Annotated in this window: 38 protein-coding genes; 20 read left to right on the plus strand and 18 right to left on the minus strand. The window is 33.0% G+C overall.

The features are described from left to right. Positions 1-133: 133 nt before the first annotated feature. The 12 genes from CF599_RS15540 to CF599_RS15595 all read left to right on the plus strand — a co-directional run bounded on the left by CF599_RS15540 (position 134) and on the right by CF599_RS15595 (position 10750). Positions 134-661: an NADPH-dependent FMN reductase gene (locus CF599_RS15540; RefSeq protein WP_121966903.1), complete on the plus strand. Its 528-nt coding sequence runs from the start codon at positions 134-136 to the stop codon at positions 659-661. Positions 662-900: 239 nt separating this feature from the next. Further along, on the plus strand, positions 901-1986 hold the full coding sequence (locus tag CF599_RS15545) for a hypothetical protein (protein ID WP_158221789.1): 1086 nt from the start codon (positions 901-903) through the stop codon (positions 1984-1986). Between the two features lie 240 nt (positions 1987-2226). After that, on the plus strand, positions 2227-3378 hold the full coding sequence (locus tag CF599_RS15550) for an AAA family ATPase (protein WP_121966905.1): 1152 nt from the start codon (positions 2227-2229) through the stop codon (positions 3376-3378). A gap of 34 nt (positions 3379-3412) precedes the next feature. Then, on the plus strand, positions 3413-4015 hold the full coding sequence (locus CF599_RS15555; RefSeq protein ID WP_121966906.1) for a hypothetical protein: 603 nt from the start codon (positions 3413-3415) through the stop codon (positions 4013-4015). 155 nt (positions 4016-4170) lie between these two features. After that, positions 4171-6231, plus strand: coding sequence for a S9 family peptidase (locus CF599_RS15560; RefSeq protein ID WP_121966907.1), 2061 nt, complete (start codon positions 4171-4173; stop codon positions 6229-6231). A 74-nt stretch (positions 6232-6305) separates the two neighbouring features. Then, on the plus strand, positions 6306-7334 hold the full coding sequence (locus tag CF599_RS15565) for a PLP-dependent cysteine synthase family protein (protein WP_121966908.1): 1029 nt from the start codon (positions 6306-6308) through the stop codon (positions 7332-7334). 102 nt (positions 7335-7436) lie between these two features. Beyond that, positions 7437-7610, plus strand: a complete 174-nt coding sequence (locus tag CF599_RS15570) for a type II toxin-antitoxin system Phd/YefM family antitoxin (RefSeq protein WP_121966909.1) — start codon at positions 7437-7439, stop codon at positions 7608-7610. Positions 7611-7749: 139 nt separating this feature from the next. Then, positions 7750-8364, plus strand: coding sequence for a Vat family streptogramin A O-acetyltransferase (locus tag CF599_RS15575; protein WP_121966910.1), 615 nt, complete (start codon positions 7750-7752; stop codon positions 8362-8364). Between the two features lie 55 nt (positions 8365-8419). Next, entirely contained in the window at positions 8420-8647 is a 228-nt protein-coding gene (locus tag CF599_RS15580; RefSeq protein ID WP_121966911.1) for a type II toxin-antitoxin system Phd/YefM family antitoxin, read from the plus strand. A 156-nt stretch (positions 8648-8803) separates the two neighbouring features. Continuing rightward, on the plus strand, positions 8804-9214 hold the full coding sequence (locus tag CF599_RS15585; protein WP_121966912.1) for a hypothetical protein: 411 nt from the start codon (positions 8804-8806) through the stop codon (positions 9212-9214). A gap of 22 nt (positions 9215-9236) precedes the next feature. Then, a complete protein-coding gene (locus CF599_RS15590; protein ID WP_121966913.1) occupies positions 9237-9935 on the plus strand; it encodes an SH3 domain-containing protein in 699 nt (232 codons plus the stop codon). Between the two features lie 104 nt (positions 9936-10039). Then, positions 10040-10750 carry a hypothetical protein gene (locus CF599_RS15595; protein ID WP_121966914.1) on the plus strand — a complete coding sequence of 237 codons (711 nt, stop codon included), beginning with the start codon at positions 10040-10042 and terminating at the stop codon, positions 10748-10750. Between the two features lie 72 nt (positions 10751-10822). Here CF599_RS15595 and CF599_RS19670 read toward each other — a convergent pair whose 3' ends face one another. The 11 genes from CF599_RS19670 to mobA form a co-directional block, all read right to left on the minus strand. Next, complete coding sequence (locus CF599_RS19670; protein ID WP_173835566.1) at positions 10823-10975, minus strand: hypothetical protein; 153 nt, start codon at positions 10973-10975, stop codon at positions 10823-10825. 77 nt (positions 10976-11052) lie between these two features. Then, a complete protein-coding gene (locus tag CF599_RS15600) occupies positions 11053-12558 on the minus strand; it encodes a SulP family inorganic anion transporter (protein ID WP_121966915.1) in 1506 nt (501 codons plus the stop codon). Between the two features lie 296 nt (positions 12559-12854). Then, a complete protein-coding gene (locus tag CF599_RS15605) occupies positions 12855-13757 on the minus strand; it encodes a YafY family protein (protein ID WP_121966916.1) in 903 nt (300 codons plus the stop codon). After that, complete coding sequence (locus tag CF599_RS15610; protein WP_121966917.1) at positions 13736-14308, minus strand: metallophosphoesterase; 573 nt, start codon at positions 14306-14308, stop codon at positions 13736-13738. Before CF599_RS15610 ends, CF599_RS15605 begins: the two co-directional genes overlap by 22 nt. Beyond that, positions 14295-15968 carry an ATP-binding protein gene (locus tag CF599_RS15615; protein ID WP_121966918.1) on the minus strand — a complete coding sequence of 558 codons (1674 nt, stop codon included), beginning with the start codon at positions 15966-15968 and terminating at the stop codon, positions 14295-14297. The genes CF599_RS15610 and CF599_RS15615 overlap by 14 nt, the downstream gene beginning before the upstream one ends. A 61-nt stretch (positions 15969-16029) precedes the next feature. Further along, the gene (locus tag CF599_RS15620) at positions 16030-16320 is read right to left on the minus strand and encodes a cyclic-phosphate processing receiver domain-containing protein (protein ID WP_121966919.1); all 291 of its coding nucleotides are present in this window, start codon (positions 16318-16320) and stop codon (positions 16030-16032) included. 54 nt (positions 16321-16374) lie between these two features. Next, positions 16375-18618 (minus strand): DUF262 domain-containing protein, encoded by a 2244-nt coding sequence (locus CF599_RS15625; protein ID WP_158221790.1) that lies wholly within the window; start codon positions 18616-18618, stop codon positions 16375-16377. Then, complete coding sequence (locus CF599_RS15630; RefSeq protein ID WP_121966921.1) at positions 18608-20416, minus strand: DUF262 domain-containing protein; 1809 nt, start codon at positions 20414-20416, stop codon at positions 18608-18610. Before CF599_RS15630 ends, CF599_RS15625 begins: the two co-directional genes overlap by 11 nt. Continuing rightward, on the minus strand, positions 20413-20904 hold the full coding sequence (locus CF599_RS15635; RefSeq protein WP_121966922.1) for a 3'-5' exonuclease: 492 nt from the start codon (positions 20902-20904) through the stop codon (positions 20413-20415). The genes CF599_RS15630 and CF599_RS15635 overlap by 4 nt, the downstream gene beginning before the upstream one ends. A 389-nt stretch (positions 20905-21293) precedes the next feature. Next, the gene (gene mobB / locus CF599_RS15645) at positions 21294-22559 is read right to left on the minus strand and encodes a conjugal transfer protein MobB (protein WP_121966924.1); all 1266 of its coding nucleotides are present in this window, start codon (positions 22557-22559) and stop codon (positions 21294-21296) included. Between the two features lie 4 nt (positions 22560-22563). Then, positions 22564-22998, minus strand: coding sequence for a conjugal transfer protein MobA (mobA, locus tag CF599_RS15650; RefSeq protein ID WP_121966925.1), 435 nt, complete (start codon positions 22996-22998; stop codon positions 22564-22566). Between the two features lie 546 nt (positions 22999-23544). On the opposite strand from mobA, the gene CF599_RS15655 reads away from it, so the two are divergent. From CF599_RS15655 to CF599_RS15670, 4 genes are all read left to right on the plus strand, one after another. Then, entirely contained in the window at positions 23545-24039 is a 495-nt protein-coding gene (locus tag CF599_RS15655) for a DUF3408 domain-containing protein (RefSeq protein WP_121966939.1), read from the plus strand. A 510-nt stretch (positions 24040-24549) separates the two neighbouring features. After that, on the plus strand, positions 24550-24933 hold the full coding sequence (locus CF599_RS15660; protein WP_121966926.1) for a hypothetical protein: 384 nt from the start codon (positions 24550-24552) through the stop codon (positions 24931-24933). A 100-nt stretch (positions 24934-25033) separates the two neighbouring features. Beyond that, complete coding sequence (locus tag CF599_RS15665) at positions 25034-25330, plus strand: helix-turn-helix domain-containing protein (protein WP_121966927.1); 297 nt, start codon at positions 25034-25036, stop codon at positions 25328-25330. After that, the gene (locus tag CF599_RS15670; RefSeq protein ID WP_021191501.1) at positions 25327-25608 is read left to right on the plus strand and encodes a helix-turn-helix domain-containing protein; all 282 of its coding nucleotides are present in this window, start codon (positions 25327-25329) and stop codon (positions 25606-25608) included. The genes CF599_RS15665 and CF599_RS15670 overlap by 4 nt, the downstream gene beginning before the upstream one ends. A gap of 33 nt (positions 25609-25641) precedes the next feature. On the opposite strand, the gene CF599_RS15675 is transcribed toward CF599_RS15670, so the two are convergent. From CF599_RS15675 to CF599_RS15685, 3 genes are all read right to left on the minus strand, one after another. Continuing rightward, positions 25642-26880, minus strand: coding sequence for an McrC family protein (locus CF599_RS15675; protein WP_121966928.1), 1239 nt, complete (start codon positions 26878-26880; stop codon positions 25642-25644). A gap of 3 nt (positions 26881-26883) precedes the next feature. Next, a complete protein-coding gene (locus CF599_RS19735; RefSeq protein ID WP_121966929.1) occupies positions 26884-29328 on the minus strand; it encodes an McrB family protein in 2445 nt (814 codons plus the stop codon). Between the two features lie 77 nt (positions 29329-29405). Continuing rightward, positions 29406-30656 carry a site-specific integrase gene (locus tag CF599_RS15685; protein WP_121966930.1) on the minus strand — a complete coding sequence of 417 codons (1251 nt, stop codon included), beginning with the start codon at positions 30654-30656 and terminating at the stop codon, positions 29406-29408. Positions 30657-30989: 333 nt separating this feature from the next. On the opposite strand from CF599_RS15685, the gene CF599_RS15690 reads away from it, so the two are divergent. Further along, positions 30990-31865 carry an ABC transporter ATP-binding protein gene (locus CF599_RS15690; RefSeq protein WP_121966931.1) on the plus strand — a complete coding sequence of 292 codons (876 nt, stop codon included), beginning with the start codon at positions 30990-30992 and terminating at the stop codon, positions 31863-31865. Between the two features lie 3 nt (positions 31866-31868). Then, on the plus strand, positions 31869-35552 hold the full coding sequence (locus CF599_RS15695; protein ID WP_121966932.1) for a M1 family aminopeptidase: 3684 nt from the start codon (positions 31869-31871) through the stop codon (positions 35550-35552). Positions 35553-36020: 468 nt separating this feature from the next. On the opposite strand, the gene rplS is transcribed toward CF599_RS15695, so the two are convergent. Next, positions 36021-36371 carry a 50S ribosomal protein L19 gene (gene rplS / locus CF599_RS15705; protein ID WP_121966933.1) on the minus strand — a complete coding sequence of 117 codons (351 nt, stop codon included), beginning with the start codon at positions 36369-36371 and terminating at the stop codon, positions 36021-36023. 161 nt (positions 36372-36532) lie between these two features. After that, the gene (locus CF599_RS15710; RefSeq protein WP_121966934.1) at positions 36533-37552 is read right to left on the minus strand and encodes an AraC family transcriptional regulator; all 1020 of its coding nucleotides are present in this window, start codon (positions 37550-37552) and stop codon (positions 36533-36535) included. A gap of 243 nt (positions 37553-37795) precedes the next feature. Between CF599_RS15710 and CF599_RS15715 the strand changes: the two genes are divergently transcribed. Together CF599_RS15715 and CF599_RS15720 are read left to right on the plus strand one after the other, a co-directional pair. Continuing rightward, on the plus strand, positions 37796-40261 hold the full coding sequence (locus tag CF599_RS15715; protein WP_158221791.1) for a TonB-dependent receptor plug domain-containing protein: 2466 nt from the start codon (positions 37796-37798) through the stop codon (positions 40259-40261). 6 nt (positions 40262-40267) lie between these two features. Next, on the plus strand, positions 40268-41587 hold the full coding sequence (locus CF599_RS15720) for a hypothetical protein (RefSeq protein WP_121966936.1): 1320 nt from the start codon (positions 40268-40270) through the stop codon (positions 41585-41587). A 124-nt stretch (positions 41588-41711) separates the two neighbouring features. Here CF599_RS15720 and trmD read toward each other — a convergent pair whose 3' ends face one another. Both trmD and CF599_RS15730 read right to left on the minus strand, forming a co-directional pair. Next, on the minus strand, positions 41712-42395 hold the full coding sequence (trmD, locus tag CF599_RS15725) for a tRNA (guanosine(37)-N1)-methyltransferase TrmD (protein ID WP_121966937.1): 684 nt from the start codon (positions 42393-42395) through the stop codon (positions 41712-41714). Positions 42396-42453: 58 nt separating this feature from the next. Next, on the minus strand, positions 42454-42786 hold the full coding sequence (locus CF599_RS15730; protein ID WP_121966938.1) for a multidrug efflux SMR transporter: 333 nt from the start codon (positions 42784-42786) through the stop codon (positions 42454-42456). Positions 42787-43137: the final 351 nt, after the last annotated feature.

The following is a 43137-nucleotide window of genomic DNA, read 5'->3' on the forward strand; positions in this document are numbered from 1 at the left end:
CCTTCTTCGGATAACCTATTTACAGGTGTAAAGATCGGTTATCCGAGTTAAGAGGATGATTTAAAGCATATTATAGATATGAAAAGCTCCGATAAAAGTTTTTATCGGACACTGATGTAATTAAATATAAGCTATGAAAATATTAGGATTTGCTGCGAGTACATCAAGTACTTCGATTAATAAGAAGTTAGTAGAGTTCACTCTATCGATGTTTCCTGAAGGAGAACTTGAGGTGATTGATTTAAATGATTATCCTGTGCCAACTTTTTCGGTAGATCAAGAGAAGTTAGGTTTTCCTGAAGGAGCAAACCGCTTCTTAGAGAAGATAAACGAGTCAGATGCTATTATCTGCTCGATGTCTGAGCACAATCGCAATTGGACAGCAGCTTTTAAGAGCTTGTTTGATTGGTGTTCTCGTAAGGAGTTAAAGTTATGGCAAGAGAAACCAATGTTTGTGATGTCAACTTCTCCTGGTGGATATGGAGGTCAGAACTCACTGAATATCGCCAAGACTGTATTTCCACAGTTCGGAGGTCAGCTTATAGATACATTTGCACTGCCTAAATACTATGAGAATTTTGATGAGGTTAATGGTATTGTCAATGCAGAGCTATTAGCTGAGTTAAAAGAGAAAATAGCGAAGTTTAGAGGGGGACTATAGTAGTTTTTTTGATTTGTAATTTTTGAAAGCCAAGGATGAGAGTCTTTGGCTTTTTTAGTGTTGTATGTGGTTGGTTTATAGTATTGTAGTGTATTTATGGTAAAAGAAATATAGTTAAGTTGTTATAGGAAATGTTTATTCTTTAATAGTCAAATTTATATATAACTTAGCTATATTTGTTTTAAGTGTAATTTAAAACTATATTACTATTGTTATCTATATTAACATTTTCGGATAAAGTGGCTATAACAGGTATAATTGTACCTATTATTGTTACATTGATTTTGCATAAAAGGTTCAAAAAAAACAAATATGTTTTTTTTGAAAGAAAATTAACTCAAATAAATACTCAAAAAGTAACAGACTTCGAAAATGTTAGAATTACTTATGAAAATACAGAGGTCTATAATTATTTGAATTATTTGAGTGGAACTGTTATAATGCTTGGAGAAAAGGATGTAACTCCAAGTGATATATTTACTCCAATTACCTTTATATTGGATAAAGATTTGGGTTGTTGGAAAAGCTTTAATGTATTAGATACTAATACTTTGTTACAATACGAGGTTTTAACTGATTTAAATAAAACTTCTATAAAAACTGACTTAATAAAAGTTAATGATACAATAAGTTTTGAAGCATACTTCACTTCAGAAAATACTAATTATACAATATCACATCGTATTGCAGAAATACAAAATTCCGTGCTTATTTTGAAAGAATCAAGTCAGAGCACATATATTTCTTATGCTATAGTATCGAGTTTAGTTATATTTTTTTATTCAGTTATTTTATTTTTATATCCTTTTGGAATTTCAAACTCAAAAATTAATAGTGATAAAAATATATCTAAAACTGAATATTATTATGAAGAAAAGCCTTTAATCAATAGATTAGATTCAATTGAAAAGAATTTATTTAATTATGATTATTTAATTTATGTAAATAATGTAGCTCTTAAAAATGACTCTGTATTTAGAAAAAACTATGATTTAAATATGGGAAAAAATAAGGATGTATTTTATGATCAAAAATATGAGGATTATTACTCTATAATGAATAAGAAGAACAAAATTTTTATAGATCTTAATTTGAATAATAAATTTAGAGAAAATATCAAATATGCTATTAATGATTCAATATCGATTTCTTTCAGTAAAAATAGTTACGGAAGTTATGAAAAATCTAAAGGGACTGATTATTTTAAGTATTTCATAGTTTTTGTTTTTTTTGTTATTTATTCAATAGCTATAAGGTTTTTTATATTATCTATTGTTAAAATATATTATTTTTATAAAATAAATAAACTGTTTAGACGCCACTAAAGAAATCAGATTATGTATGCATAGCTTTTGATGTTATTTGAGTATTAAATGTTTATATCAATATTGAAGAGACTATGTAGCGCCTGAATCTGCAAGAAACTACCATGCGTATGGTGCGATACAGTATGAGGGGATTAGATGAATATATAGAAGTAGTAGTTGGGTGATTAATGTTATATAGGGCAGGTAGAGTATACCTTTTAAAGTAAAAACAGTATATTTGAAACAAATATATTACTAATGAAAGAGTCAATACAAATAAAGAATTTAGGACCATTAAGAGATATTGATATCAAAGATATCAAGCCTCTAACAATCTTGATAGGGGAATCGGGAAGTGGTAAAAGTACTTTAATGAAGTGTTTATCTCTGTTTAGGTATATTTTTAAAATGGAGAGTATTCGTTCTTATCTAAAACATAGTAAGATGTCTAAGAGTCCTTTTCGCTTTCATATCACTAAGCAACTTAAAGCATCAGGATTAGAAGAATATGTAGATGCTGATACCGAAATAATATATACTGTTACGTTTAAGGATGGTGAGGAATTTACTATAGTATTTAAAGATAAGAAACTTCAAAAGACATCAACGATTAGTGCAAGTAATTTGTATTTTACTAAGGTTAGTTTTGTGACTGAAGATAGAAACATAATTCCTCTGTGGGCTGATAATAGTGCATCAGTTGCAGGAGCTTATTTAGGTTTTTATTTTCACGAGGTTTATAAGGACTTTGATTTTGCTAATGAAGCTCTTAGACAGATAGATCTTAATCACGTAGGTCTTAGGTTTATAGTGAAAAAAGGAAGTAAAGGAAAAGAATATGTTGTAGAGTCAAATACGGATAATAAATATCAAGTTAGCTTTAAGAACAGTTCGTCTGGAACACAGAGTTCTGCACCTATTTCTTTAATCGCTAAGTACTTTTCTACTAAGTTTAATTTTGAAGACGCATTTAATCGCTCTGTTTTATCTTATCTATCTTCCATAGATAGTTTGACAGATTTTAGACCAATTAAGAACTTAAGCGATCTAAACAAAAAGATTTATATTCATATAGAAGAACCTGAACTAAGTTTATACCCTGACGCACAGTATAAACTGATGAATGAATTGATACAAGATTGTTTTAATAGAAACACGAATAACATTAACTTATTTATATCTACCCATAGTCCGTATATTATTAATCAACTTAATTTAATGATTAAGGCATACGATGTGAAAAGTGCAGATAATGATATAGCGAAGTATAACTATGATGAGTTGGCTGTATATCAAGTAGGAGCAGGAACATTGCAAAGCTTAATAGTAGAGAATGAACGATTAGTGAATACTAATCCTTTATCTGATACGATCGACTTTATATATGATCAGTACGAATCTTTAAAATAGCAATGGGACTAACTAATTAAAAAGCGAAATAACTATGGATAGATTACTTAAGGTTGATTTGACAAGTCATTTTGGAATACCAGTTAGTACATTGAGTATTACGCAAACTATAGCAAGTAACACCTTTGAGATAGACGATATAAATAGATCTTTAGTTATTAGCAGTGGTATTACAGATGGTGCGGTTAAGTATAATAATGGCTTAGGTAAAACATTCGAAGTTGTTGATTATGATGGTTTTCTTACAAGTACACCTCATGTCTTTAATCAAGGGAAAAAGAGATGTGATGTTATATGCTATACAAGTAATGATAAGTCTTGGTTTTTACTTAATGAATTAAAGGATAGAAAGGTTAATAATAGTGTATTAACTAAAGCTATTAGTCAAATGCTAGGTACATTAGACGTGATTATGCAAGTACCTACTATAGTTGTGTTTATTAATCAGTTTGGCAATAAAAGATGTTGCTACTGTAATAAGCAATCTAATGCACCAGCTTTAATAAATGCACCAAATTCATTTAATCGAATGAATAGATTAGTTCCTAATGGCATAAAACTTTCTAATCCTAGTATAGAACGATATGGATTTGAATTGTATGAATATACAGGACAACAAACGATCAATATTATTTAAACAATAAACTAAAGCCAGAGACACTCATCTCTGGCTTTTTTACTTCTACCTCAAGTCCAATAAATGGACTAGTAGATCATTAATACTCATTTAAACCACGCTAACAATTATTTAAGTTATAAAACCTTACTTTTGTGTTTTAACAATTGAAAATAATGAGTAATAATATACAAGCGCCTATAGCTAAAGTGAAACCACACGAGCTAACAGCACATAATCATACAAGAATAGATAATTACTTCTGGTTAAACGATAGAGAAGACCAAGAGGTTATTGATTATCTAAATGCAGAGAACGCATTCTATCAAGCAGAGACTGCACATACTAAAGCTTTTCAGGTTGATCTATACGAAGAGATGAAAAGTAGAATAAAAGAGGATGATAGTTCATTGCCGTACTTCTATAACGGATATTACTATATCACTCGCTTTGAGAAAGGAAAAGACTATCCTATCATCTGTCGTAAGAAAGGTAGTTTAGAGGCTGATGAAGAGATTATGTTTGACTGTAATGTGATGGCTGAGGGGCATACATACTTCCACTTAAGAGGGGTGAATGTATCTGAGGATAACCAATGGGTAGCATACGGTACAGATACTGTATCTCGTAGAGAATATACACTACAAGTAAAGAATCTGATTACAGGAGAGATATCTCCTATCTCTATAGAGAAGACTACAGGTAGCTCTACTTGGGCTTCTGATAATAAGACTTTATTCTACTCTCGTAAAGATGAGGTAACACTTCGTGCAGATAAAATCTATAAGCATAAGTTAGGTACAGCGATTACAGAAGATGTAATGGTGTACTACGAAGCTGATGACACTTTTGATACGCATATCTTCAAAGAGAAATCACGTAAATACTTAGTTATCGCTAGTGAGAGTACACTGACTAGTGAGTTCCAAATATTAGAATCAGCGAATCCTGATGGGGAGTTTAGAATGTTCCAAGAGAGAGTACGTGAGTTAGAGTATAATATCTCTCACTATAACGGACATTTTTATATTATGACCAATTTAGATGATGCAGATAACTTTAAGTTGATGCGTTGTCCAGAAGATAAGACTACTGTTGAGCATTGGGAAGAGCTGATTGCTCATAGAGAAGAAGTATTGTTAGAAGGAGTGGACATCTTTAAAGATTACTTAGTGATCTCGGAGCGTTCTAATGGATTGGTTCACTTAAAGATTCAACCGTGGGATAATAACCAAGAGGCATACTACTTACCATTTGAGAGTGAAACGTATAATGCTTATACAGGTACGAACTTAGACTTCGATACAGAGATATTGCGTTATGGATACCAGTCTATGAATACGCCATCATCTGTAATAGACTTCAATATGCGTACGCGTGAGAAGGAAGTGAAGAAAGAACAAGAGGTATTAGGGACTTTTGATAAGAACGATTATATAGAAGAGCGTATCTGGGCTACGGCTAAAGATGGAGTGAAAGTACCGATGTCTATCATTTATAAAAAAGGAATGAAGAAAGATGGAACTAATCCATTCTTACAGTATGCGTATGGTTCATATGGATATTCTATGGAGCCTTATTTCTCTACTACGCGATTAACTTTATTAGACAGAGGATTTATCTATGCTATCGCTCATATTCGCGGAGGAGAAGATATGGGACGTCAGTGGTATGAAGACGGGAAGTTATTAGAGAAGTGGAATACATTTGACGATTTTATCGCTTGTTCTGAGCACGTGATAGCAGAAGGATATACATCAGCAGAACATCTATATGCAGAAGGTGGTTCAGCAGGAGGGTTGTTAATGGGAGTAGTGGTGAATAAACGCCCTGACTTGTATAACGGAGTGATTGCTCAAGTGCCTTTTGTTGATGTGATGACGACTATGCTTGATGATACGATACCTTTGACTACAGGAGAGTATGACGAATGGGGTAATCCAAATGAAAAAGAGTACTATGACTATATGCTGTCGTATTCGCCATTAGATAATGTGGCAGCTCAAGATTATCCTAATATGTATATCTCTACAGGTCTTCACGATAGTCAAGTGCAGTATTGGGAACCTGCGAAGTGGATAGCGAAATTGAGAGTGATGAAAACGAATGATAAGCAACTTTATTTAGATACCAATATGGAGGCTGGACACGGTGGTGCATCAGGACGTTTTGAGGCGATTAAAGAAGTAGCAAAAGAGTTCGTTTTTATGTTCGATTTAGAAGGGATAAAAGAGTAGTGGCTTTGTTTTTTTAGTAAATTTGTTAGTATAACATAGACGGTTTAATAACCGTCAATAGTAAATAAGATATTATGAAAGATGAGATTCAAGCGTATGATAATGTATTAGCTCTTATAGGAAATACGCCAATTGTAAAATTGAGTAAAGCTACTAAAGAGTTGAAGGGGAATTTCTATGGAAAAGTAGAAGCTTTCAATGCGGGTCATTCTGCAAAAGACAGAGTGGCAATGCACATTATCGAAGCAGCTGAGAAAAAAGGAATATTAAAACCTGGTAGTACTATCGTAGAAACGACATCTGGTAATACTGGATTTAGTATCGCTATGGTAAGTGCGATTAAAGGGTATAAATGTATCTTATCAGTGAGTGATAAGTCTTCTCCTGACAAAATAGATATGTTACGTGCAATGGGGGCTACTGTATATGTATGTCCTGCTAATGTAGCGGCTGATGATCCACGTTCATATTATGAGGTGGCAAAGACAGTGCAGAAAGAGACGCCAAACTCTATCTATATCAATCAATATTTTAATGAGTTAAATACTGAGGCGCATTATGCTTCTACAGGGCCTGAGGTATGGGAACAGACGGGGGGTAAGATTACGCACTTCGTATGCTGTTCTGGTACGGGAGGTACTATATCGGGTACTGCACGTTATTTAAAAGAGATGAATCCTAATATCCAGATCTTAGGAGTGGATGCTTATGGGTCTGTATTAAAGAAATACCACGAGACAGGAGAGCTTGATCCTAATGAGATAGCTCCTTATAAGATAGAGGGATTAGGTAAAAACTTGATACCAAGTGCTACTGACTTCTCTGTGATCGATAAGTTTGTAAAGGTGACGGATAAAGATGCTGCTCAGACAGCACGTGAGTTAGCTCGTACAGAGGGATTATTCTTAGGATATACTTCTGGAGCGGTACTACAAGCGACGAGACAGTATGCAGCAGAAGGAGCTTTTGATGAGAATAGCGTAGTAGTGATGTTATTCCCTGATCATGGTTCTCGTTATATGAGTAAGATCTATAGCGACACTTGGATGGAGCAACAAGGGTTCTTAGATGGAGAGCCAAAGAATGAAATAAACTACGTGTAGTAGTCATAAATTATTGAGGTAAATTCTGTTTATTTAATATTTTTTTGAGTAAAAATCATTAAATGGTTCGATTGTTGTATTTGTATTAGAAAATGTACAAAAATGAAGAAACAGATTAGTCTAAATGATTTTAAAGAAGATGTGTCAACTTACATTGACTATGTGATGGAAAGTGGACTTGACTTAATGGTCAAAGAGTGCGAAACTACTGGAATAGTAATTATACCAATAGAAGAGTATAACGCTCTTAAAAGTATAGTGAGCCAACAAGCATAAATGCATAACAGCAGAAGTTGATACACAACGTAAGAAGTATAATATGCACCTCTTCCTTTTAGGTTGAGGTGCTTTTTTTTTGTTTTATCTTTGAGAACTTAAAGACTGTATTGGTCTACTTGTTTAAAACTAATTAATGATGAATATACCAGATAGCAACGATAAGTTTCCATTAGAACATTATAATAGATTGTGTTTTCTAAAAAACATAATTACGAATCCCAATATTATAGTAGGGGATTATACCTATTACGATGACTTCGAGAGCGTAGATAACTTTGAGAAGAATGTGAAGTATCACTTTGATTTTATAGGTGACAAGTTGATTCTTGGGAAGTTCTGTATGATAGCGTCAGGCGTTACATTTATTATGAATGGAGCTAATCATAAGATGGATGGGATAACAGCTTATCCGTTCAATATCTTCGGTAAAGACTGGAAAGTAGCAGAACCTAAGTTGTCAGATCTTCCTTATAAAGGAGATACTGTCATAGGGAATGACGTATGGATAGGAACGAATGTAACGATTATGCCGGGAGTGAAGGTAGGTGACGGTTCTATTATTGCCTCTAATGCAACAGTTACAAAAGATGTTGCGCCATATAGTATCGTAGGTGGTAACCCTGCTAAAGAAATTAAGAAGAGATTCTCAGAGCAGAAGATACAGGAGCTTTTAGAAATGCAATGGTGGAACTGGGATATAGAGAAGATAACAACTAATCTTAAATACCTTACTGATAAAATGGAAGGGTAAGTGTTTTATTATTAGTGGTATTGTATTTGTGACTATATAAGTAAACAAAAAAGTTATGATAGTAGATATAGCTAAATTTAGAAAAGACATCAAGTCTTACTTTGATTGGGTTTCCAGAAGTTCAGAGGCTTTAGTGATTAGTAATGGTAGCGATAAGGGAGTGGTACTAATGTCATTAAAGGAATATAATTCTCTAATGACCACTAATCACGAGTTGTCTTCCAGAAAGAATGAACAGCGACTTGACTCAGCAATAGAGAAGATGAATAAAAGATCACAATAGAAGCATTCCTTATGGGAGTGCTTTTTTATTTAGAAATAATTTATTCATTATGAGGGAGTTGTTTTTTTGATAGTATCATATGATACTATCAAAAGTAAGTATACTTATTGTTTTTTTTGTAATTTAGATAATGTGTTATCATTAAACTAACTTGTTATGAGAAAAAATCTACTGTTTATATTGTTAGTTCTAGTTTGGGTAAGCTGTAAGCCGAAACAGATATTGGAGACTACTTCTTCTTCTTCTTTATTACATGTAGCTAATCGTGAATATGGATATTCTCCTTATAATCCTATAAATGTAGGAGGTGTAAAGCAGAACAGAGGCCCTCAGAATCAGATAGAATACTTAAAGGATTTGACAGATTTAGAAGGAAATAGTTTATCATTCTATAGAGTAGGTAGTTGTTGTCATTTTGATACTCCGAATGGGTTATTTAATGGAAGAGGAGTATTGGATATTTATGCAGTTTATGTAAAAGGAAAAACGGATACTGTAAGACTTTATCTAAATCTGTATGATGAGGGGAAGTTATATGCTCCACGTGGGTTTAAGTTTAAGATGTAGGATTAAAGAAGATGTTAGAGACATGAAAAGAATAGGTTTATTATTGATACTATTAATATGCAGTACATCGTATGGACAGTTAGCCAAAGTAGTGGATAAAGATGGGTATGTGAATGTGCGAAAGGAGGGGAATGCGAATAGTGAGATAAGAAGTAAATTGGATGCAGGAGAAATAGTATTTCTATTTGAAGTAGATGAAAAAGCACCTAATTGGTCTATTATTGAAATGAGTAAACGCAATGATGTAAGTGGTTATGTACATAACTCTCGTTTAAAGATGTTGGATACATATACTCGTATTCCTTTAGTAAGTTCAAGTAAACAGGAGTTGAAGTTTTCGGGCAATAATGTCACTGTTACAGTAGGAATTGGAACTTTTGACTACACTAAGAATAAAACTAAGTTTACAAAACAAAAAGGCAGTGACTTTTTAGAAACATATAACGGACAGGATATGTGGGGAACTGATGGAACAATACCTACAGCTTATTATACTTCCATAAAGATAAATCAAAATGGGAAAGAAGCTGTCTTACCTACTAAAGCTTATGAGAATATGTTTAATCCAAGTGGAAAGGGTTATACTGACTGTTATTATGATAAGTCTGATAATACAATATATTTGACAGCTGACAATAGTGATGGAGCTGGATCTTATGTTGTAGTATGGGTGTTTAAAGATGGTAAGTATCAGTATAATAATGCTTTTATTCCCTTTTAAAAGAAATAGAGAAGGACAACTGATGAGGTTGTTTGTTTTGTTTATAAGCGTTTAACAGGGGGTAGCGAGTGTATATTGTTTACATTTACTCAAAAATAAAAAGAATGAAGAATATTGGTTTATTAGTATTGTTATTAGTGTGTAGTACATCTTATGGGCAGTTATTTGCTTTAGTAGATAAAGATGGGTATGTGCATGTCAGAGAGACAGGAGATAATAAAGCAAGTATCGTTAGACAGTTGGCTAGTGGTGACCTAGTGTTCGTATTCGATGAGGATTATGATAAAAAAGCTGATTGGCAAAATGTAAGCTTTTCTGATGAACGTATAGGTAAAGGCGGGTTTATTCATAACTCAAGATTAAAAGTACTAAGTACCTTTGATAAAATACCTCTTGCTAAAGAATCCTATACTAATATTATTCTAGAAGGGAAAGGGATAAAAATTGAAATGAATATTGAAGAAGTAGATTTTGAAGAGAATAAGCGTGATTTCATTCCACAGTATAAAACAGTCGATGGAGCATATAATTTAGTAGGTTATAAAGAACAAGAGGCATGGGGGATAGAAGGACTTCATAAGTTAAGTCACTATACTTCTATAACGATTAGTAAATATGGTAATACAATAGAATTACCTGTTTCTTCATTTGAGAATATGTTTAATCCTAGTGTTAAACCCAAGTGTGTCTTTGATAGAGAGAATGATACGATTTATATTTATACTTCTAATGGAGATGGTGCAGGGGCTTATATCGTAGCTTGGATTATAAAAGGAGATACTTATATAGGTCGTTTTGTAACAAGACCATTCTAAAAAGAACAAAGGACAACTGATGAGGTTGTCCTTTTTTTTATATACTTTTCGGAATTGACTGGTCAGTTATTCTTACTTTTTATCTTTAGGTAAATTAAATATAATAGCGATTAGAAAGAACCCTATACCTGTAATAGTGGGAGGTAACATATCGGCTTTTAAACCTAAGAATATTAGATAACCACCTAAGATAGCAAGTAGTACGGATAGTGATATTTTAAGCATAGTTATAGTGTTTTATTGATTGTATTAATCAAATATAAAGAATTAAGTCTAATAATGAGGGGGTTAACTGTGATAATCTAACTGTTTTCTAATAAGTTATCTTCAAATAGCTTAGAGTTGGTCATTAATCTCTTACCTTCAGTATTGATGTTTAGTAGTATAACCTGTTTATTATGACTTTTGTATTTATCTATTATCTTTTTGATTGCCTCAAGAGCAGACATATCGACTATTCGTGATTCTTTAAAGTCAATAATGATAGTAGAGGTATCTTTATGAGGAGTGAACTTCTCTGTAAAGGTAGTAGTGCTCCCAAAGAATAGGGGACCGTAGATAGCATATACTTTGTTTCCATTCACATCAAAGGATTTGCGGGCACGGATACGTATTGCATTATCCCAAGCAAAGACAAGTGCTGATACTATCACGCCGATTAGCACTGCTAAAGCTAAGTTATGTGTAGCAATAATAACAGCTGTAACAAGAAACAAGACGAAGACATCTGCCTTAGGCATACGCAGGACTAACTGAAAAGAAACCCACTTAAATGTAGTAATAGAGACGATTATCATTACCCCAACTAGTGCTGCTAATGGTATCTGCTCGATCACAGGCGCACCTACTAAAATGATGACTAATATAGTTAGAGAGCCTATGATAGCGGCTATTCTACTTCTCGCTCCTGCATCTAGATTGACTAAAGTCTGTGCAATCATAGCACATCCTCCCATACCACCAAAGAACCCGTTGGTAATATTAGCGATACCCTGAGCGATAGATTCTTTATTGGTATTGCCTTTTGTATTTGTGATTTCATCTACTATGCTTAGCGTTAGCAGAGACTCTACTAGTCCCACTCCTGCCATAACTAGAGAGAATGGCAGTATGATTTGTATCGTTTCTAATGTAAAAGGCAATGCAGGGATATGAAAACTAGGCAAACTCCCACTGATATGGGCAATATCCATCACTTTACGCGTATCAAGTTGAAAGAAGAATACGACTGCGGTGGTTATGATGATAGCAATAAGTGTGGCAGGTACTTTCTTTGTTATCTTAGGAAACAGCGTTACAACTAATATTGTAAGTACTGTTAGGCCTATCATCATATATAATGGTATGCCTGTCAACCAAGTGCTAATACCATCTACATTTATTTTAAATTGAGAAATCTGTGCAAAGAAAATGACTACAGCTAATCCATTTAAAAAGCCATACATGACAGGTTGTGGAATAAAACGAACAAATCTTCCTAGTTTAAGAATACCTACGAGTATCTGAATAATACCTGCTAGTATAACTGCCGCAAATAGATATTCTATGCCATACATCGCTATAAGAGATATCATCACGATAATAGTAGCACCTGCTCCACCTGATACCATACCTGGGCGGCCTCCAAAAATAGCCGTTATAATCCCCATTAAGAACGCTGCATAAAGTCCTGTCAAGGGGTGTAATCCCGCTAATATCGCAAAGGATAATGACTCTGGTATCATAGTCATAGCAACCGTTAGACCTGCTAAGATTTCATTCTGAATAAGGATATTATTGTTCTTAATTCCCAGTATATTTTGTAACATAAAATGTTGTAGATTTTAAAAATGTAAATGTAATGGATTAATAAAGATGCAGTAATTGATTAGATCAAAAATATATTGGTTTTACTAATGTGAGAAGGGTTTTCTAGTGTTTATATTTTAAAGTATTCAGGAAAAAGCCGTATCGGTTGAATACAAGGTTTTTATAGAGATAATCAAAGAAGTCAGGTAACGATTTGGTAACGGTGCTTATTGCTTTATTTTTCAACGTGTTTCCGTTAGCTCAAAGCAAATATACAAAATTTTAATTTTTCGTTATCAATATATTTATGCAGTTTCTACTCTTCATATGTACTTTGAATATTTCTAACAGTTGATTTTAAATCATCAATCAAGCTTTGAGGTTTAAGTACTTCAAGGTTTTCTCCAAAGGATAAAAGTTCCATAAAGAAATCGTGTGTAATGAATAGTTTAAGCTGTATTCTCAATTCATCTTCATTATCTATCAGAATTTGCTGAGAATCGTGTAACGGCAATGATTTGATATATTTCCCCTGAAATGCATTGAAAGAAAGTACTACATCTTCTGGCTGATGACCGTTCGGACTGATAATACCAAAGCAGTATCTGTAATGTTCATTTACATCAAAATCTTTTGGAAAGTTGAATTTCTTATTCAAAATTTCTAAATCTGTTAAACGGTCAAGGGCAAAACTCTTTATCTTATCATCACCTAAATCTTTTGATAAGACATACCATCTGTTTTTGAATTCTTTCAGAGCATATGGTTCTACTATGCGTTTAGTTAACTCATCTTCCCAATATTTTTGATACACAAATTTTATTTGAATCTGATTTTTAATAGCATGAAGTACTCCATACAGATGTTCAGTACCTTGAGGTTTCCGTTTTTCAAAATGAATATGCTTAGAAAGCCTATCTGTTAAATTCAAAGCATTAAAGGTGTCGAAAGCTTCTAATATCCTTTCATTTGCTTCTGGTTGTTCATCAAAATCTATGTAATAGACTTTTTTAGAAAAGTCAAACAAAATATCGATATTGTATAAAGAACGAATATCGTCTCTATCTCGTTGAAATGTACGCTTTGAAATATTGAAATTGTAAGCTTGAATTTCTGATTCCAAGGCAAGATATTCTTCAATTTCAGCAAATGTTGCAGGTCGTTTTCTTAATTTTTTTATGATGATATTATACCTTGCTATTGATTCTCTTTTTGACATAACTTATGATAAATAGATGCGTTAATATACTGAATGTTTTTGTATTTTGTTTTTCCATAGTTGGAATGATTGTGACCAAATATGTGGTATTTTGGTGCCAACTGAAATATAAAATTACTAATTTCTTCACTGCCAAATCCATTGTATAGAATACCGTAAGGAGGGTAATGTGACGCAATGATGTCAATTTTATTTTTCGTTTCAATACCATTATAAAAAGGGAAAGCACTGATTCCCATTATGTTTATTTCACTTATTACTATCGCTTCGTCATTTAACCAAATAATGTCTTTAGGAATCAATCTTTTACCCCATTCTGGTTCTAACTCGAAAGGCAAATCATGATTTCCGTGAATAAATATTTTATGAGGTATTTCTAATTGAGCGTACCATTTAAAAAAATCCAAAACTTCATCCATATCTCCTGCATTACAAATATCTCCACAATGAATTACAATCTGAATGTTTTTAGGAATATCGATTAAACGATGTTTGCCATGCGTATCTGATAACAATAAAATGTTTTGGCTTTTAATTTTAATCGTGTGCATAGCCAAATCCAATTTTAGTTGTTTTTGTTATTATGGATTCCTCGCTACAAAATGAATGTATTTCTTCAAAGTTGGTCATTGTGCCGTGAACGATTTCCTGTATTTCACTTTTACGAATAATATTATCTATCTGTCCACCTGAAAAGTCAAATTTATCTGCGAGTATTTGACAACTCTTTTCATCTAAATGTGATAATTTTGATTTCCATATTTTAGCTCTTACCTTTTTTGTGGGTTTCTTGAACTGTACTTTAAATAAAAATCTTCGTTCAAAAGCAGTGTCCAAATTATTAGCTAAGTTGGTAGTTGCCATTAAAATACCTTCAAAGTTTTCAAGCTCTTCCAGTATAATATTTTGAATAGCATTTTCAGTTTGAGCCACATTGGAATTACTGTTTTCTTTCCTTTTAGAAATAATGGCATCAGCTTCATTGAAAAGTAAAATAGGTGTTAGTTTAGATTCTTTTGCATAAGCTCTGTAATCTGTGAAAATACGTTTAATGATTTTTTCACTTTCGCCAAACCACATGGATTTTGACTGACTGATTTCCACTTTCATTATTTCTCTGTCTGTAGCTTTTGCCAATTGTTTTACAATTTCGGTTTTTCCTGTTCCAGGTGCGCCATGTAACAAAACTGCAATTCCTTTGGGTAAACCTTTATTTGTTAGTCTTGTCTGTGTTTCATTAAACTTGTCTTCTTGAAGTAAATTTCGAAGTGTTTCTAATTGATTCATCTCGCCCCTATCAAAAACCAATTCACGATAAACAATTTCCGAGGGAATAATGATATTATCTTTTCTCTTTTTGTTTAGAAAAAGTTTAATGTCACAATCATTCAGAAGTTGAAGAGAAGTGTCCGTCAATCTCATTTCTGTATCATTGAAAAATTGAGCTTCTATAATTTCAACCAAATTATTGTTAATAAGGATATGATTGCCAGATAACAATTTTTGTACTTCATTTACTCTCTCTGATGGACTATCATAAATACCATCCAAAGCTCTTCCAATATCTGTAGATTCATTTCCTGATACTGTTTTCCATATTAGGTACAAAAACATATAAGCATCCTCTGTGCTAAAGTTGAATTGCTTTACTTTTTCTATTAACGGAAAATGTGTGTTGTCTGCAATCAATTTTTCAACTTCTCGAAATAGTTCAAAGGTTGAAATTTTATCATCGTCCCGTTGGTCGCCCAGTTTGTATAACTGTTCTAACAAATCTATTATACCATTTATCTTCTTCTTGTTGATTTTGGGCAAAGGTTTGTTTTGCAAAATAGCTTCTGTTATTTTTTCGTGAATAACAAATTGGTCATTAGCTCCCGCCAATTTCACACGGTGTCTTGATTTCTTTTTTTCAAAAATCCCAACTTTATGTAAATACTCAAAATCATCGCTGTATTCTAAAATTTTCATTGGATTACATTCAAAATAATCTATTAAATCGTTTAAATCAACAGTATCTCCTTTGTAGTTTAGCGCAAAAACCATTGCAATGAAAAAGGTTTGTTTCTCGGACGTTTTAAAATATTGGGAAAGTGTATGTAGTTCAGGTTTGATGCTTTCAAAAAATGAATTTTCAAGCTTACAATTTTTCGCTTGTTCATACACTTTCCCAATGCTTTCCAGAATTTGCTTCTTTGTGATACTTTTCATAACCCTAATCTTTTTTGACAAAGGTAGATGGAGAGTAAGACAAGGTACGGCGTGGTTTATATTAGCCTTTTATATTCTTTTTAAAATTCTGTAGTAATGATAATATATTTTCTTTACCAACAGGATTTTGACTATGTACATCAAATTTTGGCAATCGGAAATTATTATCTAAACAATAATCTACGAGCCATTTAGCACAATCATATCCACTCTCTTCGAGTCCTAAATCGTGGTCAAATGAAATAAAATCAGGCAGTCCGCTATCAGTAATGTAAGTTACAAACTCCGCATACGAACGAACACCTATATGTCCGTCAGGGATCGGGCGAATATCGTCAAGGTAGAGTTTCATATTGTTACATTTTGCAAAAACATCAACTTATTTAGTTTTAGGTAAATTGTATTTTTACAATTGAGAATTTTCCAGAATATTCCGAGCATTTACCAATTCTTTAATTTTGTTCTCTACCTTTGTAAAATCAATATTATTATCAATTAAACAAGTACAAGATTTTGTAATTTCAATTTCCGTATCCTTGTCCAAATCTTCAATCTTTTCTATATTTTTTATAAAACCTAAATCTTCAAGTTTTTTAACTACTTCGTTTGGTAAACTACGTCCATTTCTGTCAAAGAATAACAATGAAAATTTATCGTTTAAATAGCGAATATCTAATGCAAAATGATAATTTTTATACAGCCAATTATCAACACCTGCACAAGGTTCATAATCAGCACTGTCCCAATAAAAAGTATTTGTAAATGGATTAAATTCAGATTCTTTTAATTTTGTTTTGTAAAAAACATACGACCTCAACTCTGCTTTTCGTTTCCATCTATTTGCGTTACTTCTTGCTAAATAAATCTGCTTATCGGTTTTATCAATCTGATAATTCTCACAATATTCAACTATTCCAACATTTTTAATGAATAGAGACTTCCAATCCGTATTATTTTCCTGAAAATCATTAACAATCTGTTGTAAACTATCTTTTAGATTATCAGCATCAACATTATCTAATAATTGCTTTAAGTAACTGCTTTTGGTATCATCACTAAATACTTTTCGCCAATTATCCATTTTTGCTCTTAAACTATTTTCGAAATTGCAGAATGTATAATGTCCTGAAATAGCAGGTAAATAATCTCCAAAAGTCAGTAATGCTCTTTGAAATAAACAATAGTGTTTGTTTTGAAACTCAGAACCAAATAGCTCATTCAATTTTTCGGAATAACCTGAAAAGTTATCAATATCATACCCATTATTTGTTTTTGCATAATCTAAAATAAAGCCGATTTGTCCATTGAAATAAGAATGATTTTCTGTTTTTTCGATTACTTCACGCCATTTATTTGAATTGCCAAAAAGAACTAGTTTTGCTTTTATCTTTTCTTCTTCGACTTGATTCTGGAGGAATCCTAAAACTTTATTTTCTGGAATAATTATATACCCATAAATGTCTTCGATATTCTTTGCTAAATTTTTAATAGAGCGAATTGCTTTATAAAACTCGTGAGGTGCTTGAATAAGTGAATTGTTAATTAAATTTTTGCAAATCCTTAACCATCTGTTGTATGCTTCAAAATTTGTATTATTGACATCTCCACAGTGAATAAAGAATTGAGCAACAGCATAAAACCGAAGATATTCCCAATAATCAGGGTTTGGCTTTAAAAACTCTTCAAAATACTTTTCAGCATCTTTATAAGTTGTCAAAGCATCAAATATTTTTGAAATGGTTTTTAAGTACTCAGATGAATAAATTTCTTTGTATCTGCTGAATATCGCAAAATTATCTTTATCGATTTTATTAATATCCTTATTTTCTACCCAAAAACATAGCGAGATGTTTTCAATGAATTTTAAATATTTTCTATCAATTTCTTCCAAGTTAATTTGTAGGTTGTCTTTCTCAAACTTCCAAAAAATATCCAACCACTCATTATCTAATTTTGATTTATTATCTTGGTCAAAAAGAACTGAAAAATTTGCTTTGAAATTTTCAAAATCGGTGAGCGGTTTTCCACGAGAATTCATTTTTACATAAATTTCATCATCTAGTTTGAATTGTTCTAATGGTAAAAAATGAAAAATCACAGGGCAATTTTCACTACACAACAAATTGAATAAATCTTCATTTGGATTTGTAAATTTCTGTTGAATAACATCTAGCATTTTCAACATCGCTTTTATTGTCGGGTCACTTTTCCATGATAAGAAAAACCATTTTGCGTTGATAATCTGTTCGCTTATTTTTTGTTCAGGATTATATTTAACGCTTTCTTTTACTAATTTCAAGCAAAAATCTTCCGAACTCGGACGAGTTTCATAAGTGAATTTCGATAAAACTTTATTGTTTTCCTCAGTCAAGGTTCCTAATGATAAAAACCAATGTAATAAAAACAGAGTTGTTAATCGTTGTTGTCCATCGAGTGGAATCAATTCTTGATTATCTACTTTTCCATAAACAAAATGCAAATTGATTTTTGTTTGGCTTCTCAACGATTTTTCCATATCACCAACAATATCACATGCTGCTTTTTGTAGGTCAGAATATAATCTATCTTGAACATAATCTCTTTGAATTGCAGGAATTTCTATCGTGTATTCGGAAATTAAATTCCAAAAGCTAAATTCTTTATTCTCCATAATATTCTTTCTTGATTTTAACATAATCTGTTAATACGCTTTTCATTTCTGCAAGATATGCGTCCATATCTTTTTTATCCCATTTTACATTTTGTTCTACATTTTTCGAGTAATATTTCAAGAAAACATTTTTAGTGCAAATGGGAATAAACGAACCTTTTTCATCTAGTAACTTGATTTTATCTCTTTTTCTGTGGAAAGGCGAGTTATTTAAGCTTGAATTGTCGGATGGTGTCAGCAATGCGAGATTTTTTATCGAATGAATGGTTGAACCTGCGTCGGATGATAAATCAAATATTTCCTTCTGTAAATTAACAAATCGGGTTTGGTCAATATCAGGCATTGCAAGTAATTCAATAATCTCTTTTGATAATTCTGCTTGTTTAAAAATGAAAAAATCATTTTTTTGTTCTTCTAATAATTGTCTTTTATCTTTTTCATTTGTAATTTCTTCGGATAGCTGAGCATGAATATGTTCTAAACTCCAACTTGAAATTCTGTCAAAAGAAAATTTGTTAAACCCTCCATTCATTGTTGTAATAACATTGAAAAGCAACAGAATTTCCTTTGCTTTTTTAGTATTATCGTCATAACCGATTTCATTGAAATCAATTTCGTCAAAATGTGATTTTATTTTTTCTTGCAGTTCCTTAACAAATTGAGATTTTGAATTTGTTTCGGCTAATTCCTTTACCTTTTCAATGGTGTTTTCAGCACCTCCAACTTGTAATAAAAAACCGATGAGATGAAAATAAATGTATTTATTTTCTTCATCTTTATTGCTATACCATTCTACAAAAGTGCGATAATAGGTTTTTATTTCGTCCCAAAGAAAATCACGAGTATTACTGAATTTACTGCCTTCATAAATTTTTATATTTTTTAAAATCAAATCATTAAATACATGGAATGACCAATACCTGTCAAGGTTTTTGTTAATTTTCGGATTGGTTTGTTTTTCATATTTTGTAGCAACCAAATCAAAAATAAATTCAATATGGTTTAAGTATGACTTTGAGGGATTTATAAAATGCCAAAAATCTTTTTTTCGTAATGTGTTTTCAATATCGTCCCATTCATAACCGATTTTTATTTGATGTTTCTTTTTGTCTTTATCACTATCAGTTAAATAAAAAATTGCTTTAATTAGTTCTGCATTTGTCAAATCAATTTTTCCCTGATTGTATTTTGCAAAGGTTACATTTGGCTTTTCTTTTGTATCGCTATTTATGTTGATTGGGTACCAAATAAAACGAATGTTGTTTGCTTCATCATCATCATTTTCATTAGGTTCATGAGAAATTAAAGTGTCTACAAATTTTCCAATCGTAGGTTTATTTTCTTCAAACCATTGTTTGATAGTGAGAAAAGCATCGCTCATTCGATAAAAATCAATATTGGTTTTGTTTAATTCTGTTGTTAAAGTAATATCCTTCAAAAATTGTCTGCTACTATAATTATCTTTTTCCCTAGTTTCATATTCAATAGAAAATAAATCAGTTGGTATCCCATAGTCGCCTTTTGTGGAAAGATATGATAAAAGAATATAAACAGATGTAAGCCGTTGTTGTCCATCTACAACTTCCCAAACCTCGTTTTCTTTTTGTGTTACAATCAAAGGTTGAAGACAATAAAACTCGCCAATTCCCTTATCTTTCTTTTTTTGAAATTCAAGAATATCATTTAGTAAATCAATAATTTGTTGTTCTTCCCAACGATACCCTCGTTGATATGCAGGAATAAAAAAGCTCATTCCCAATAGTTCACTAATTGGTTTTGTTGATATGTTGTTGTTCATTTTTTATTCTGTTTTATACTTTGCAAATGTATCAAAAACAATTCAGCACAGGCTTTAGCATCGCTTAAAGCATCATGATGATTTAATGAAATTTGATACTGATTACACAATGACGCTAAATTTTGTCTAAAAAGACGATATGTACAATGTTTTTCATATTCGGGATTTTCCATTCCATAATATTCCAATGTTTTTTCTAAAACTGGAAAATCAAAAGACAAGCCATTGTGAGCTACAACGGCTTGTCCTTTGATATAAGGTTCTATTTTGTGCCAGACTTTGTCAAAAGTGAGGGCTTCTTTTGTCATATCTGGAGTTATGCCGTGAATGTCAATAAATCTTTCCCAATAATAATTATTTGGTGGTTGTATTAATAAATTTACTTCATCAGTGATAATACCATTATTGACACGAACAAGTCCAACCTGACAAATACTCCAACGATAACCTTGTGCAGTTTCAAAGTCTATTGCGGTAAAACATTCCATTTACAAAGCAGGTGCATGTTTTCCTTTGTGTGAGCCATTTGGGTGTCTCATACACGAACCACTTGTTAAGCTTGAAAGAGATGAATACTTTGTCCCGCAATGCTTACACACATACTGCGATTTTTCGCTTCCCTCATATAGTTTGTGTTTTCCTTTATGAGAGCCATTGGGATGTCGCATACACGAACCACTTGTTAGACTTGATACGCTGGAATACTTTGTTCCGCAATACTCACAATAATAATTTGCCATAATCTGTAATGTTTTATATTATGCCTACTCTCAAAGTTTTCAGCTTTCCTTATTTTACATAGCAAAAATACTTAAAGAGTAAGCCAATCCGTGTCACACTCTAAATTATAAAAAAAATAGCACTAAGAATCTGTATATTATCTTCTATGTTTTGGATGTTTTTTCTTCTTCATCCGATTAGCAAACTGTTCTTCTTCGTAATCCTCGCCTTGTGCATCGGATAACAGGCTAAACAATCCCAAATCGGTATTAGGCGAATGTTCCTGTGAGAGAAACTCAAAAAGGTCTTTTGTCGGTAGATTGTCTATTTCATTTGCTTTAGAAACAGGGTTATCTTGTATCTTCAATTCGGGTTTATTGTCATTGTTCCACCAATCGTTAAACATATTTGCCGATAAGTTTCTGTCTAATTGTGAGCCGTTCCAAACGGTTCGAACTTCGTGATCAATAAAGGTCATACCGTAAATTCGTCCTTCACTATTACGTCTTACAACTGTATTAATACCCTGCTCGGTCAACTGCTTTTTAAAATCTGTTTCGTTGCTTGTGGTATGTATGGCAAGCTCCACCGTATTTTTCAGAACAGACCTCACAGAGCTGGTTTTCATTTTCTCTTTGGACTGCTCAAAGTGTTTTTGCAGATGTGCAACGCCTGCATCTTTCCCGAAAAGTGATGCTTTGAACGGATTGCTTACCTTGTTTCCGTTTTCGTCCAATGCTACATATATCAATCCGTTTACGGGCTGTCCGTTTCGCTCGCCTTTGACTTCTTCCGCTGTAATATTGAAAAGTGACAACAAAGCGTTGTAACTACCCATAGTAGAAAAGTTATAATACTTTGGTAAATACCGTACTACCGAAGCAATCTGACTTTTGATGTCTCCATTTTTATGATTTACAGGTTTGAAAACTTTATTCGTTTGTTTCTGCTCCTGTTCCGTTGCCTTTTTCATATTATATTTCTGTTCCAAATCCCGACAGATAGCCATTGAGCGTGGATGGTCGTAATCATCGGGGATTTTCTTTCCGTCAATACAAACACAGGTCGAAACGATATGAATGTGCGTTCTATCAATATCCGTATGTTTGAAAACAATATAGGGCTGACTATCATATCCCATACGCTCCATATATACACGAGCCATTTCAGTAAACTGTTCGCCGCTGACCTCGTCTTTCGGATCTGGGTTCAACGATATATGCCGAACCGTCTTTTCTGTTTTGATATTTGCTGATAAATACGGCTCAAAACATTTATTAAAATAGGCAACGGAATACTTACCGTCCACTGTGTCGGGTATCTTGTTCAGTAATAAAACCGCTCCGTTTTCATTGTCCACTTTCTGTTGATTGTACAGAATCGCTCCGTACATATTGCTTCCTTTTCCGATTTTTGCAATCATATTTTTATTCTTTTTTCAGATAATTTGCTTCAAATTCCTGTGTCAAACGGATGATTTCCTTAGTGACTTTTACCAATTCTATGGTTTCTTTTTCCAATTTAAAAAGGTACGTTCCTGCTTTTTTATCTGAAAAATTGCGGTACAATATCTTCACAATCTGATTATAATTAGTTCCGATTGCCCTAAATTGGCTAAAAAATCGGGTCAACTTTTCGTGATATTCTATTGCATCCATATCAATTTTAACGGTCTTTACCGTCTTCTGAAAGATGCAAGCTGTAATAAAATGAGCTATTACTTTCATTTCTGATTGGTCAAAAAGGGCAAGAAACTTGGCATTGTCTTCTGCATTTAGGTTAATGGAATACCGATTGACCGCAGGGTCGGTCTTCGGTTTTCTTCCTGTTTTTCTAATCTGTTTTCTGTTTTTCTCTTCCATAATAATCCATTTTAATTTTTAATAAACGTGCGACTTCGGAGCCGTTTCCAGCCCCCTGCAAGGGCAAGTGCTTTTGAGGTGCCGAAATTTATTTCGAGTACCTCAAAAGATAACTTGCTCTGAACAGGAGTTCAGAAAAATCCGTTTTGCAAACGGATTGGAGTTAGCAGGGAAAACCCATAGCTTCCATTACAAATTTCGGTAAGACTATTTGAATAACAACTATTTACAACAATGACAATGAACGCCAAATGATGCCACTGAATACCACCTTAAGGCAGATTGGGACTGCTTTTATTTCCTTTGTATATGGCTAGCTAGCTGATTGGTTATATCCTTAATGAAGTAACTAAACAGCATAAATCCCGACAGCAAATCTGCGTGATTGAATGCAGACGAATTACAGATTTTTGAGTTAATGAACTACCTAATTAAGGGTATGCAGGTGCTTAGGTAGATAGGTAATTACATAGATACAACAGTATATACGGCTGATTGCTTAGTTAACCAAACAGCTAATTGGATATAATATTAAAAATGAGAGATATGATACACGAAGAAAACAAAAATCAGCAACCCGAAAAAGAGGATTTCTCTATTGAAAATTTCCTAACTGATGAAAAGAAACAACCTTCGACGAAGCAACAGGCAGTAAGACATCAGGATGACTTTACCAAACCCGATGTAGATGAGGAAGCTTTGATGCTGGTAATCGCAGGGGAAGAACCTGCTGAAATTGAAACGGAGCGTACAAGACCGCCAGCAAATAATGCTAAAAAAATTACCTCTAAGCCAAAGAAACTGGACAAAGAGGACTACTGCGGACAGTTCTTTAAAATCCCGAATACTACGGCAAGTAAAGGTAAATCGGTCTATGTGCGACAGGAACACCACGATACGTTTAGCAGACTTACCAACATTATGAGAATTGACAAGCTGACGATTTATGCGTATCTCGACAACATTATCGAATACCATTTTCAAGAGTTTGGGGAATTGATTAGCGAAATCTATAACGAGAAACACAAACCGTTGTTTTGATTATGGTGTGTTGTTAGATGCGATGCGTTGCTCCCTCTTAAAATTATTTTCCAAAAGAAAAAAACAGAAAAAAAAGAAAGCCATTTTAACAAGGCGGACAGGCGGAAAAACCAAAAGGAAACGGAATAAGTCCCGAAGGGTGGCAGGGCAAACACAACCACTCGGCGAAGCCACCATATTTGCCCTGCCATTATGCCGTAGTCTTTTGGTTGGGTGGTGCGGTGGCTGTCCGCCTTATCTTTGCTACCTTTTTATTGTTTTTTAATCAATTCCAATCAAAAAAAGGGTACAAAAAACATGTAAAGGCTAAGGATAGGGTGTTTTTTGTATGCTTTCCTTTATCCGTACAAAACTCTTTAAATGTGTGAGGGCTTTGCAAGGAAAATTTAAAGTGTTTTGAGGATTACTTTCTATTCATATTGTGCCAATATAAGGCAAATACTGCCAAATACTGCCAAAAGAAAACAATACATTCCATTGTGTTCTATATTGGGTGCAAATTTTGAACCTATGGCACAAAAAGTAATACCTGACAAAGAGCAGAAAAAGAAAGAACAAATCAGAAAAAAAGAACATAGTCCTTTGATACAGGTTGATAAGCAGAGCGACCCGATTTCCAATTTCATCGCTAATTTAAAACGTCAGTTCAGGGAAGCAAAAGGCTTAATAGATTGGAACAGGCTATTCGGGGGCAAACGAACTGAACAACAAAAACAGACTTCCGAACCTGAAAGCATAATAGGTGCGACAAAAACAGTTATGCGTTCAGATTTTAAAAACGATGAAAAAAGTCAGACTGTACAGAAAAACAAAAAGCCTGCCTTGAAGACAGACAATGCAATCAAACCACAACAGGCTCGTCCGAAAAACAATAAACCAAAATTGGGATTGTAATACAGTATTTGGCATCTGTACGCCAAATACCGCCATCGGATGCAACATTAAAATGACCTATGTGAATAGCTTTTATTTTAGAGGTTTAAATGATGCAGATATGGAAATAACAGTTTTAGACATTCAGATTTTGAAAGCATTGCATAGGGAAGTAAAGGAAGTTTCTAAATTGATTGAGGAAATCACTACACCCTACAAAGCACTGCAACAGGCAACTAAATGGCTCGACCAACAGGAAGCCTGTCAATTGCTCAACATCAGCAAAAGAACGTTGCAGACGTATAGGGCAAAAGGTATTCTTGGAGCAACGCAAATTAATCGGAAAACGTATTTCAGATTATCCGAAGTGGAGTTACTTATGCAGGGAGAGCGACCATTAAAAAAGCAAAAGAAATGAAACAAATTGGAAATTCAAACGAAGATATGCTTGCCTTGCTCGAAGCTGTGGTAGGCATCAAAAACGAACTGCTGTATATCAGGGAATATTTTCATCCACTCTTAAAAGGCGAAATCTACCTTTCAGGCGAACAGGTGTGCGAGATGTTGCATATCAGCAAACGGACGTTGCAACAGTACAGAGATGACGGACTGATACCATTTATCAAGCTCGAACGGAAAATCCTTTTCCGTGAAAGCGATATTGTAAAAGTATTGGAAGATAACTATCAGCGTTAGCCGAATGTTTAGGACTGTTTATATCTTATCTGATTATTTTTCTAAATAGGATTCTAGTTTTTTTAAAATTTCATTTACGATAAATCGACTATTTTGGATTGATCTCTCACTCTCATTTGTGACATCAATAAAACCGAGTTTACATTTTTTGCCTAAATTGTCAAAATGAAATGTTCCGAAATTGCTGTCAATTTGATTGGTTTTAGGATAAAGCAATAATGTTTTTTCAGCTTTCCAATGCAGATTATACACGAACATTTGCTTTAAATCATCGTCTGACGGATTATTTGCTTCAATGATTTTCCATTTGGTATCAATGACGAATGTTTCGTCTTTGGTTTTCAACACAATGTCAGGACGAATGTGTTTGTTCTCCCAAAACTTATCGGAATTTTGAAACGATACTTCGATTTCTTCGGTTTTGTGTTTTTGAAGAATACGGAAAATATATTCTTCCCATAAAGTATTCATATCGAACAAAAGCGTGAGCAAATTCTCGTTTCCGTAATTCAAACTTGGAGAATAATTCAGAATGATAATTTTTGCAATATTAATCGCTTTTTGATAGTCGTTGTTTTTTCGGTCAATAATGATTTTATCAAAATGCTTTTTCTGAATAGCCAAATTTTCAATATCTTGAAATTCAAATAGCAATCGGTTTAGTTTGTCTTTCAAAGAATCATTGACAAAAGTTTTCAAAACCAATAAACCTTTATAAAGAATCTGATGCAACAAATGGTTTTTATCGTAAACCTGATGTTCGCAATAAAAACGTTCTTTGTGGACTAAATTATGTTGAATGTTTTGCGAAAAAAGTAATTTGCCTTTTAGTGCGTTCTGATTGGATTGGTTTTTTCGATATTTCTTTATCAATCCTTTTTTTACCAATCGTTCAATTTCATTCAGATATAGCTCAAAATAAACATCTAAAATTGAATGATAGCGTTTTTTGAGTTGCGTTTCTGAAATAGATTCAACCTGAATTTTCTTGCAGATTTTCAGCATATTGAGCAATACATTTTGCCATAGATTTTTGTCTGCATTTTCGTTGTTATCGGCTTTAGGAAGAATCTCAATCGTTAATCCACCAATTTGAATCACTCCAACATAACTTCCAAATCGGATTCCTTGATGAATAATCGTGAAATATTTGTTTTGATGCAGTTCGTTGAATTTTACCATTGCATCAAAATGATGTTTTCGGAAATCTCCCGAATCATCGTATCGCAATTTTTGATACTCAAAAACCTGTATAAACTTTTTATTCTGCATCAATTAGTCTTCGTAAACAGAAATAAAAGTTTGTTCGTCCCAATTTTCAAAAGACGTAAAGCGATATACTTTTTTGTCTTCTAAAAAGTCATTTTCATAGCTGAAGTTCTTCGGGAATTTTGCCTTATTTTCTTCTTGATAGATAAAACTTCCTCCCAAAACCAAACCTATCTTTCCGAAATCTCCGTAAAAATATTCTTCCAAAAGCGGAATAATTTTGTCTTTGAAAGTTTGTTTTAAATCTTCCAAATTTTGGATTCCAATAAAATATGAATGTCCGATTTGATGGTCTTTGTCAACCAAAACTTCTATACGTTGATTAATCATTTCTAAAAGTTGTTTCAAATCAATATCTTGATATTCTGAATTGAGTAAAACACTTGGATTGGGTTGTATTTCAACGAATGAAAAACGTCTTCTTAAAGCTGTGTCCAACGCTTCTACGCTTCGGTCGGCTGTGTTCATTGTTCCGATAATGTCCACGTTTTTGGGAACTCCAAACTCTCTCTTGGAATAAGGAAGTTTTACTTTAAGTTCGTTGACTGCACCAATTCTCTTGTCGGGTTCAATCAACGTAATTAATTCTCCGAAAATAGCTGAAACATTGCCTCGATTGATTTCATCAATAAAAATTGCGTAGCGATTTTCTGTGTCGTTTTGTGCTTTTAAACATAGATCCTTAAATATTCCGTTTTCAATTTGGTAAGAAATAGTTTCTTTACCTTCTTCCATAACGGGTTTTATTCCTTCAATAAAATCTTCGTAAGAAAATGATTGATGGAAAGTTGTAAATACGTAGTGCTTGATTTCTTTATTAGGATTCGGCTTGAAATTATTGACAGAATCGAGAATATCGTAAATTTCGGGTGCTTGTTCTTTTAATTCATTTTCAAGTAATTCCCATTTTTTATCTTTTGTTTTGTCAAAAATATAAGGCGTTTGTCTTTGTGTGTAATTGACTGTTTTGGATTCAATTATAGTATGAAATTGTAAATTTCCCCATATCGTTGCCCGAACATTTTTTGATTCAGATAAAACCGCTTTTTTAGAAACCCAACGGTTTTCTAAAATATCATTGACTTTACTTGTTCCCACTTCTAAAAGAGCCAAAGCAATGGTTTGCCACCAAGTCAATCCACTCACAATTTCTTCAAAATAAGATTCTGGGCTTATACTTTTTTCAGAAATTGTGTACTTAGGAAAATACTCGTTTCTCAATGCATATGTTTTTCCTGTTCCTGGTGCTCCGAAAAGGATTTGATTTAGCGGAATCTTTTTATCAGAATTTATGTTTTCCATTGGTTTTTCGGTTGTTGTTTGATATTCTAATTGGTTCAAAATTTCATTTCTGAAATCAATATCAAAAGCCATTTTTTCCAATTCTTTTTTATTGTATTTGGAATAACTTGAAATTTGAGCGCGATTCAGTTCGTTCTCAATTGAGTTAAATATGGATTGTTTATTTTTATGAGCTTCTGAAATATTATTCATTTTGCATAAATAAGCGGTTGGACTACCGTCAAAATTCACAAAATTGTTGCTTATTTGTTGCTCTGAGATTGTACGGAATTTATAGTCATCTTTACCGATAGTTGCTGTATTCCAAATATATCTTTGTCCGATTGTAAAAACAATTTTGTTTTTATCAGCATTAAAGACCAATCTTTTATCGTCTTCTTGAAAACCAAAATTTTCAACTATTGAATCTAAAAAATCGTAGTATTCTTCTAATTGTTTTTTGTCAAACTTTTTGAAAAGTTCGAGTAAATTAAAATCTTTAGCATCTCTGAAAACGACATACAAAACATTCTGAATCATCAAGTATTTATCACCCCAATTTGGTTTTTGATAAAATTTGCGATATGTATTGATGAAATTATTGTCGTTTAATAGATTTTCTTGAATAATTTGGTTGGCTAATTCTTGCAAATGCAAAAATCTTTCTCCCGATTTTTTCGCTTTTATATTTAGTTGCTCACAGAAATTCTTGTAATAATCTGCTTTGTACAACATATATTTTTCAGGAAAACGAAAAGCCAAATAAACCGAAATTGTTCGCTCATCTTGTTGAGTGTTGATGTTCGTTCGGTTTAACGATTGTCTTACTTTGGGAAGTATTTTTTCTGATTCGGTTTGAAAAGTTTTGATTCTTTGTGAAATTTCTACCGATTCATCATATAGATTCCGAAACATTTCTCGAGCTTCATTAGGAAAAAGTTGTGTTGATTTTTCTATAAATCCCCACGAATTTTGATAAAGTAAATTAGATACTTTACTGAATGAAGATCGAAACATTTGATGAAAATCTTTTGCTTCTAAATCCCAATTCTGCTGAAATGTATTTATTGCTAAATATTTATACGCTTCGTTTGGTTCTCCGTTTTCTTCTAAAATGTCAATATATTTCTCAATCAAGTGATAAGTTATGTTTTTTAGGTTTTCAGTCATTGCTTATTAATGATTTAATATATAGCTGACTAAATTACAAAAAAAGCCAATACAAAAACTGCATTAGCTTTCTTGGTTCATAATTGCGAAACAAAAGACCTCTCCATATCTTTAAACTTGTGAGACACCTTTTGCATATCCTTTCCGACTTTCTCGTTGAGTATCTTGGCGTAAATCTGTGTGGTGGCAATGTTTTTATGGCCCAACATCTTGCTCAAACTTTCAAGTGGAACACCCTCGCTTAAAAACAATGTAGCAAACGTATGGCGTGCCAAATGAAAGGTTACTTTCTTTTCTTTAAGGCAGTCTATTTGTTTGGATATACGCTTTAGACTATCGTTACAGGTGGTGTTCGATGGTACAGGAAATACCTTTCCGTCCTTTGATAATCCTGCATATTTTTCAATAATCATTTTTGGAATATCTAAGAGCATTACGTTTGATGATGTAGCTGTTTTCTTTCTTCGCACAATAATCCACCTGTTACCGTCAAAGAACTCTTGGATATTACTGCTTTTCAGTCCTTTCATATCTGAATAAGAAAGACCTGTAAAGCAACTGAAAACAAATAGGTCTTTTACCAATTCATCTTTCTTTTTCTCGCAGTTGAACGTTACAAGCTGTTCCAATTCGTTCCGTAATAGATAGCCACGGTCTTTGTCCTTTTTGGTATTCTTGTACTCGCTGAACGGATTAAAGGCAAGATGCTTTCTGCTCATTGCCAATCGGCAAAGTGTAGTAAATCCAATCATATACAGCCAAATGGTGTTGTGTGTTAAACTTTTGTCGTCACGTAGGTAATAATCAAAGTCCTCCACAAAAATAGGTGTAAGGTCGTTAAAAGACACATCGGAATAACCGTATTTTGCAAAGGTGAAATTTCGCAGATGCTTTAAAAGTGTTTTGTACTTACTGCGAGTACCATTTACCCGAAGTCCACTATTAACCTTTTTCTCATAGTCGGATAGGAACTGTTCATAGAATTTGAAAAAGGTCAGTTCTCCGCTTTCCATCCCAAGAACGGCATTTTTAAGTTTAGCACTGTTTACAGCCCCCTCATTCTTCAGAATTTTGGAATAGCATTCCTCAATACCCGAACGAATTTTGTCAAGTTTCCTGTTTGTGTCTTGTGCTTCTCGGCTTTTACCTAAAACCCTGCCGTACTTCAAATCCCAATTTGTTGCGGAAATATCCAGCTTTGTACTGAATGCAGACTGTTTGCCGTTTACGGTAATCCTGCACATAACCGTAACTTTTCCGTTTTTCTTTGGGGCGTTCTTTTTAAGGTAGAATAATACCTTAAACGTTGATTTTTTTGTCGTTTCCATACTCACAATTCTTAATGATAAAATTAAACCTATGTGAGCTACGGAACAATATGAAAAACTATGCAGAAAGCTGAAATACAGTATTTTAAAACGATTGTTTCTAATATTTAAAAGTAACGTTTTAGTAACCTTACTTTTGCCAAACCTAGCTTTTTCTTGCTTTTTACCTCATTACCAAAAAATCATAAAACGGCTGTAAAGTCTTTATTTACAACCGTTTTACCTATTTTTAATCTTTGATGTATTTTTACTGAAACTTTATTTTAAAAATGTAAATATAACTGTAACATTATTAACTAAATCGCTACTTATATATAAACCAAAATTAGTATTATGAAATTAGTTATTGAAAATTTAAACAAGACTTATAAGAATGGTGTTAAGGCTATCGATAATCTTAACTTGGAGATTGGGTCTGGAATGTTTGGGCTATTAGGACCTAATGGCGCAGGTAAATCTTCTTTAATGCGTACTATCGCTACTTTACAAAAACCTGATAGTGGAACTATCCACTTTGGGGATATTAATATACTAGAACAACAGAATGAGTTTAGAAAAATCTTAGGATACTTACCACAAGATTTTGGAGTATATCCTAATATGTCGGCATTAGACTTATTACACTATTTCGCTCGTTTAAAAGGAATATCTAAGGCTTCTGAACGCAATGAGATTGTTACTAAAGTATTAGAAGTAACTAACCTATATGAAGTGAGACGTAAAAGTGTGAGTGGATATTCAGGAGGAATGAAACAACGTTTTGGTATTGCTCAGTTGCTATTAAATGATCCTAAGTTGATTATCGTAGATGAGCCAACAGCAGGATTAGATCCAGCAGAGAGACATCGCTTCTTAAATGTGCTAAGAGAAATAGGAAATAATAATACTGTAATATTCTCTACCCATATTGTAGATGACGTGAATGAGCTATGTCACGAGATGGCTATCTTAAACGGTGGGAATTTATTAGAACGCAGTACACCTAAAGAAGCTGAACAAAAATTGGAAGGAAAGATATGGACTAGAGAGGCTACTCGTGAAGTAGCAGAGGAATTAAATAAGGAATTGACTATTCTATCAGGAAAATATAATCAAGAGAATAAACTGAATATAAGAGCGTATTCAGAAGTCCCTCTTGTAGAGGCTGGTTTTGTACAAGTGAAACCAAACTTAGAAGATGTTTATTTTGTTGCACTTAAAAACGGATAAACGATGTTTGGAACTATTTTTTCATTTGAACTAAAGCGATGGTTAAAGAACTGGGTGTTTTACTTATACCTAGGATTATTCTTTGCCTTAGGCTTTTTAACGATGGCGAGTTTAGCAGGGGTATTTGATTTTGTTCAGGTATCTTCTACATCGTTAACGAAGTATAACTCACCTTATATGTTGACTAATATAATAGATGGCTTTAATAATCTGTTATATTTTATGTTTCCATCTATTATAGGAGCTTCTATTTATAGAGACTTTCGATATGATGTACATCACATATTATTCTCTTACCCTTTCTCTAAAGTAGAGTATTTAGCAGGTAAGTTTTTAAGCTCATTTCTTGTGACACTATTAATTAGTGTGATGATTGGATTTGGTATTTATGTGGCGACTTTATTACCGTGGACTAACGGATTATTAATAGGACCTAATACATTTTGGAACTATGCGCAAGTTTACATATTCGCTATTATACCTAATATGTTATTCTTTGGTAGTATCGTATTTGTTGTTGTTACATTATCTAGAAGTGTATATATAGGATTTGTATCTATGGTTATCTTATTAGTTATCCAAGGTATATTATCAGGATTAGGCCATGACTTAGATAACAAAGAATTAGTAGCTTTATTAGAACCTTCAGGAGGCTCTGCATTAAGTTATTATACTGAATACTGGACTATCGATGAGATGAATATGAATAATCTGCCAATAGAGAAATGGTATTTATGGAATCGTTTGATTTGGTTAGGTGTATCATTATTGTTCTTATTGGGATTAGGGAAGATGTTCTCTTTCACACAACAGCCGATTACTTTTGGTAGAAAAGCTAAGAAAGGTGAACGTTTAACCAAGAATAACTTTGGTGGTTTAGCGCGTATAGAGTTACCTAAAGTAGGGTATGACTTCTCTTTAAAAACGCAGTGGAATAACATATTTAGTTTTGCCTTAGGAGAGATTAAATACTTAGCGAAGAATAAAGTGTTTATGGTATTAGTAGGACTAGGGGTATTAATGATGCTTTTAGTTGCTTCTTCTGCAACGTCATTATATGGAACTACTATATATCCTGTAACACGTGTAATGCTTGAAATACCGGGATCTACATTTCAGTTTGTCATTATGATTATCACCTTTTTAGGAGCGGGATTATTAGTGCACAGAGGAAAGTTGGCAAACATGAATCTATTGATAGATGCAACACCAACTCCTAACTATGTATTCTTTATTTCTAAATTCTTAGGATTAATAACAGTTCAGTTACTACTGTTGTTAGTTATCATAGTAGGAGGTATAGCTGTTCAGGTTTTTAATGGATATTATAACTTCGAGATAGGACTTTATTTAAAACAGTTGATAGGGTTTAGTTGGATATGGTATATCATCTGGGCAGGATTAGCAATAGCAGTGCAGACATACTTTAGAAATTACTTAGTTGGTTTCTTCGTACTTTTTGTCTTTTTCTTATTTGGAAACCAACTTTCAAAAATTGGAATAGAGCAACGTATATTCTTCTTTAATAAATTACCTATCCCACGATATTCTGATATGAATGGCTTCGGAAGTGATGTAGGTAGATATTTTGTATATGCATTCTATTGGATTTTATTTATTTGTTCTTTAAGTGGATTGAGTTTGTTGTTCTGGAGAAGAGGTATTGTAAGTAATATAAAGGAACGATTCTATTTTGCTAAGCAGAGAGCTACTAGTGTGATTGTTATTCCTACTGTAATATTTACTGTTGCTTTCTTTAGTTTAGGAGGATATTTATACTATGAGAATACAGTACTTAATGTCTATACATCAGATAAAGAAGGGGAGCTACAGACCGTGGCGTATGAGAAGACGTATAAGAAGTATGAGAATATGCTTTTACCTCGTATCACAGATATTAAGGTAGATGTAGACTTATATCCTTATTCGAGAGATTTCTCTGCTAAGGGACAATTCATTTTAGAGAATAAGAATGAAGGTGCTGTAGATAGTCTATTTGTAAACTATACAAATGATTATCTAAATATTATCACTATTGATGGTGCTAAGGAAGTATTGAATGATACTATACATAGCATTAGAATCTATAAACTTGATAAACCGTTAGCATTAGGAGAGAAGTTAACGTTTAAGTTTGAAATGAAGAATAAGCCTAATACACTTATTCGCAATAATTCTTCTGTTATCGAGAATGGTACATTTATAAATAATAGTATGTTCCCATCATTTGGATATAATGATAGTGGAGAATTAGAAGATGATGAGGTGCGTAAGAAGTATGATCTAGCGCCAAAAGAACGTATGGCAGCACAGACTGATAAGAAAGCATTTCAGAATACATACATTAGTAGTGATTCAGATTGGGTGACTTTTGAAACCACTGTTAGTACTGCTGCAGATCAGATAGCGATAGCACCTGGATATTTACAGAAAGAGTGGACTGAAGGGAATAGACGTTATTTCCATTATAAGATGGATCAAAAGATGTTGAACTTTTATGCGTTTAACTCAGCGAGATATGAGGTGAAGCGAGATAAGTGGAATGATATAAACATTGAGATTTATTATCATAAAGGACATGAGTATAATCTAGATCGCATGATAAATGGTATCAAGAAGTCATTAGCTTATTATGAAAAAGAGTTTAGTCCTTATCAACACAAACAAGTGCGCATTATTGAGTTTCCTAGTACAATGGGAACATTCGCTCAGTCTTTTGCTAATACGATACCATTCTCTGAAGCGATTGGTTTTGTAGCTAAGATTGATGAAGAGGCAGATGACAAAGTTGATTATCCATTCTCTGTTACTTCACATGAGGTAGCGCATCAATGGTGGGCACACCAAGTGATCGGAGCTAATGTACAAGGAGCAACAATGCTTTCTGAGAGTCTAGCTGAGTATAGTTCTTTGAAAGTTTTAGAAAAAGAATATGGCAAAGGGCAAATGCGCAAATTCTTAAAAGAGTCATTAGATAAATATTTAAGCAGACGTGGTTTTGAAACTAAGAAAGAAAAAGCACTGATGTATAATGAGAATCAACAACATATTCATTATAATAAAGGTTCTCTAGTATTTTATGCTATGAGTGATTACTTAGGAGATGATAAGTTAAACAATGTTCTAAAAGAGTATATCAAGAAAGTAGCTTTTCAAGATGCACCTTATACAACAGCTGGTGAATTAGTAGCGGATATAAAGCAAGTTACACCGGATTCACTTCAGTATCTAGTAAAAGATATGTTCGAAACGATTACGCTATATGATAATTATATAGAGACAGCTGAGGTTAAAAAGCTAGAAAGTGGTAAGTACGAAGTGAAGATAAAAGCCATCGTTAGTAAGTACAGAGCTGGTGAGAAAGGTGAGAAGAGTTATGCAGATGGTGTTTCTAAGACTGATTCAGATAGTAGAACACTAGTAACTAAAACAGAGAAAGGCAAAGAGATAAAATCACTTCCTTTAGCTGACTATGTTGAGATAGGTATATTCGCTCAAGACAATAAGACTGCTGATAAGAAAGATAAGAGTAAAGAGAAAGTCCTGTATCTGAAGAAAGTGAAGATTTCAGATATTAAGAATGACTTTACGATTATAGTAGATGAGAAACCAACTGAGGTAGGTATAGATCCTTATAATAAATTGATCGATACAGAATCTGTTGATAATAGAAAAAGTGTAAACTAATATCTTATTACAGGGTATATATAGATTAGAGGCTGTTGCGAAAGTGACAGCCTTTTTTTGTGTTTTAAACCCAGAATATGTGATAGACATATAAACAAAAGTAATTATACAAAATAGATCTGAATTAGTGATTTCAGCATACTATAGTATGGTTAAAGAGTTAATGAATGAGCTATGACGTAGAATTGCTTTGTAGTATTTGGCTAAGGCTGATTCTGGGTTAAAAATAAGAGATAAGGTTCCTAATTTTCTATATGACTCTAGTATCTGTGCAGTATTCGTGAGGAGTTGTTGCTGAAACAAGTGTTCTGAGCAGGAAAACCTCAATGAAACCGCTATAATTAGGCAAGCAACCGCACGGGTGTGATGTAGAGAGAATAGGTTGTTATATTATTAGCTAAGTTATAGGACAAAAAAAAGAGACTGTACTGTGTACAATCTCTTTTCTTATAACTCTTAGAAAGTTGATTATCTTCTTCTTTCTTTGATTTTTGCTTTTTTACCTGTAAGTTCTCTAAAGTAGAAGATACGAGCTCTACGTACTTTACCTCTTTGGTTAAGTTCGATTTTTTCTAAAGCTGGCATATTAATTGGGAAGATACGCTCAACACCAACACTACCTGACATTTTACGGATTGTAAAAGTTTCTGTAGCACCGTGTCCTCTTCTTTGAATAACTACTCCTTTAAAGAACTGAGTTCTTTTTTTGTCACCCTCTTTAATTTCGTAGTAAACTGTAATAGTATCTCCTGCACCAAATTGAGGAAAATCTTTCTTTGTAACTAATTCGTCTTGAACGAATTTCATTAAATCTGCCATTGTAAAAATGTATAAAAGTTATTTTTCAGAACAACATTCGCGGACCTCGCCAGAGGTTGATCCAAATCGTGTGCAAATATAAAAATAAAAACAGAATAATAACTAATTATTTTTAGTAAATAACTAGTTGCTATTCTGTTGGTTAATACTGTTTTTTGAATTTATAATATAGAATAAAGATATAAATCAGTTGATTCGATTATCTCTATAAAAAAGATAGAGATATAGTTTCGAGCATTCTGTAATGAATTCGCAACGTGCTCTTTTAAGCTGACTATATTCTTTTTGATTTCGCTAGGAGAATAACCATAGTGTTTTTTAAATACAGTGCTAAAGTGATTTTGTGATTTAAAACCAAGGTTATCTGCTACTTCTGATATGGTTAAATCAGCATCTTGTAGCATTTCTTTCGCTTTGGTCATTTTATAATCGTTTAAATATCCAAAAACAGTATTGCCAAAGATTTCTTTGAAAAACTTCTTTAGTTTAAACTCATTTGTCCCTACTTGTTTGGCTAAGTTAGTTAAAGAACAAGGGCAAGTTATGTTTTGAACGATTAACTCTCTTGCTTGATGCATTCTCTCTTTATCCACATCAGTGATGTGTAACAGAGATTTGTCATATGTCATATTCTCTAACTGTAAGAAGAGTAGTTCTGCTATTTTTCTTTCAAGATATACTTGTTTAAATGAGCCACTTCTCTGACAGGCATTGATATCTATCAATACTGATTTCATCTCTGTAGAGAGAAGAGAGTTATGCTTTGTAATATCAGTAATCGTTATAGTAGGTGAAAGGTTATTAAACTTTAGATCAACTAGTAACTCTTTTTTTAAATCTGATATTACTTCTTGTGGTATAAGTATGAATATTTGTTTTGTTGTCTCTTTAGATGGCGGGATGACAAATGTATATTCTTTGTTTTTAACTTCTTTAATGATGTGGTGAGAGTAGTATTGCTCTCCATCTAATAAGAACATCATTAACACACCTGGAGCACTAGGCTGTATATTTAAAGATAAAGCAGTCGTCAATCTAAATTCTTGAGCACTTATATAATACTTACCTAGTTTGAGGTTCTTCTCTTTTAGATAATTCAAGTTTTCATTAGAAGTATTCGGAGTGCTTATATTAAACTCTTGATTTAATTCTTCGTTATAATAAGTAGTTGTTAAGTACATATTTAAAGTGTGTGTTATTTATTACTGTAAATGTAGTGTATTATTTAGATTTAATTAAAATAATCCGTTATGTGTATTTATTTATCCCTAATTGAAATAAACTAAGAATCAAAACCTAATTATGTTTGCTTCTAATTAAGACTACGTATAATATCTTTAATTATAGGTGTCTTTTATTGATAAAAATTAATATAAAAGGAAGTGTCAAACATATTTGTTAATTGTAGTTTTTCTCAATCTACTTTGAAAAGTTATACAGTCAAAAGCGTTTTTAGTCTTAATGATCGTTTTAGTCGTGGTTTATTATTCTTTATAATACTACTGTTACCATTAGTTACGTTAGCTCAATCAAATACATTTACTGGAGTTGTAAAGTTTGATACTGGAGAACCTGTTGCTTATGCTACTGTTAATCTTAATAATGGAGCAATGTATTCAGAAACTAACGAGCATGGTGTTTTTGAGTTTGAGAAGTTAGCCTATGGTAAACATACGATAGAAGTGAAGTCGATAGAAGCTGCAGACTTTAAATTAGCAATTGATTTTAATGACTCTTCCAAGAAGTATCTCTTTACAGTCAAAAAATCTAAAGCCTTTAATCTAGACGAAATGCTTATCTCTGTGAAGACAGAGAAGCGTGAGCTAGAGACTAAGGGATTTGCTGCTAATGTGATTGAGATGAAAGAAGCATCACTCCTGTCAATGCAAACAGCAGAAATACTTGATCGTACTGCTGGTGTGCGTATAAGACAAGATGGTGGACTAGGTTCTCGAATTAATTTTAATCTAAATGGATTATCAGGAGATGCGGTTCGCATATTTATAGATGGTGTACCTGCTAGTAATTATGGAGCCTCTTTCTCTATAAGTAGTATACCACCTGCTTTAATAGATAGAGTTGAGGTCTATAAAGGTGTAGTGCCGGCATATCTAAGTGATGATGCACTAGGTGGAGCTGTAAATATAATATTAAAAAAACGCAGTCGTAGCTCCTTAGTTACTTCCTATTCTGGAGGATCGTTTAATACTCATCAATGGAATATAGCAGGTAACTATAGATTAGAAAACGGACTGACTACAGAAGCTTCAGCTTTCGTTAATTATAGTGATAATAGTTATAAAGTGTGGGGGGAGAATATCGCATTTAAAGATCATAGAGGAAATGTATACCCTAACCAAAAAGCGAAGCGCTTTAACGATACCTATAAGTCTAAAGGAGTTAAAGTAGAGGTTGGTTATACTGGTGTGAAGTGGGCTGATAGGTTTATGATAGGAGGAATTATTTCTCGAGACTATAAAGAGATTCAACACGGTATAACGATGGATCTAGTTTATGGAGATAGACATACTAGAGGTTCGTCTAATGTAATGACTTTAAGTTATTCGAAGAAAGACTTCTTGATAGAGGGGTTATCTGTTAAAGTAGACGGTAGTTATTCTCATGTAGATAGACAAGCCATAGATACAATTGGTAGAATGTATGACTGGTCAGGTAAACCATTGCGCAACCCTAACGGATCTTATGTCATGTATACAACAGGAGCAGAAGTAGGAGATGCTAAAACACTGGGAATAAATAAAGATAAGATCAGTATGATTCGTTCTATTATAGGGTATGATATCAATGAGAATAATAAGGTTTATGCCACTTATATGCATAACAAATTTATTCGTGATAATACTGATGAGCTACAACCATTAGGATTGCAAATCTTAACGAATACGAAAGATTTACAGAAGAGTATTTTCGCTTTTACTTATGAGAATATTGCTTTTAATAATAGACTACGTACCAATATATTCTATAAGAATTATCATCAGAAAGTATTATCTAATGAACCATATCGAAAGGAAGTAGTAGCTGGTCAGGCTGTTTATGACGTAAATGTATTTACTGAGAATGTTACGTTTAGTGGGTATGGATTAACTCTTTCTTATCAGCTATTTAATGATTTTTATTTGATGGGATCAGGGGAAAAAGCCATACGATTACCTAATGCAAATGAGATATTCGGTGATGTAAATAATAATCTCTTACCTGGAGGAAGTAGTTTAGTTCCTGAAGAGAGCAATAATCTTAATATAGGTTTTAACTGGAGTGGAATAAAATATAATGGACATCAGCTAAGACTTGGACTGACTTATTTCTATCGCGATACTAAGGGAATGATTAGAGAAGCTATAAATGGAGGAAGCTTCACGTTCTCGAAGTATGAGAACTTAGATAATGTTCTATCTCGTGGCTTTGATATCGAAGCAGTTTATGAGTATGCGGATAAGTTTAATCTGTCTATTAATGTTTCGAAGTTTGACGTTTTATTTAATAAGAGGTATGATAAGTATGGATCGCCATATCTATACTACCGCCAACAAATTAGAAACGAACCTTCATTTAAGTTTAATGTAAATGCAATCTATTATATCAATGACTTATTCGCTAAGAAATCTAGAGCATCAGTTTATTACAATCTTAATTATGTAAACGAATTTAAGCGCAACTGGTCGAATGTAGGTAAAGATAATCTTGATATTATACCTGAACAAGTAGTAAGTAATCTAGGGCTTTCTTATACATTACCATCTGGTCAATGGACTTTTAGTGTTGATGCTAAGAATGTATTTAATAAACAAGTCTTTGACAATTTTGGATTGCAAAAACCGGGAAGAGGTTTTTTCGGAAAAGTAACATATTCATTAATATCTAAATAAAATAAAATGAGAATTAAGCAATTAAGATCTACTGTTTTAGCAAGTATGTGTGCAGTAGCTTTATTTACTTCGTGTAGTAGTGATGACAATTCTTCAAATGGAGGAGGAGAAGTAGTGAAACCAGATGGGACTAAAGATTTTCAGATGGTTTTTGCTAATGGAACTGGTTCTTCTTCAGGAACTTTATTACAAGGACTAAAGGATATTTCTAAAGGAGATATTTCTTTTTCAAATAAAGGATATCAGGTAAAGTCAGCACGTACGGCTAGAGTATATGCTTCTACAGATGGAGCTACTATATATAGCTTAAACTATACAGTGGGAACGATAGATAAAATTGCATATAAAGGTAATGCAGTGTATAATGTTGTAGGTACTATTGATGCGTCTATTCCATTGGGAAGTAAGTCAGTTCGTTTTACAAAAATGAATGATAAAGTAGGTTCTGTTCATAACATTACGCAAAAAGCACTTTATGGTGGAGCTGATAATAAACAGTATCTAAGACACGAGATGACTTTATCTCTAGGTATTTTAGATTTAGAAACGATGAGTTTCGGTGCTAACTTTGATAAAGCTATTGATTTAAAATTACCTGAAGCTTTAGCTACTGCAGGATATTATATTTCTCGTATTGATGCGCCTGTAGTATCAGGTAATAAGATTTATTATGGAACAGCTGTTAGCAAGTTTAATGCTTCTACAGGAAAGAATGACCCTACAGCTAAAGCAATGACTTTAGTATTGGATTATCCTACTTTAAAGAATGCTAGTGTAATCGAAACAGAACATGTTACAGGATCAAGTAATGGATACAGAACTCCTACTCAACATATGGATGAGAAAGGAAACATCTTGCAAATGGTAAGTAACGGTAAAGACTTAAACATTGTAAAATTAGTTAATGGTAAATACGATACTTCATTTAAATATGATGTGAGTCAGTTACTAGGAAGATCTGCTCAAAGTAATGGATGGTTCTATGCAGGAAATGGTATAGGATATATTCCTTATGAGAAAGTAGGTGATGAGCAAGTACAAAGTGGTGTTAACCCACAAGGTGAACCAACTTTCTCAGCTCCTTGGGGATTAGCTAGAATTGACTTGAATAATAATAGTATTGTGAATCTTGAAGTACCTGGCAAATTATGGTTAAGAGATTATCAAAACTCTGTAGTAAGAGATGGTAAATTCTATATCGCATTAGCATCTGTAGGTGGTAAAGGGAATGTCTATGTTTTTGATGTGAACTCTACTAACGCTAAAGGAACTTTAGGTGCTACGATTACTGCTGGTGCAGATCAATACTACATTGGAATATTTTAGATAGAATTTAGACCATTTTATAAAGTAAAACAGGGATAATCGATATACTGATTATCCCTGTTTTTGTTTTTACCTTACGTTCTTTTTATAGATTTTTAAGTTCTTATATTGTAATAAAATTGACTTAATCTTCTCTTTCTAAAAGATCAGGTCTTCTTGTTTTCGTATGTTCATAAGCCATATCTTCTCTCCATTTATCTATGACAGCGAAGTTACCACTTAGTAGTACATCTGGTACTTTCCATCCTTTATATTCGGCTGGCCTAGTATAGATAGGTGGAGCTAGTAAGTTATCTTGGAAGCTGTCTGTTAAAGCAGAAGTTTCATTAGATAATACTCCTGGGATTAAGCGGATAATAGAATCACATAAGATAGCAGCACCTAATTCTCCTCCTGATAACACATAATCACCGATAGATATTTCTTTCGTGATAAAGTGATCGCGTACACGCTGATCTACTCCTTTATAATGTCCACATAGAATAATGATATTCTTAAGCATTGACATTCCATTAGCCATTTGTTGGTTTAATGTCTCTCCATCAGGAGTCATATAGATTACTTCATTGTATTCGCGTTCTGCCTTTAGAGCTGTGATACATTTATCTATAGGCTCTACACTCATCACCATTCCTGCACCTCCACCGAACTGATAGTCGTCTACATTCTTATGCTTATTAGTACTATAGTCACGTAAGTTGTGAAAGTGTACTTCTACTAATCCTTTGTCGATTGCTCTTTTTAGAATAGAAGCTTGAAAAGGACTTTCTATTAATTCTGGTAAAACGGAAATAATGTCTATGCGCATAATTACTTTTGATATTTTGGCAAAGGTACAATTGTATTCTGTATCCTACAAAACAGAATTAATGTGCCTGACTTTTAGAGAATAATTGAATGACTAGCACCCCTATGATGATTAAGGCTATTCCTATTAATGCGGGTGTATCTAGTTTTTGTTTGTATAAGAAGTAGGCAGCTATTGTGACTAAGACTATTCCTATACCAGACCATAATGCATAAGCTATCCCTATAGGAATAGTACGCAGTGTAAGGCTCAGTAGATAGAATGCACCTGCATAGCCGATTAATGTTATCGTAGTAGGCACTAGTTTAGTAAATCCCTCACTTGCTTTAAGTGATGTAGTAGCTATTGTTTCAAGCAGTATAGCGATAAGTAAGAAGACTATATTCTTCATTTTTTTTAGCAAAAATACTTTTTCTATCTATTTCTATCTAGTTTATGTTTAAAAAGTACATCCTATTTAATTAGAAGATTTGAATAACTACTACCATTATTGTCAATTAATTGACATTGATGGTATTTTGATGGAATAATAATGGCATAATGGTCGCATCAAAAGTGGCTAAAACTATGTGACCATTATGCGATCACTATGCGACCACAAGCCGACCACCTAATATAAAATATGTCTCGTCCTAATATAGCTGTACAGTTATTGTTTATAATCCTACTTTTAACTGTACACTTGTTTTTATAATCCTAAGATAACTATACAAGTACTTCTTGTTTGTTTTTATTGGTATAG

This window comes from Myroides sp. N17-2, assembly GCF_002286775.1.
GTDB lineage: Bacteria > Bacteroidota > Bacteroidia > Flavobacteriales > Flavobacteriaceae > Flavobacterium.

What these genes read in the sequence shown, in the direction of transcription:
- CF599_RS15540 (WP_121966903.1), top strand. Translation starts at nt 134, where the DNA reads ATGAAAATATTAGGATTTGCTGCGAGTACATCAAGTACTTCGATTAAT.
- CF599_RS15550 (WP_121966905.1), top strand. Translation starts at nt 2,227, where the DNA reads ATGAAAGAGTCAATACAAATAAAGAATTTAGGACCATTAAGAGATATT.
- CF599_RS15555 (WP_121966906.1), top strand. Translation starts at nt 3,413, where the DNA reads ATGGATAGATTACTTAAGGTTGATTTGACAAGTCATTTTGGAATACCA.
- CF599_RS15560 (WP_121966907.1), top strand. Translation starts at nt 4,171, where the DNA reads ATGAGTAATAATATACAAGCGCCTATAGCTAAAGTGAAACCACACGAG.
- CF599_RS15565 (WP_121966908.1), top strand. Translation starts at nt 6,306, where the DNA reads ATGAAAGATGAGATTCAAGCGTATGATAATGTATTAGCTCTTATAGGA.
- CF599_RS15570 (WP_121966909.1), top strand. Translation starts at nt 7,437, where the DNA reads ATGAAGAAACAGATTAGTCTAAATGATTTTAAAGAAGATGTGTCAACT.
- CF599_RS15575 (WP_121966910.1), top strand. Translation starts at nt 7,750, where the DNA reads ATGAATATACCAGATAGCAACGATAAGTTTCCATTAGAACATTATAAT.
- CF599_RS15580 (WP_121966911.1), top strand. Translation starts at nt 8,420, where the DNA reads ATGATAGTAGATATAGCTAAATTTAGAAAAGACATCAAGTCTTACTTT.
- CF599_RS15585 (WP_121966912.1), top strand. Translation starts at nt 8,804, where the DNA reads ATGAGAAAAAATCTACTGTTTATATTGTTAGTTCTAGTTTGGGTAAGC.
- CF599_RS15590 (WP_121966913.1), top strand. Translation starts at nt 9,237, where the DNA reads ATGAAAAGAATAGGTTTATTATTGATACTATTAATATGCAGTACATCG.
- CF599_RS15595 (WP_121966914.1), top strand. Translation starts at nt 10,040, where the DNA reads ATGAAGAATATTGGTTTATTAGTATTGTTATTAGTGTGTAGTACATCT.
- CF599_RS19670 (WP_173835566.1), bottom strand. Translation starts at nt 10,975, where the DNA reads ATGCTTAAAATATCACTATCCGTACTACTTGCTATCTTAGGTGGTTAT.
- CF599_RS15600 (WP_121966915.1), bottom strand. Translation starts at nt 12,558, where the DNA reads ATGTTACAAAATATACTGGGAATTAAGAACAATAATATCCTTATTCAG.
- CF599_RS15605 (WP_121966916.1), bottom strand. Translation starts at nt 13,757, where the DNA reads ATGTCAAAAAGAGAATCAATAGCAAGGTATAATATCATCATAAAAAAA.
- CF599_RS15610 (WP_121966917.1), bottom strand. Translation starts at nt 14,308, where the DNA reads ATGCACACGATTAAAATTAAAAGCCAAAACATTTTATTGTTATCAGAT.
- CF599_RS15615 (WP_121966918.1), bottom strand. Translation starts at nt 15,968, where the DNA reads ATGAAAAGTATCACAAAGAAGCAAATTCTGGAAAGCATTGGGAAAGTG.
- CF599_RS15620 (WP_121966919.1), bottom strand. Translation starts at nt 16,320, where the DNA reads ATGAAACTCTACCTTGACGATATTCGCCCGATCCCTGACGGACATATA.
- CF599_RS15625 (WP_158221790.1), bottom strand. Translation starts at nt 18,618, where the DNA reads ATGGAGAATAAAGAATTTAGCTTTTGGAATTTAATTTCCGAATACACG.
- CF599_RS15630 (WP_121966921.1), bottom strand. Translation starts at nt 20,416, where the DNA reads ATGAACAACAACATATCAACAAAACCAATTAGTGAACTATTGGGAATG.
- CF599_RS15635 (WP_121966922.1), bottom strand. Translation starts at nt 20,904, where the DNA reads ATGGAATGTTTTACCGCAATAGACTTTGAAACTGCACAAGGTTATCGT.
- mobB (WP_121966924.1), bottom strand. Translation starts at nt 22,559, where the DNA reads ATGATTGCAAAAATCGGAAAAGGAAGCAATATGTACGGAGCGATTCTG.
- mobA (WP_121966925.1), bottom strand. Translation starts at nt 22,998, where the DNA reads ATGGAAGAGAAAAACAGAAAACAGATTAGAAAAACAGGAAGAAAACCG.
- CF599_RS15655 (WP_121966939.1), top strand. Translation starts at nt 23,545, where the DNA reads ATGATACACGAAGAAAACAAAAATCAGCAACCCGAAAAAGAGGATTTC.
- CF599_RS15660 (WP_121966926.1), top strand. Translation starts at nt 24,550, where the DNA reads ATGGCACAAAAAGTAATACCTGACAAAGAGCAGAAAAAGAAAGAACAA.
- CF599_RS15665 (WP_121966927.1), top strand. Translation starts at nt 25,034, where the DNA reads ATGGAAATAACAGTTTTAGACATTCAGATTTTGAAAGCATTGCATAGG.
- CF599_RS15670 (WP_021191501.1), top strand. Translation starts at nt 25,327, where the DNA reads ATGAAACAAATTGGAAATTCAAACGAAGATATGCTTGCCTTGCTCGAA.
- CF599_RS15675 (WP_121966928.1), bottom strand. Translation starts at nt 26,880, where the DNA reads ATGCAGAATAAAAAGTTTATACAGGTTTTTGAGTATCAAAAATTGCGA.
- CF599_RS19735 (WP_121966929.1), bottom strand. Translation starts at nt 29,328, where the DNA reads ATGACTGAAAACCTAAAAAACATAACTTATCACTTGATTGAGAAATAT.
- CF599_RS15685 (WP_121966930.1), bottom strand. Translation starts at nt 30,656, where the DNA reads ATGGAAACGACAAAAAAATCAACGTTTAAGGTATTATTCTACCTTAAA.
- CF599_RS15690 (WP_121966931.1), top strand. Translation starts at nt 30,990, where the DNA reads ATGAAATTAGTTATTGAAAATTTAAACAAGACTTATAAGAATGGTGTT.
- CF599_RS15695 (WP_121966932.1), top strand. Translation starts at nt 31,869, where the DNA reads ATGTTTGGAACTATTTTTTCATTTGAACTAAAGCGATGGTTAAAGAAC.
- rplS (WP_121966933.1), bottom strand. Translation starts at nt 36,371, where the DNA reads ATGGCAGATTTAATGAAATTCGTTCAAGACGAATTAGTTACAAAGAAA.
- CF599_RS15710 (WP_121966934.1), bottom strand. Translation starts at nt 37,552, where the DNA reads ATGTACTTAACAACTACTTATTATAACGAAGAATTAAATCAAGAGTTT.
- CF599_RS15720 (WP_121966936.1), top strand. Translation starts at nt 40,268, where the DNA reads ATGAGAATTAAGCAATTAAGATCTACTGTTTTAGCAAGTATGTGTGCA.
- trmD (WP_121966937.1), bottom strand. Translation starts at nt 42,395, where the DNA reads ATGCGCATAGACATTATTTCCGTTTTACCAGAATTAATAGAAAGTCCT.
- CF599_RS15730 (WP_121966938.1), bottom strand. Translation starts at nt 42,786, where the DNA reads ATGAAGAATATAGTCTTCTTACTTATCGCTATACTGCTTGAAACAATA.